Genomic DNA, 57,352 nt, shown 5'->3' with positions numbered 1-57,352 from the left:
CGATCCGGAAGTAGTTGATGCTCCCGGACAGGATCCGCTGAGGCAGGCCGCCGCCAGGTCGGCCGACGGGATGCACGCCCTTATCCATCGCCGTTGTCTCCTTGTCGGGAACGTTCCCGGGAAAGTTCCCGGGGAGTATGCGCGGCGGCGATCGGCGCCGTCAAGGGGTACTTCGTCGACGGATTCGACTCAGGCGGTCGCGCGGGAGATCAACGAGACGGGCAGCGATATCCGGTCGGCGGTGTCGGCCAGCAACGCCTTCACCAGGGCCTGACCGTGGTCGTATTTGTCGATCCGCACCGTGCTGAGCGGCGGGTTCAGGTAGGCCGACATCTCCAGGTCGTCGAAGCCGACCACCGCGCAGTCCCCCGGCACCGACCCCCCGCGGGCCAGCACCGTCTGGACCGCGCCGATGCCCATCAGGTCGTTGAACGCGAAGATGCCGTTGACCCGCGGCGAACCGTCCAGGAGCCGGCGGGCCGCCTCCGCGCCGCCGGCGATGCTCGGCGGTCCCTGCACGATCCGGGCCGTGACGTCACCGAAGCCGCGCTCGGCGCAGGCGGAGAGGAAGGCCAGCCGCCGTTCGTCGACCGCGACGCCGACGGAACTGTCCAGCATGCCGAGGCAGGCGTCCGGCCGTCGGGCGAGCAGTTCGACGGCGGCCACGGTACCGGCCGCGAAGTCGTTGCTGACCGAGGCTGCCACCTCCGTCGGCAGCTCCCGGTCGGCGACCACCAGCGGGACTGAGCGCGCGTAGCCGGCGAGGACGTCGTCGGGGGTGCCGTAGAAGAAGCCGACGACTCCGCGCGCGGAGCGAGCCAGCGCGTCCTCGACGGCGTCGCGTTCCCGGCCCGGGTCGGCGTCGGTGTTGTACAGCACGACGCTGCACCCGGCGGCCTCTGCCGCGTCGAACACCCCGCGGGCCACCGCCGGGTAGAACGGGTTCGCGATGTCGGAGACGACCAGCGCGATCACGTCCGACCGCTGGGTGCGCATCGCCTTCGCCAGCGCGCTCGGCCGGTAGCCCAGCCGGGTCGCCGCCGTCAGCACGCGCTCGCGGGTGTCCGGGGCGATCTCCGGCAGGTCGCGCAGAGCTCGCGAAACCGTCTGCCGCCCCACGCCGGCTTCCCGGGCCACGTCCTCGATCGTCACCCGCTTGACCCGCGGCAACCGCTCACGCTCGTTCACCGGTCACCCTCCCTCCGCGTTCCGACGAGCCTACGGGCTGACGCTGCGACCGCTCAGGGAGCCGACGACGAGGGCGAGCCGCCCCGGTGGCCGAGGTCGGCGCTGATGCGCGCGGCAGCGTCGACCACCTTCGGCACGATCTCCCGGCGCAGCTTGTCCACGTCCGAGCGACCGCTCGACGTCGACGAGGCCAGCGCCCCCACGACCGCCCCGCTCGCGTCGCGGACCGGCGCCGACACCGAGAGCAGCCCTTCCTCCAGCTCCTCGGCGACCAAGGCCCAGCCCTGCTCGCCGACGGCCCGCAACGCGCGCCGGAACTCGGCCTCGTCGGTGATGGTCCTCGCCGTATAGGGCTCGAGTCCGGCCGCGACGACTTCGTCGACCAGTGTCGGCGGCGCCCAGGCTAGGAGAACGCGGCCCATCGACGTCGCGTGGATCGGGACGCGCGTACCGATCGAAACGTTGATGCTCATGATCCGCCGCACCGGCACCCGGGCCACGTAGACGACCTCGGTGCCGTCCAGCTCGGCCAGCGACGCGGATTCGCCGGTCTCCTCGGCGAGGCTCAGCAGCCACGGCTGGGCAATTTCGATCATGCCGTGAGACGCCGAGTAGTGCTGGCCGATGCTCAGCACCCGCGGCGTCATCGACCAGCGCGAGCCCTGCGCGCGGACATATCCGAGCCGCTGCAGTGTCAGGAGGATCCGGCGCACAGCAGGCCGGGAGAGGCCGGTGGCGGCCGCCAGCTCGGCCAGCGTCGCGGTCGGGCGATCGGCGTCGAAAGCCAGCAGCACGGCGAAGCCCCGCTCGATGCTTTGGATGAAGTCGCGGTCGGTCTCCATCCGCTCATCCTTCCGCACAACGGCTTGACAACGCGGACGAGCCGAGGGACTCTCGTACCGCGTCCGCATAGCGTTCATATTGTACGCACAGCGTACAGGAGGTAAGGGCAATGTCGCTCGACCAACGCGAAATCCGCAACGCCTTCGGCCGCTTCGCCACCGGCGTCACGGTGGTGACCTGCCGCAACGACCGGGGAGAGCCGCACGGCGCGACGGTCAACGCGTTCACCGCCGTTTCCCTGGATCCGGCGCTGTGCCAGGTGACGCTGACGCGGCGGTCGAAGGCCTGCCAGTACCTCGAAGGCGCACCGTTCGCGGTGAACGTCCTCGCCGCGAACCAGCTCGACACGGCCTGGCACTTCGCCGGTCGCCCGCACGACCGAGCTCCGGCCTGGGCCGAAGGCCCCTTGGCGCCGGTGCTGACCGGCACCGCGGCCACCATCGCGTGCCGCCCGTGGCGGACCTACGACGGCGGCGACCACCTCATCGTCATCGGCGAGGTTGAGCACCTAGAAACCAGCGACGCCGACCCGTTGCTGTTCTTCGCCGGCGGGTTCCGCGAACTCGGCCCGCGCGGCCACGCCCACTGGTCGGCCTCGGTCGACTGCCCCGACCTCGGCTGGTTCGGCTCGGCCACCGAGTTCGCCCCGCTCACCACCACCGCTTCCTGAAGCCGTTCGACGAAAGGTCCGCCCGATGACCATCCAAGAGCACGACGCGCCCGCGAAGGTGCGCACGACCCGGCCGATGACCGGCGACGAGTACGTCGAATCGATCCGCGACGGCCGGGAAGTGTTCATCTACGGCGACAAGGTCGACGACGTCACCACCCACCCGGCGTTCCGGAACTCCGTGCGGATGACCGCGCGGCTCTACGACGCCCTGCACGACCCCGACCAGCGGGCGGTGCTCACCGCCCCGACCGACACCGGCAGCAGCGGCTTCACCCACCCGTTCTTCCGCACCCCGAAGTCCCAGGAGGACCTGTTCGCCGACCGCGACGCGATCGTCGCCTGGGCACGGATGACCTACGGCTGGATGGGCCGCAGCCCCGACTATAAGGCTGCCTTCCTCGGCACGCTCGGCGCCAACTCCGACTTCTACGAACCGTTCGCCGACAACGCGCGACGGTGGTACGCCGAGTCGCAGGAGAAGGTCCTATACTGGAACCACGCGATCATCAACCCGCCGGTGGACCGCGACCGCAACCCCGACGACGTCAAGGACCTGTTCATCCACGTCGAACAGGAGCGCGACGACGGCCTCGTCGTCTCCGGCGCCAAGGTCGTCGCGACCGGCTCGGCCATCACCAACTACAACTTCATCGCCCACTACGGCCTGCCGATCAAGAAGCGCGAATTCGCCCTGGTCTGCACCGTGCCGATGGGCGCGCCCGGCATGAAGCTGATCTGCCGCAACTCCTACTCCACCGTCGCCGACGCCACGTCCAGCCCGTTCGACTACCCACTCTCGAGCCGGTTCGACGAGAACGACACCATCTTCATCCTCGACAAGGTGAAGATCCCGTGGGAGAACGTCTTCATCTACGGTGACGCCGAGAAGGCAAGCACCTTCTTCCCCGGCTCCGGCTTCCTGCACCGCTTCACCTTCCACGGCGTCGCCCGGCTGGCCGTCAAGCTCGACTTCATCGCCGGGCTGCTGATGAAGGGCGTCGAAGTCACCGGCACCAAGGACTTCCGCGGCATCCAGACCCGCGTCGGCGAGGTCATCGGCTGGCGCAACCTGTTCTGGGCCCTGTCCGACGCCATGGCCGCCAACCCGGACGAGTGGAAGAACGGCGCGGTGCTGCCGCACCTGGACTACGGCCTGGCCTACCGCTGGTTCATGACGCTGGGCTACCCGCGCATCCGCGAAATCATCATGCAGGACCTCGGGTCCGCGCTGATCTACCTGCCGTCCTCGGCCAAGGACTTCTCCTCACCGGAAATCCGCCCGTACCTCGACCAGTACGTCCGCGGCTCCGACGGCTACGACGCCGTCGAGCGCGTGAAGCTGATGAAGCTGATCTGGGACTCGATCGGCAGCGAGTTCGGCGGCCGCCACGAACTCTACGAGCGCAACTACTCCGGCAACCACGAAAGCGTGCGCGCCGAGCTGCTGTTCGCCGCCCAGCAGTCCGGGTCAACCGAGGCGATGAAGGGCTTCGCCGAGCAGTGCATGGCCGAATACGACCTCGGCGGCTGGACCGTTCCCGACCTCTACAACCCCGGCGCCACCTCCCTCTCCCGCTGACGAAGGGCTCCGACGATGACCACCACCGAATCCGACGCCCCGACCGCGGCCGGCTCGGGCAGCTCGGCGAGCCAGGCCTTCCGCACGGCCGCCCGCGAGGCCACCGCCGTGCCGCCCGAGCGCGTCGACGAGGTCGCCCGCGCCGTCCTGGCCGGCGTCCACCAGGCCATCCGCGAGCACGACGTCACCTACCCGGAGTTCCAGGCCGCGAAGCAGTGGCTGATGGACGTCGGCGAGGGCGGCGAATGGCCGTTGTTCCTCGACGTGTTCGTCGAGCACGTCGTCGAGGAGGTCGCCGCCCGCACCCAGGACGGGACCAAGGGCAGCATCCAGGGGCCGTACTACCTGCCCGGCCAGGCGAAGCTGCCGTGGCAGGCGGCATTGCCGATGCGCCCCGGCGAGAAGGGCACGCCGCTGGTGTTCACCGGCCAGGTGCGCGACGTCGCCGGCGACCCGGTCGCCGCGGCGGAGCTGGACGTCTGGCACGCCGACGACGACGGCTACTACTCCGGCTTCGCCCCCGGCATCCCGGACGGCAACCTGCGCGGCGTCGTCGTCAGCAACGGCCACGGCTGGTTCGAGATCACCAGCGTGCGGCCCGCGCCTTACCAGATCCCCACCGACGGCCCCACCGGCAAGCTGATCGCCGCCGCCGGCTGGCACGCCTGGCGCCCGGCGCACCTGCACCTCATCGTCCGCGCTCCCGGGTACCGCACGATCACCACCCAGCTGTACTTCCCGGGCGGCGAATGGCTCGACAGCGACGTCGCCGAAGCGACCAAGCCGGAACTCGTGCTCGACCTGCGGCCGCAGGAGGACGGCCCATTGCGGGCGGAGTACGACTTCGTGCTCGAGCGCGCCTGACCACCTCGCCGGCCGGACCCGCGGGTCCGGCCGGCGCATCGCCTGGGAACGAGGAAACATGACAGACCTGGCGATCGAGCGCGTCGAGACGGTGCTGCTCGACGTGCCCCTGCGCCGCCCCCACCGGTTCGCCCGCACGGGGATGACCGCCCAGCCGGTGCTGCTGGTGTTCGTCCACACGCGTGGCGGTGCCGTCGGCGTCGGCGAGGGCGTGGTGCCCGGCGGCCCGTGGTGGGGCGGCGAATCGGTCGAGACCATGGCCCTGGTCGTCGAACGCTACTTCACCCCGATCCTGCGGGGACGGTGTGTCGACGACATCGCCGGGCTCGTGCGCGACCTCGGTGACGTCGTCGCGGCCAACCTCTACGCCAAGACAGCCGTCGAGGTGGCCCTGCACGATGCCTGGGCCCGCAGCCTCGGTGTTCCGGTGCACACGCTGCTGGGCGGCCTCGCCCGGCGATCCGTGCCGGTGACGTGGGCCCTGGGCACCGAACCGGCGCCCGCGGTGGCCGACGAAGCGCTGGCCAAGCTGGACGCCGGCCACCGCAGCTTCAAACTGAAGATGGGCGCGCTCGACCCGGCCGACGACGTGGCGCGAGTGTGCGCGGTGGCGGAGAAACTCGTCGGAGTGGCCAGCGTGCGGGTGGACCTCAACGCGAGGTGGGACCTGCTGACCTCCCTCAAGCACCTGCCGCGGCTGGCGGACGCGGGCGTAGACCTGATCGAGCAACCGGTGCCCGGCGCCGAAGTCGCGGCCCTGGCCGAAATCAACCGCGCGCTGCCGATCCCCGTGATGGCCGACGAAAGCCTCCGCACCCCGGCCGACGCCCTGCGGCTGGCGCGGCACCGGGCGGCCGACGTGTTCTCGCTCAAGACGACCAAGTCGGGTGGCCTGCGCACGACCCGGGCGATCGCCGAGATCGCCGCCGCAGCCGGAATCCCGTGCCACGCAGGAACATCCATCGAAAGCCCGATCGGGACCGCGGCCTCCCTGCAGCTGGCCTGCACCGCGCCGGCCGTGACGTGGGGAAGCGAGCTATTCGGGCCGCTGCTGATGAGCGAAGAACTCCTGACAACGCCGTTGCGCTACGACAGTGGTGAGCTTCACCTGCCGGAAGGGCCGGGCTTGGGCGTCGAGCTCGACCTGGCCGCCGTGCGCCGCCTGGAAAGGCGCTGAAGTGCTGTTCCACGTGCGGATGGACGTGACGATCCCGCCAGGTGTCGACGTCACCGACCGCGTCGCGGCCGAGAAAGCCCGAGCGCTGGAGCTCCAGCGCTCGGGCGTGTGGGTGCACCTGTGGCGGATCGTGGGCCGCTACAGCAACTTCAGCGTCTTCGACGTCGCCTCCAACGATGAACTGCACGGGATACTCGCAGCCCTGCCGCTCTATCCCTTCATGCGCATCGAGGTGACGCCTCTGGCCACCCACCCCTCGGATCTCGCGGCCCAGTAATTTCGCCGCGCATCCGCTTTGGCCAGATCCGGCCGGGCGCTGTGGCTGCACGAGGACCGACCCGCCGAGTACGCGAAGATCGGTGGAGTCAGATCAGGACCCAAGCGAGGCTCGTGAGAGCGCCGCCCACGAGGAAGTGAGGGGCGTTGAGCAGGCCGTAACGCGGAGGGTGCGGGAAGTTCGGATTGATCGCGATGTTGAAGGTCATCGCGTACCGGCCCGATCGTGTGCACATTTGATCAATGTGCTCGCCAGCGCGGTGCTGTTCGTCGCGCTCGACATCACCTCCGTCGAGGACGTGCTCGTGTTCGGCGTAATCGTCGGTGTCGGCTTCCTCGTCCGTATCGCCACTGCTCATGACGATGACCCACAGCACATTGTCTGACTCCCAACAAGTCCAGAAAAGGTCCGGCCATGAAACGATTCATTCGGTTGTCGCGGAGGCTTGGTACCTGTGCAGCGGAGGCAGCTGCAGCCCAGCCGTCTGTACGGGATCGAACAGCGACACGGTTGCGCGGCCCTGGTGGCCGCGCAATGCGTCGCGAGCGTGACGGCGAATCTGCGCGTCGGGATGCCGGGTGAGGGCCAGGGCGAGGCGAGGACTCAAGATCATCATGTCCACGGTGCTGGCGCGCAGGGGATGCTGCATCCACGCGCTGTCGCTCACCATTTCGTCCGGTATAGCGCTCGACCTGCCTGCGCGGACCGCGAGAGACATCAGGACGTCCGGGCGAGGCGCCGTCGGACCAACTACGATCGGCACCTCGGTCAACGCCTTGCCCGTCCGGAAATCCGACAGAGCTTCCGCCAGCCGGCCGACACCCCAATGGTGGTGCGGATCCTCGAAGCAGACCCGGGCCAGGTCATTCGCCGCTCTCGCAATGGCCGGCAGGCAGCACCGCCGTGCGTTGACCACGCTGAACTCCGCGGCCGACCGTCCGAGCCGCTCGAGTTCAGGCAGCCAGCCGGGCTCCTGGGCCACGGCGGCGACCCAGCTGACGGTGCACAGCCGGATTCGCGTGGCGGACTCGGCCAAGCGCATCAGGGCGGTTCGCCGGTCCGGATCGACGAGAAGTTCCGCCGGCAGGCATCCGGGTACCTGACTTAACAGCCAGAGAGCACGACGGGCGTGGTGGACCTCGCCTTCGTCCGAGGGGTTCTCGGAACCGAGTTGTCCAGCCGCGTCGAAAAGCTGGGGAAGGCTGGTGTAGTCGTGCTCGACCGCGAATTCGACGCCCACTGTTCTGTGGACTAGCAGGGGCAGCTGCGAGTTCGGATCGGAAAGAACTCGTCCGGTGTCGGAGTGACGATCCACTCGGGTTGCACGCCACCCACCCAGCTGTCCTCCATCCGCCGGATCGAGCCGGGGTCCGCCATCATCGGCCGGCTGGACGTAGTCGCGTGGACAATGGGCCATGGAAGGGCGGTGAAAAGCCGCGAGAGCGTTTGGTTGTCGAAATCGGCGCCTTGCAGCGCAGATACCGCGGCTTCGAGAGTACGAGCGCCCGGCGAATCGGCGAACTCGGCGACGGCGCCCAGCCATCGCCACCGAAGTTCCAGCTCGGACATCTTCCGCAGGCTCCGCCAGGCGATCCGGGCCATCGTTTCCGGTCTGGCACCGGAGGTGGCGGAGACCCAGTTCAGAATCGTGTCGTCCTGTGCGGGCTGGTCGGCAAAGAACCGTGGTGTGGACCGGGCCAAGCCGCTGAAGAGCAGCAGCAACAACGTCGACTGGTGTCTGTCTGCGGACGTGATGTCCAGGGGATCGATGTCCTGCAGGCGCCCCGGCACACACCTCAGCACCTCACCAGGATCGAGCGCGAAGATCCCCAATGGACCGAGCTTCCAGGTCGCGTCGTGGGTCAGGGCCTCGAGAATGTGGGCTCGCATGACCTGGGCTGGGAGACCTGATAGATACCGGTCGAGCACCGCGCCCGCTTTGATGTCGCCTTCGTTCACGCGGTCGTCCAGGACGAACAAGGCTCCCAGGCGCCGGTCGGGCGTGGCAGTCTCCAGGACCGCGCCGATAGCCGCGTCGATCCCGGCCCGGAGATCGGGTCGGGCGGCAAGCTCGGCCACCGGGCCGGCTTCCGCCCGGCCAGGCAGGTCGAGCAACCGGGTTGCCGTCGTGAGCAGGAGCGTGCGGTACCTGGGCTGGCCGTAGGCCACACCGTCAGCCAGCAGCTGGGCGGCGAGCGCCGCCCCGGCCCGCGTGGTCGCCCCGCCGGTCACGGCGGGCCCCTGCGGTTCGCCCGAGCAGGGAACCGCCGACCGGGCCAGCGGAGTGTCCGTAGCGTCCAATTCCTGGCAGAAAGTGACGACCATGTCCCTCAGAGCGCGGCGGTGATTGAAGATCATGCCGCAGGTCAGCAGCAGGACGTTACGCCAGTGGTCCCCCGAGGCGATCGCGGACAGCCGGGGCAGCATCATCTCGTCCGGCCCGTCGACCAGTGCCCGGGCGGCGCAGTATTCCTGGAGCGACCGAACCTCGAACGCGACGTGCTCGGCCGTTGCGCCGACGAGGAATACCAGTCGTTGGGTTGTGGTGGCGCGCAGCGTCGCGACCAGTTCGGCCCGTTCGCCGGCGGCGAAGCCTTCGTCGGCGAGGATGTCGTCCAGCAGCGCGTCGATGGTGGCGGTGAACAGGCGGGACCCGGTGTCCTGATCGCCGGTCCCACGAGCCTGCAGTAGCAGGGCCGCGCGATCGTGCAGCATGTCGATGGTATGCCGGTGCTCGCGCAGCATCCGGCTGGTAGTCAGGTTCTTGCCCAACTCGCGACGATAGATTGTGTCGTAGTACTCGCCGAACAGACCCGACCGGTCCGTCGGGGCCTCCCCGATCTGCGACAACAGCATCGTCATGATGGTTACCTGCAGGGGCGTCCCCATCAGCCAGCGCGTCGCGCCGGACTCCTCGGCGGCGGCCCGAACCCGATCGAGCAGGTTGGCCGCCAGCGCGGGGTCGGCGCCGTACCGGACCCGTACCAGCCGCTCGGCATACCGGCTCGCCAGCTCCGGAGGTAGCGGCTGCAGCTCGAGGTGACGGAAGTGCTCGGGCGAGAAGTCGCCGTGGTAACCCTGCGGACGCGTGGTCGCGACCAGCAGGAGATCCGCGTCCGCGGCGGCGGCTTCGACCCGGAAATCGCTGATCGCGGTCATGACCCGTTGCCGGGTGTACGCCCCGGGCACCTCGTCCAAGCCGTCGAGCACCACGCACCACGGGATCACGGTCAGCCACTCCCGGAGGTGCCGCTCGGTGACTGTCCCATCCCGGTGGTAACCACTCACCCGTGCGGCGGCGAACTCCAACAAGCCCGTGACGACACCGGCAGTGAGATCGTCTGCGAACGCCGCGAGCGGGATGTGCAGCGGCCATCTCGCCACTGTGACGGCGGGGATCCTCTCGGCGCCAGCCGTTTCTAGCAGGCCGACAATCGCTTGCCTCAGCTCCGGCACGGCGGCCGTCACGGGTTGGTCGGCGAGCAGCCGGGCGCGGTAAAGCTGGCACAGGAATTGCCCAATTGTGCTTTTACCCTGGCCCGGACCGCCGACGATCACCCAGCGGCTGGGTTGGTCGGCCTCGTGCGAGCCGCCCGGGGCCAGCATCCTGTTGCCGACCCTGACGAGACGTCCGACCACGGACGTGTCGGGACGGGCGAAAGCCCGGCCGGGTTCGGCTGGCGAAGAGCTCGGCTCGTGCCAGGAGGCTTCGTCATCCGCGATCTCGCGAGATGCGAGCGAAAGCAGCAGCTCCATCTCCGCCTGGCTCTTCTCCTCAGCGCTCAGCGAATTCTCCAGTCCCTGAGCCAAGGCGCGATCGACCAGGCTCTGCGACCGGAACCGCGCCGGTGTGTCCACGAACACCGACGCGAGCGGCACTGCGTGTTCTCCGCCGGTCCCCCGCCTCATCGAGGCGCGCCGACCGGCGAGCCAGCAACTCCTTCGCGGCCGCCACGGGAATCGACGCCTTCAGGTCGGCCACCGCCGGCTTCAGCTCGTCGAACAACGTCGCTAGCACGTCCCCGGCCGTCACCCAAGCTGCGTAACGGCGTCGCACCTCAAAATGCCCGTCGAGCATCGCCTCGAGGGTTTCGCCGTCCCACACGTGGAACCCAACGAAGCCGAGCTTTTCCCGGTACTCCTCCAGTACCGCGACGATCCGGTCCCGGCCGCCGGCGCCCGGAAACGCCGACAGGCGGACGTTCGTGATCAGCAGGTAGTACTGGGGGACGGGCGTCGTGCGGCTGCCCTCCACCCAGGGTGTCAGCTCACCGTGGATCTGCTTAATCACCCAGTCAGCGTCGTCCTTGGGCACGCCGGTGTGACTCTTGTGCTTGGCCTGCACGACGATGTAGCCCGACCACCGGTGGCCGTGGGAGATCACAGCGACCGGACCGTCGAACGTGGCCTCACGACCGCCGTCGCGTCCCGGGCCGAACACGACGATTCCCGGCCCGAGTTCGGCGGCGCACAGGGCTTGCGCCATCCGCTCGAACACCTGCGGCCCGCACCCGTCGAAGTCGTAAGTCACCTAAGCAGTCTTCCAGAAGGAGATTGACGCGCTCGTAACGGCCATTCGCGATGCCGTACGAACGGCCAAAGATTGCGCACTTGTATTCGATACCCTCTCCGGCCGCCGAGAGGATCAGCCGATTCTTGCCCCGGCGCGTACTCTCACCACGTCCGGCTACCACTTGGCAGGTCGAGTTCGACCGCCCGTTCCGTGTCCGCCTGACCTGCATTTCCTGCGGAGTGCCTTCGCACCGACGCCGCGGAGTGCGGCCGGATAGCCCTCATTAAGGGGCCAGACCAGAAGCCGGTGATCAGCGGCACCCGCCCAGCATCGGCCGGTGCAGCAGCTCCGCGAGGGGTGTCCGCGTCTCGACGACCGGCTCGGCCGCGACCGGGGCTTCGGGGTGGCAGCCGGGCGTTCCGGTAGGCGCGGGTCAACGAGCCGGTCGGTGATCCGCTCGGCGCGGTCGAGCCTGCCGCGCGCTGCCAGCCAGCGGGGTGACTCCGGAATGACGTGGTCGCCCAGCAGGAACAGCACGACACCGTCGAAGGCGATGAGGATCTTCAGCCGATCGGTCCGAGGTCGAGGACCCGAGCACTGTTAGGGGCTGCCGGTGAGCTCCGCGAGCCTGGCGGTCAGTTGGTCCGCTTTGCCGTGCCGGTTTTGGCGGCGATACAGCCGCACCGCGTAGGTCCAGGCTTCGATCGCAGGCGAAGGACGGCCTAACTGCAAATAGCATTCGCCGAGCCGTTCGCGGGTTGCGGGTTCGGCGTAAGCGTTGTCCAATTCGGACAGCATGGCGGCAGCATCCTCGTAGCGCGTCACGGCTTCGGAGAAGTCGCCGGTCGCCACGGCGAGCTGCCCCAGGCTGTCCAGGGTGGCCGCCTCCGTGTCCCGATCGGCGATCTCCCGGCTGAGCAGCAGCGCCTCCTCACAACACCGCCTTGCTCGGCAGAAGTCCCCATTCCCCGTTGCATAGCAACCGATCGCGTTCAGGATCTGTGCGGTCCCTGCAGCGTCCCCCAGCGCCCGGTACAGATCCAAAGCTCGCTCAGCCGCAGCTTCCGCTTCCGGAAAGGCTCCCCGCTCGCCACAGTTCCAGGCGATGAACTGCAGAGTCTGCGCCTGGGCGAGCTGGTCGCCGTACTCCTCGGCGAAGGCCAGCGCCGCTTTGAGGTGCTCGCGCGCCCCTTCGTGCCGGCCGGCCCGGGTGTAGGCGCCTGCGAGCAGCCGGTTGGCCAGCGAGCGTTGCCCCAGATTGCCGATATGCGTCGTAGCCTGCTGCCCCCGCAGCCAGCTGGTGAGATGCTCGTCGGTGAGACCGCGGCGGTGATGGAAGGTGTGCATGGTCCAGGCCAACTGCCAGGTCTCCTCGTACCACCCCGCCTCGGCTGCGACGCGCTGGGTGTCGAGCAGGCACCGGTGCTCGGCGTCGAACCACTCGATCGCAGCACCGCGATCGATAAACCGCGGCGAGGCACCGGTATGCGGCACGAGCGGAATGCGCCCCCGCTGGGGGTGTAGCACGTGATCTGCGGCGTCGGCGGCATGCAGGGAGTACCGGGTCAGCCGGCGCAGCGCCTCTCGGATGTCGGCTGCTGGCAGCGCATCGGCGCAGCGCTCGGCGAGATATGCCCGCACCAGGGCGTGCATGCGGTACCGGTCGGGCGACTGTTCAAGCAGGGAAGCGTGGGTGAGCGACCGCAGTTCCCCGTCGACTCGGTTCGCGGGAATGCTCAGCAGGGCACCAGCCGCGCTGCGGCCGATGTCAGGTCCGGGCACCAGTGCAAGGAGCCCGGCGAGCCATTGTTGCCGTGCATCCAGGACGTCCCAGGAGCGCGACATCACGACGCGGAAACCAGAACCGGGACTGGCCGAGTCGAGCGTGGCCAGCCGGTGCTCCTCGAGCTCTCCGGCGATCCGCGCGAGGGCGATCCGGGGCTGCAGCTGGACGAGCCCGGCCACGAGGCACAGCGCCAGTGGCAACCCCTCGCACACCGCCAGCAGCCGGTCGACGGCACCCGGGTCGCCGTCGGCTCGCGACCCCACCGAGCGACCGAGCAGGTCCCGCGCCGCTCCCCCGGACAACGGGTCCAACGGCAAGTGAACCGCGCCAAGCCCGGCCAGCGCCCCGGCCAGCTGATTACGGCTGGTGACGAGCACGTAGCACCGCGCGCCCGCAGGCAGCAGCGAACGCACCTGGCCCGCGTTCGCGGCGTTGTCGAGCACGATCAGCAACCTCTTGTCGTCCACCAGACCGCGGAAGAGGTCCGACCGAGCCTCGGTGCCGGCGGGGATCTCTTCGGCCGCCACCCCCAGTGCTTCGAGGAACCGGCGCAGCACGATGCCGGCCGTTGCCGGCTCGTTCTCCCGGTCGAACCCACGCAGATCCGCGTACAGCGAGCCGTCGGGGAACTCCTCCTGGTGCCGCTTGCCCCAGCACAACGCAAGGCTGGTCTTGCCCATCCCGCCGGGCCCGGCGATCGCGACCACCAACGGCCCGGCGGCTTCCGGTCGTTGCCGCAGGCAGCGAGTCAGCTCGTCTAGTTCGGCTTCCCTACCGACGAAGTTCGCCGTGACCGGCGGCAGCGTTCGCGGCGGCGCGGATCGGTGTGTTGCCGGCGACGTCGGTCCGGCATGCATCAGGGCTGGGTCCTGTCTGCTGATTCGGACGTGCAGGTCCTTCAGCTCGGGGGTGACCTTCGCGCCGTACTGTTCCTCCAGGCTCTCCCGAAATGCCTGATAGACGTTCACCGCCTCGGTTGTCTCCCCACTGCGGTAGAGCGCGATCATGAGCTGTCGGCAAAAGTACTCGCGCGTCGGCTCGCGTTCGGCCCATTGCCGGACCTGCGGAAGGATTTTTTGGTGCCGGCCCAGATCGAGCTGGGCATCGATGTAGCGCTGGAGTGCCTGTAGGTGCTGTTCGACCAGCCGCGCCCGCGTCGTAGCGACCCCAGGCGCGGCAATACCCACGAACGGCTCGCCTCGCCACAGCGCGAGCGCTTCCGTCAGGCGCTCCGACCGGCCGTGGGCCGTTGTCTCCTCGTCGGCCCGCTGCAGAAGAGCGTCGAACCGGTGAAGATCGGTGGCCTCGGACGGAACGTCAAGGCGGTAGGCGCTGCGGCCCACCGTGACGATCAGCGTCTTGCCGGTGTCGCCCAGTGCGGTGCGGAGGGACTTGATCGCCTGGTGCACGACGTTTTTCGGCTTGCCTGGCTGCTTGCTGTCGTCCTGTTCCCACAGGTCGTCGACAAGGGCACTCAATTGCACCGGTCGGCCTCGTGCGACCAGCAGCAACGCGAGCACGGCCTGGGGGTGCCCGGGCGGGATCGAGACCGGTCCCTCTGCGGTCCACGCCTCGAAGGCGCCCAGCAGGCCAAAGCGCGCTTCCATCGCCCTCCCCGGTCTCGATAGCGCCACACCTAATCTCCATAGTGGCGAGAAGTGACCAGTTCGTCACCCCTTGTTACAAGATTCGCCGGGGTGTCACCCAGCGGTACATCAGCGTGGATTCACCGGAGACTCAGCGGCGCCGCTCAAGGTGGACCTCAGCCGGGCTCCCACCGTCCGGCCGGCGCTCCGGCGATCCGCCGGTGCACCTCGTCCGAAACAGGAGTGACCATGAAGATCGCGAACTACCTCGGGTCCGCCGCGGCGGCCGGAACGGTGCTCGCCACCGTTCTCGCCCCGACGGCGAACGCCGCGCCGACCCCCGCGGCGACGCACTCGGCGAGCACGCTGGCCCGGCCGGGCACCGGCGACCCGGTGCACGCCGGCGTGCCCACGCTGGGTACGGCGGTGCCCCGGCTCTCCGCCCAGGAGCAGGCCGAATGGAGCCGGCTCACCGCCACGCCCGAGGACCGCGCCCAGGTGGTCGCCGAGATGCAGGCGGCGTTCCAGGGCCTGGCCACGGTCGGCCCGGCCCGGCCCGCCGGGAACGCGCACACCGACCTGGCGACGGGCATCACCGGCGATCACTTCTGGATCACGGCCTCGTACGCGGACGTGGTCAACGGCGCGATCGCGATCGGCGTCCGGGCCTGCCAGACGAGGCTCCCGGGCTGGCTCTGCAGCACGGCGGGCACGCTGCTGACCAACTGGGCCTCCGGCTGGGGCTCGGCCAGCAACCACGGCGTGTGGGCGGCGATCTATTGGGCCCCGCCGCACGTCGAAGGCGGCCGCTGGTAGAACCGGGTCCGGAACGCCCCACGGTGCATCGCCACCGTGGGGCGTTTCCCATGTCCGGATGCGCACGGCTCGGAACTAAGCTCACGATCCTGCCGCCGAGCGACACGACGCCGCACACGACGACGGTACGGCCGCGCAGGAACACCGCCGCAAGAGCGACCATCACTGGTCCGCGGCTGCTGTCGACCGGCAGCGCGCCAACGACCTGCCCAAGGCGACAAGTCGCGAGGCGAGAAGAGACGACCTTTGTCTCGGCCTTCGTCGCGAATGGTTTCTGGGTGGCGACCCGGCACACTCGGAAGAAGTCGACCGCCGCCTTCATGATGTCGTCGGCCTTCAACCAGAAGCACTACTGGCTGCCTTGGTGCAACGCGTGCACAGGTGAGGCCAGGGGGGTCTCACCAGCAGCAGCTCAGGGGTCGGAAGGCCTCGTCATCCACGCTTGCAGCGATGCCGGACGAGGGCACTACGGCAATCACCGCACGAGCGCGTCGGCACGCGTCGACACCACGCCAAGTATGTCGTTCAGGCCGGTCAGATCGAGGGCGCGCGCTACGGAGCTGCGCTCGGGCGCCACCACGCGCAGCTGCAAGTTCCGGCCGCCATCACGAACGGCCTTGAGCAGGGTCGTCATGCCGACCGAGGCGAGAAAGGTGACCTCGGTCATGTCGATCACGAGCAGCCGAGGTCCTCGGCCGAGTGCGGTAGTGATGGCTTCTTCGAGTACCGGTGCGCTGAGCAAATCCACTTCGCCGGAGACGTCCAAGACCGCCGAGTCATCGGTGCCCAGATGGACGGTCACTTTCAGTAAGTCCTGCGGAAGGACCGGGCCACCGCCAGCGCCCACACGCACCTCCGGACTCCGTATGTTTACTTAGAGATATCCGATCTCGCAGTCGCTAAACCTCCCTCTCGCATGACCGCCGTCACTCCGTGACAGCGCTGACGCCCACTTCGCCGGAAGCATGTTCACGCGTCGAGCGGCGCACGACTGAAGCGATCAACCCCCGATGCGGGGGAACAGCCGCGTGCAGTTGAGGGTGGTCAGCTCGCGCCAGGTGGTTCCCTCGGGCTGCGGGGCCGCGTCGATGGTCGCCAGCTGGGCCTCCACCGCGGCCGGCGGGGTCCAGCAGTAGTCGCTGCCGTACAGCAGCTTTCCGGTGCCGAAGGCGCGCTCGAACGCCGGGACCTGGTAAGGGAACGGCGTACCGGCCAAGTCGAACCACAGCTCGCCGATCTGTGCGGGTACCGTGGGGCCCTCCGGGTCAGCGGCGAGCAGAGTGCGGAACAGTTCCAGGCGCTCGGCCAGCAGTGGCAGCACGCCACCGCCGTGGGTGAAGATCCACCGGATACCGGGATGCCGCTGCAGGACACCTGCGAAGACCAAGTCGCTGACGGCTCGGCCGGTGTCGAACAAAAACTCCAGCATCGGCCGCGGCCGGCCGAGCGAGATGGCCTCGGCGTGCGGCGGCGACGTCGGGTGCACGAACACCGGCGTCCGGCGACGTTCCAGCTCCGTCCACAAGGGACCAAAACTCGGGTCGCCGAGGTAGCGGCCACCGGCGTTGGTTTCGATCGTGACGCCGTCGCAGCCCAGTTCATCTACGGCGTAGGCGAGTTCGGCGAGGGCACCGTCCACATCGGGCAGCGGCAGGGACGCGAAGTGCCCAAACCGGTCCGGATGCGCCCGGCGGACTTCGGCGCCGGTGTCGTTGACGTGCCGCGCCAGCTTCCGCGCGGCCGCGTCGTCACCGAAGTGCACACCCGGCGAAGAGATCGACAACAGCGAGACCGCGATGCCCCAGCGGTCCATCAGCTCCAGATGCGCTGCGACGTCCCACGTCGGCCAGCCCGGCATACCGTCGGGTGAACCGTGCCCCGCGGCGATCGCCGCATCGACGTAGTCCCGCGTGAGGAAGTGGGCGTGGACGTCGACGAGCCCGCTCACCCGACCACCCGGCCGGCCGACCAGACACGCCGGATCTTGGCGGTCGCCGAGATGTCGCGGGTGGGGTCCCCCTCGACCAGAACCAGGTCCGCCCGCAACCCGGCCCGCACGGCCCCGCGGTCGGGGAGCCCGAAATGACGGGCTGGCAGTTCGGTCGCCGCCCGCAACGCGTCCACTGCGGACAACCCGGCGTCGACCAGCAGCTCGAATTCGTGGTGCAGGCTCGCGCCTTGGACGACCGGGAAGGGCAGCATCGGCGCGGAGAAGGCATCGGTGCCGGCGAGGACCGGCACCCCGGCCGCATACAGCGCCGCGACGGAGTCGCGGCTGAAGGCGTAGCCGTCCGCGCCCACCTTGGTCGTCAGCGCCTCCATCATCGCCAGCGTGGGCACGGAGACCTGCCCCTGCTCGATCATCCGTGCGGTGGTCGCCGCGTCGAGGACGCCGTCACGCGGGACGTGGGTGACGACGTCAGCGCCGGCCCGCACCGCGCGCTGGTAGGCGTCGACGGAGGATGCGTGGGCGACGGTGAGCTTGCCGTGCGCTTTTCCTTCGGCGATCACCGCGTCGATGGTCGGCGGGTCCAGCAGGTTGCCTTCGATGACGACCTTGATGTAGTCGGAGCCCTCGGCCACCCGGCGGGCGACGAACCCGGCGGCCTGCCCGGAGGAGGTCAGGATCGCCTCTTCGGGCATGCCGGGCATTTTCGCGTGGTTGCCGCCGGGCCCGATGGCCGGAAGCCCCGCGCTGCGCACGTCGGGAACCTGCCCGCGGAACGAATCGACGCGTTCCCGCGGCCAGCACGCCATGTCCAGCGCGGTCGTGACGCCGTGTGCAGCGAGCGCGCCCAGGTCGTCCGGGGTCAGCAGGTGAACGTGGGCGTCGAAGAGCCCAGGCAGGAGGGTGGCTCCGGCGCAGTCGACGACGTCGGCGCCGGCCGGGTCGCTGCCGATCAGCGAACCGTCGATGACGACGGTGGTGGGTTCGGTGAGGCCGGTGCCGTCGAAGACGCGGACGCCGGTCAAGGCGGTCTTGGTCATGAGTCCTTCCCGGGAAGCCAGGAGTAGAGGAAGTCGTAGAGCTCGGCGACGTCGTCGGGCCGGTCGTCGCCGTAGAGATCGTCGGGAATCGGGTACCCGCGGCGGTCGAGCACATACGCGAGAAAGCGGTAGGACGGGCGAAGGTCCTCGAGCGAGGGCAGCGGCACCGCCGCCCCGGGAATCACGGGCGCGAGGACGTCCCGCTCGTAGACCGGGTCGAGGGACGTGATCAGCCATCGTCCCCCGCGGACTTCGGCGCGGTAGAGCAACCGGGTGTAGGAGGTCAGGTCGACGCCGACGCCCTCGAGCACGGTCCGGACTTCGATGGCCGCGGGGACCTCGGCCACGGCTCGGTCGCCGTCGAGGTCCACGATCGGGGGGCCGAGCCGGTGCCGGGCGACGTCGCCGCGGCCGGCTTGCTCCCGGGACCGGGCGACGAACTCTTGGGCGCTGCCGCGGAACCAGCTCAGCCGCACGACCGCGTCCGGCGCGTAGCACGCCTGCATCCGGTCCCACCAGCCCCGGTCGCGGCCTTGCCGTTCGCGCAGCACCAGCTCGGCGACCTTGGCGGCGCTCACGAAGCCGGCTCGGCGGCGAAGCTGGACTCCAGCACGATCTCGCGGGTCCGGCTGACGTGGGCCTCGAACCGGGCGACGGCCAGTTCGGCGTCGTGCGCGAGCGCCGCGTCGACCAGGCCCTGGTGTTCGCCCGCGACGTCGCGGTGGCGCTCCTCGCCGCCGGGGCCGGACCAGGCGCGGTAGACCTCCGCCGCGTCGGACAGCCGGTCGCAGATGTCCAGCAGCACCACGTTGCCGCAGGCCTTGATCAGCGTGTGGTGGAACTCCAGGTGCGCGCGGGCCCACTCCTCGTTGCGCCGCACCGGTGGCCCGGGAAGGATCATCGGCTGGCTGGCCAGCCGGTGGTGCGCGGCCAGCACCTCCGACTCCCACGTGACGCCGCCGCGTTCCACCGACAGCCGCAGCGCCGAGCCTTCGTTGACGATCCGGGCCTCGGTCAGGTCGGTCAGTGCCTGCAGGGACAACGGGACGACCCGGAAGCCGCGGTTGCGGTCGACCTGGACGAGGTCCTTGGCCGCGAGCAGTCCCAGCGCCTCGCGCACCACGCTGAGGCTGACGCCGAACTCGGCGCTTAGCTCCGCGGGCTTGAGCCGCACTCCCGGGGCCAGTTCTCCGTTGAGGATTGCCGACCGCAAGCCGGTGTACACCGACACGGCCAGGCTCTCGCCACCCGCTCTCTTCGCCATGCTCAGACGATAACACACTATCCGTCCAAGAATCGATTCTTGTCTTGACAGACGGATATGCGCCGCAGAGTATGAGCAGACCGATGCACCCCTGCCTCCCCGGCTTGCCCCGGCGATTACGCCAAGCGCCGGGATCCTCGATCGAAAGGCATCGCGATGCGGATCGCCAACCTCGCCGGCCGGCTCGTCCTCCTCACCGAAGACGGCGCCGTCGACGTCGAGCGTGCCAGCGAACAGCGCTTCTCCGCCGACCCCCACGCCGTCTACGCCCGCTGGGAGGAGTTCACCGCCTGGGCCGCCGACGCTCCGGTCACCGAAGCCGAAGCCTTCGACGAAACCACGCTGCGGGCGCCCTCCCCCAAGCCCGCGCAGGTCTTCGGCGTCGGGCTGAACTACCGCGACCACGCCGCCGAAGCCGGGCTCGGCTTGCCGGACTCCCCCGCCGTGTTCACCAAGTTCCCCAGTTGCCTCACCGGCCCGAGCGGCGAGGTCGCGCTCACCGGGTCCGCTGTGGACTGGGAGGTCGAGCTGGTCGCCGTGATCGGCCGCGAGGCCAGGAACGTGCCCGCCGAGCGCGGCTGGGACCACGTCGCCGGGCTGACCGCCGGCCAGGACCTCTCCGACCGCACGGTCCAGCTGGCCGGCCCGGTCCCGCAGTTCAGCCTCGGCAAGTCCGCGCCCGGCTTCGGGCCCACAGGCCCGTGGCTGGTCACGCCGGACGAGTTCGCCGACCGCGACAACCTCGAACTCGGCTGCGCGGTCAACGGCGAATCCGTGCAGAAGGGCCGCACCAGCGACCTGATCTTCTCCGTGCCCGAACTCGTCGCGCGGCTGTCGGCGATCCTGCCGCTGCGGCCCGGCGACGTGATCTTCACCGGCACCCCGTCCGGTGTGGGCATGGCCCGCAGTCCCCAGCGGTTCCTCGCCGCCGGAGACGAACTGGTCACCACGATCGAAGGCATCGGCACCATGCGCCACCGCTTCACCGGGGAGCGGTCATGACCACGGTCGATGCGAGCCGGTTCCGTGCGGTGATGGCCGCGGTCTGCGCGCCGGTCACGGTGGTGACCACGACCGGCGCGGCTGGCCCGCGGGGTGCGACGGTCAGCTCGTTCACCTCGCTGTCGCTCGATCCGCCGCTGGTCAGCGTCGCCTTCGACCGCCGGTCGGCGTTGCTGGCGGAAATCCTCGCCACCGGGCGGTTCGGCGTGAACCTGCTCGGCCAGGGCCAGGACGACCTCGCCGTCCGGTTCGCCACCCGCGGCGCGGACCGGTTCGGGGACCCGACGACGTGGTTCACCGACCACGGGCTGCCCCGGCTCCGCGACGCGGCCGGCTGGGTCGCCTGCAACCTGGACCGCGTCGTCGAGGCGGGCGACCACCTCCTGCTGTTCGGCCTGGTCACCGACCTCGGCCGCGCCGACCTGCCGCCGCTGGTCTACGCCCACCGCACGTTCGGCACCCACTCGCGCTTCGCCGAGCGGCCGCGTCCGCTCATCACCGACCAGATCGCCGCCTGCGCCCGCTGACCCGCTGACCCGCCCGGAAAGGACAACGCCGTCATGACCCTCGCGACCGAACACCCCGCGCCCACCCTCGACCAGCTCCTCAACCGCATCGCCGACATCCAGCCGCTGCTGGAGAAGAACGCCGCTCAAGGCGAGGCCGACCGACGGGTCGTCGAAGAGAGCATCGCCGCGCTGACCGACGTCGGCGCGTTCAGGATCGCCCAGCCCCGCCGCTACGGCGGCTACGGACTGCCCGTACGCGCGATGCTCGACGTCTCGGCCGCGGTCGCCGAGGCCGATGGTGGAACCGCCTGGGTGGTCGCGTTGAGCAACGTCTGCGCGTGGCTCGCCGGACTGTTCAGCGAGCAGGCCCAGGACGACGTCTGGGGCACGAACTCCGACGCGAAGGTGTCCGGCGTTCTCACGCCGACCGCCGAGACGACCAAAGTGGACGGTGGGTGGCGCGTCACCGGGCGCTGGTACTACAACTCCGGCTCCTGGCACGCCGACTGGGCCGGTCTGGGCATCCCGCTGACCGACGAGCGCGGCGAGGTCGTCGACCAGGGCATGGCCTTGCTCCCCCGAACCGACCTGGGCTTCGAGGACACGTGGTTCGTCGCCGGGATGCGCTCGTCCGGCTCAAACTGCCTCATCGCCGACGACGTCTTCGTGCCCGAGCACCGCGTGATGTCGGTGCCCCCGGCCATCGGCGGGCACTACGCGAACGGCGAGCCCGAAGAGGACCTGTTCCGGGCCGCGCTCGTCCCCGTGCTGACGCTGGTGCTGGCCGGACCGCAGCTGGGGCTGGGCCGCAAGGCCCTGAAGCTGGTCAAGGACAAGGCCGCGCGCAAAGCCATCTCCTACACCACCTACGCCACCCAGGCCGACTCCGTCGCCTTCCAGCTTCAGCTCGCCGAAGCCGCGCTGCGGATCGACACCGCCCACCTGCACGCCTACCGCGCGGCCGACGACATCCACGCGGCCGCCGCGGCGGGCACGTACCCCGGCGTCGAAGCCCGGGCCCGGACCCGCGCCGACACCGGCTGGGCCGTCGAGAACGTCACCCGCGCGATCGACATCCTGCTCTCCGCGCACGGCGCGGGCAGCTTCGCCGAGGTCAACCCGCTGCAGCGGATCTGGCGGGACTCGGCCGTGGCCGCCCGGCACGCGATCGTGCTGCCCGCGGTCAACTACGAGGTCTACGGCAAGGCGCTGCTCGGGCGCGAAGACCAGATCACCCCGCTCGTCTGAGACTCCGGAGGAACCGGCATGAGCCTGCACCGCCTCACCAAGATCGCCATCGGCGTCCCCGACCTCGACGAGACCGCCGAGTACTACACCGAATTCGGCCTCACCCCGACCGCCACCGGCTTCGCCACCGCCGACGGCGGCGAGCAGCTCGAACTGCGCCGGACCCCGCAGCGCCGGCTGCTCACCCTCGGCATCGGCGCCGACGACCCGGACGACCTCGGCCGGATCACCGCGTCCCTGGCGCGCCTCGACGTCGAGAGCCGCATCGACGGCGATTCCCTGTACACGAAGGACCCGATTACCGGGCTCGACGTCGTCGTATCGGTCGCTCCGCGCCTTCGCCAGCAATCCCCGGAGCCGGTGGCCTACAACGGACCCGGCTCGGTCCGGCGCGCCAACACCCGCGCGCCCGGCATCGACCGGGAGCAGGCGGTCCGGCCGCGCAAGCTCGGGCACGTCGTGTTCGGCTCGACCGACCAGGCCGCGGCCCAGCGGTTCTTCACCGAGGGCCTCGGCTTCAAGGTCAGCGATGAGGCCCCCGGCTTCGCCTCCTTCATGCGCTGCTCGACCGACCACCACAACGTGCTCGTCCAGCAGGCGCCGGTCAGCTTCCTGCACCACACGTCCTGGGAGGTCGACGACGTCGACGAGGTCGGCCGCGGCGCCACCGCGATGCTCGAAGGCCACCCGGAACGCCACACGTGGGGCTTGGGCCGGCACTACATCGGCTCGAACTTCTTCTGGTACCTGCGCGACCCCGCCGGCAATTTCTCCGAGTACTACTCCGACATCGACTGCATCCTCGAGGACCAGCTCTGGGAACCCCGCGTCGTCGCCGGGGAAAAGAGCCTGTACGCCTGGGGGCCGCCGCCCCCGCCGTCGTTCCTGGCGCCGGAGGACCTGGCGGACCTGATGACCGACGCCCACGACGGCGCATGAGCGAGCTGGATGTCTTCGGCCGTGGGTTCGACGGCTACGAGGACCTGTGGCGGTGGTCGGTCACCGACCTGGAAGGGTTCTGGGCGAAGGTCTGGGACCACTTCGAGGTCCGCGGCTCCTACGACCGCGTCCTCGGTTCGGCGGAGATGCCCGGTGCGGAATGGTTCCCGGGCGCGGAGCTGAACTACGCCGAGCACATGCTGGGCGGTGCCGATGACGACCTCGCCGTCGTCGCGCACTCCCAGACGCGGGCGAAGCAGTCGTTGACCTTCGGCGAGCTGGCCGACCAGGTCGGCCGCGCCCGGGCCGGGCTACGCCGGCTCGGCGTCGGCCGCGGCGACCGCGTCGCGGCCTACCTGCCGAACGTCCCGGAGACGCTGGTGGCGTTCCTGGCGTGCGCGTCGCTGGGCGCGGTCTGGGCGTCGTGCGCGCCGGAATTCGGCGCCCGCAGCGTCATCGACCGGTTCACCCAGATCGAACCGACGGTGCTGCTCGCCGTCGGCGGCTACACCTACGGCGCCAAGGAGATCGGCAAGAGCGCCGAAGTGGCGGCGATCCGCGCCGGGCTGCCGTCCGTCCGGCACGTCGTCGGCATCCCCTATGGACAGTACACAGTGGACGCGGACGTCTCCTGGCCCGACTTGCTCGCCGAGCCAGGGCCGCCGGAGTTCGACCGCGTGCCGTTCGCCCACCCGCTGTACGTCCTGTTCTCCTCCGGGACGACCGGGCTGCCGAAGGCGATCGTGCACGGCCACGGCGGCATCCTTCTCGAACACCTGAAGGCACACGCGTTCCACCTCGACACCCGGCCCGGCGACCGGCTCCTGTGGCACACCACCACCGCGTGGATGATGTGGAACATCCTGGTCTCCGGCCTGCTGCGGCGGGCCACCGTGGTCCTGTCCGACGGGAACCCGCAGCACCCGGACCTCGGCGCGCAGTGGCGGCTCGCGGCCGAAGCGCAGGTGTCGCTCTTCGGCACCAGCCCGGCCTACTTGATGGCGTGCCGGGCGGCCGGCGTCGAACCGGGGCCCCTGCCGGAGCTGCGGACGCTGGGTGTCACCGGGTCACCGCTGCCGGCCGAAGGGTTCGACTGGGCCACCGACCGGCTCGGAGTCCCCGTGAACTCGATGTCGGGCGGCACCGACATCTGCTCGGCGTTCGTGGCGGGGAACCCCTGGGTGCCGCCGCGGCGGGGCGAGCTGACCGCGCCGTGCCTCGGCGTCGACGTCACCGCGTTCGACGCGGCCGGACGCGAGATCATCGGCGAAGTGGGCGAACTGGTCGTCCGCCGGCCGATGCCGTCGATGCCGGTCGGGTTCTGGAACGACCCCGGCCACCAGCGTTACCGCGCGGCCTACTTCGACACCTACCCCGGCGTCTGGCGCCACGGCGACTGGGTGACGATGACCGCCGAACGCGGATTCGTCATCTCCGGCCGCTCGGACGCCACGTTGAACCGCGGCGGCGTCCGCCTCGGCACCGCGGAGCTCTACTCGGTCGTCGAGGAACTCCCGGACGTCGACGACTCGCTGGTGGTGCACCTGGAAGACACCGATGGCGGACCCGGGGAACTCGTGTTGTTCGTGGTCACCTCGGCCGTCCTGGATGACGGCTTCCAGCAGCGGATCCGCCGGGCCCTGCGCGAGCAGCTCTCGCCCCGGCACGTCCCCGACCGGATCGAAGCGGTCCCGGCGATCCCCCGGACCCTGACCGGCAAGAAGCTCGAGACGCCGATTAAGCAGATCCTGCGCGGCCGCCCGGCCGCCGAAGTGGTCTCGGCCGACGCGGTCAGCGATTACTGCGCGGTGGAAGCCTTCGCCAGATTCCGGCAGTGAGCGTCAGAAGATGGCGAGGGGGTTGACGACGAGTCCGGTGGTGCCGGTGATGCGTGGCGGCGCCAGGACCAGTAGGAAACTCGAGCGGTTCAGCGTTCCGCAAATTTCGGCAAGCTCGTCTAGGTCGGCCACGTCGACCAGCGGCAGGCCGAGGCGCGCGAGGGCGACCTGGTGCATGGGCATGGGAAACCGCGCCGGACGCGCGTTGCTGATGTCGCCGAGGTAGACACTGACGTCGTGGTCGGCGAGCCACCGCACCGCGCTGAGGTCCAGGCCGGGCACCGGTTGGTCGAGCGGGCGGTGGATGTCCCAGCCGCCGCGCACGGCGACCGCGTCTCCGGTGCCCAAGACCGTGTCCGCGCGTTCGAGTGCGGCGTCGAGGTCGGCGGCTCCGACCCGCCGGTCAGCCGGCAGGCTGCCGCCACCCGGCGCCAGGTCCAGAAGCACGCCGCGGGTGACGATCCCGGCTGCGAAAGGATCGGCTGAACCGTGTGTCACCCCGGTCGGCGTCACGGCGGCGTGGACCGGTACGCCGGGGTAGACGTGCTCGTCGACCGGCATGTGGGCGACGGCGTCGAGGTGGGTCACGGCGGCGTTGTGCGTGTTGATCAGGAGCGTGTCCGTCATCGCCATCGGCTTGGCTCCGGTGAAGTTCACGACCTGCATGACGCCCGCGGGCATCAGCGCCGGGCCGCCGACGGGCCCGAGCCCGGTGGTGAGCGGCACGGGTTCGGTGCGGCGGGCGAGGCTGACGTGCCGCGCGTCGCGCACCTCGGCGGCGGCTCGTTTCCTGGTCGCGTCATCGATCAGGTTCAGCGTGCCCAGCTGGTCGGCGTCGCCCCACCGGCCCCAGTTGGTCGGAAGTTCCGTCTCGGTCATGGCGTGCTCCGTACGTTCAGGGCGGTCAACTGGACCAAGGCAGCGCGGAGGCCGGCGTCCCCGGTGCCGCGAGCGCTGACGTAGCCGTCGGGACGGACCAGGATCCAGTCCCCGCCGGTCGCGGCCAGCGTGGTGTGGACCCGGCCGTCGGGATCCCACACACCGTGGGATCGATGCCGGCTGATCGTCACCTCGTCCAGCCACGGTGGCGGTGACGCGGTGGCAGCGTGCTCGTCCCCGGCGAAAACGAGCAGGTGCCAGGCCGCGGTCCGCAGCGCCGCGCGCAACGCCGTCCAGCCGGGTGCCTGAGCGTCGGCAGCGGAGATCTGGGTGAGCCGCCGGCCGGGCTGTGGCCCGGCACCGGAGCCGTCCCCGGGCACCGTCAGCGGGCTGTCGGGATAGCCGATGTTCAGGCCCGACATGCTCCGGATGAGCTGGCGCATGAAAGCGCGATCGGCCTCCCGGGAGTCCTGCGCGGTGACGACCATGGCCGAGTTCATGACCTCCCCGGTGGACGCGAGCAGCGCCTGCCCGATGGGAACGCGCTCGGCGTCATAGGTGTCGAGCAGAGCGGCATCGGCGTGGCCGTGCACGACCATGGCCAGCTTCCACGCCAGGTTGTACGCGTCCTGGACGCCGGTGTTGAGGCCCTGCCCCGACGCCGGGGAGTGGACGTGGGCGGCGTCACCGGAAACGAAACACCGTCCGACATGCATCGCGGGCACCGCGCGCTGCTGGATGGTGAACTTCGAAACCCAGCTGGGATCTTCGACGGCGATATCGCGCCCCAGAGCCTGCGACAGCTTGGCGCCGAACTGCCGGGCGATCCGCCCGGGGTGCTCCGGCTCTCCTTCGCCGGTCGTGTCCAGCAGCCGCCACTTGCCGGGGTCCGGGAACGGGAACAACATCAGCGCACCATCGCCCGGGAACAGCCAGTGCAAGCCATCTCGCGCCAAATCACTGTGCACGATCGCGTCGGCGATCAGCCAGGTGTGGGCGGCTTCGCCGGCCAGCGGAAGCTGGAGGTTCTTGCGGACGGTCGAGTGCCCGCCGTCGCAGCCCCAGAGGTAGCGCGCCCGCACCGTCTCGGCGCCGGCGCCGCCGCGCAGTTCGGCCGTGACCACCGCATCGTCCTGCTGGAACGACTCCAGCCGGGTGTTCCACTCCACCTCGACCCCGGCCGACGCCGCATGTCCGCGAAGCACGCGCTCGGTGATCACCTGATCGACGTTGAACATGTACGGGAAGCGGGTCGCCAGGTCGCCGAAGTCGTAGTCGATCCGGGTCGTCTGGTCGGCCTGGTGGCGGATAAAGGCGTTGACCCTCGTCCCGTGTGGAGCGATGTCGCCGAGGATGCCGAGCTGGTCGTAGATCTCCAGGCTGCGGGCGTGGGTGCCCAGCGCGCGGCTGGTCGTGGCCGGACCGGGTGCGGCGTCCACCAAGCGAACCGCGACGCCCCACCTGGCCAGCTGCAGTGCCGCCGTGAGCCCGACCGGTCCGGCTCCCGCGACGAGGACGTCGACGTCATAGTCTGCCATCGAAGACGAACCCCCTGTGTTAGCTATGCTGACACAGGAGCGTAGCTCACGAGCGAGAGGAACGCGAGGAATGAGCGCCGACGATCACCCGGAGGTGAACCCCCCGCTGCTCACCCTCCTGCAACGGGGTGTCCGGTGGTTTTCCGACGAACTGCTGGAGCGCCTCGACGCCGCGGGCGTGGACCCGATCACGCCAGCGCACGCGGCCGTGCTCGCGCACCTGGACCAAGGTGCATCGCTGAGCATCGCCGAACTCGCCCGCCGCGCCGACGTCACCCGCCAGACGATGCATCGCGCCGTCATGCAGCTCATCGACGAGGGGCTCCTGGTCAGCACGCCGGGACCGGGATTCCCGCGCAGCACGCTCATCGAACTGACCGACGCGGGAAGCCGGCGCCGCGACGTCGCATCGGGGATCCTGCACGACTTGGAACAGGTTCTCGGCCGCAAGCTGGGCCCCGCGGCATTGACGGAACTGCGCAACAGCCTGACGCGAGCGTGGTCGCAGTGAGAGCGGCAGGGTCCCGCGACGATTCAGCTCGGGCGGATGCGTACCGCCGGTCGCCGCGCAGGACCCAGGAGGACCCGGGCACGCAGGGCGATCTCGACGCTGAGGCGGTTGTCCGGATCACCGAGAGACTCACCGAACAGGTCGTGGATCTGGTGCAGGCGATAGCGCACGGTCTGCGGATGCACCCGCAGTCTCTTGGCGATCTCGGGAGCGCTGCCCCGAGACTGCAGCCAGACCAGCAGGGTCTCGCTGAGCACACCACGCTGTTTCGGGGTCAGGCCGTCGAACGGCTTGAGGGTATGCGTACACAGCTGGCGAACCAGGAAGTCGTCGGACAGCAGAACCAGCGTGGTCAGGTGAGCAGCACAGCGGACGACCGGCTCGTCCGGCAGCACTCCACGGCCGATCAGCCACTGCGTCCGACGCGCCCACTGCAGTGAACGCCGCGCTTCGAGCAGCCGCACGGTCGGTCCGACCACCGCCCGGCGACCATGCAGCCGCACGGCCAGCTGATCCAGGTGCCGCGCGGGATCGCCGGTGATGAGGAACGGCGCGGCGGAATCGAGGTCGGTTAGCACGTCGGGGTGCAGGTTCGGTTCGGCGAAGTCCCTGCCGACGGTTCCCGGCTCGAGGGCTACGCACGTGACTTCGGCCGGCGGGTCCCACCCGGCCGCGACGGCCTGCGCGGACAACGCCTCCCAGGTTGGTGCCGGTTCGGCGACCATCATGTCGAGCAGCCGCTTTCGGCGCCGCGCGCGCGGACCGGCCACTCGGCCTTGAGCCGCTCGATAGCCCGCGACCGACAGTGCCGAAATTTCCTCCACGAATGCGAAGATCGCGTCCGCGCTGGTACACAGCACGTCTGCGGCAACATCCGCAGCCTGCCCCAGTTCTGAGAGGTAACGCCAAACCGCACGACCACCGACGCGGTAAGCCGTCTGCAGACACTCCACACCACGACCCTCGTCGAACTCGATCTCCCCGATCCGCCGGAACAAGGTAGCCGGTTCCGGCGACGTGGCGGCGGGCTCGCCGATGCTGCGGAGACACGTGGTGACCATGAGCCGAACGCAGCGGGTGACGATCGGGCCGAACGCTTCTTCCACCGAGTCGCGGTATTCAGGCACAGCGTTCTGCACCTCTTGTATGAGGGCGTCACACAGCTTTCCGGATTGCGCAGCGAAGAGCATCGCGAGTTCCCGGGGCAGCGACGCCCACAGCTGACGCGCCGGCAAGCTGCGTTCCGCGCGGGTCATCGCCTTTCCGGTGAAGAGGCGCCGGCCAACATGACCGCACAGTCGCTGGACTCGAACCGCGTGCCGGCCATGGCCGCCGCGGCGGCCACTCGCGTCAGGCCGTGGATCCAGGTCTCGACCTGTTCGGTCGGCGCGGATTTCGGCATCGCGGTCATTCGCAAGGCCACTGGAGGCAGATCTGGCATGGCGGGGACCGGCACCACGATCGATGCGAGGTCGTAGCGTCGGCCGGCGACGAGGTCGGGGCAGAACAGATCAGCGAGGTCGGCGGTCGCCTGCCGCACGTTCCGTTCCTGGCGAGGGAGCCGGTCAGACTGCTCGAATTCGGTCAGCACAGCTTGATGACGCTGCAGCAGCTCCGGCTCGGCAGCCAGCAGCGAGTAGCCACGATCACGCACTACGTCGAGCAGTCTACTGTGGAGGGTGCGACGGTCTCGGCTGTCGTCGGGCGCCCGGTTGAGCCAGGCCTCGATCTCCGTGGGTGTTGCATCCGCCATGAACACGGCGCCGAGTGGCGGGATGATGGGTTGCCGATGTCCGAGCGGAGCGGTCTCGGACGTTTGCCCGCCGTTGGCGGTGAGTACTTGGACCGCGTCGCTGCCGATCTTGACCAGGACGCTGCAGTCGACGGCGAAGGCGATGCTGAGTTCCTCCACCTCGGACCGGATCGTCTGGGCCAGCTGTGCCGCCTGGATCAGCTCCGGATCCGGCGCGGCAATGAACGATCCGGTGGAGAACTTCCCGTACCCGCCTTGGAAGAACAGCAACGGCAAGGTCGACCGGGCAATGCCGAGTTCTTGCACGCGCCCGAGAACGATGTAATGGTCACCTGCCTCGCGCACGTCCTCGAACGTGCACTCGATCCAGGACACCGCGCCGTCGAGGACGGGTGAGCCGAGTGGTCCCGGCCGCCACCGCACGCCGTCGAACTTGGCCGCGCCACCGGTCGCCAGCTGCCGGCACAGCGGTTCCTGATCGGATGCCAGGACGTTAATGCAGAATGTGGCGGCGTCCCTGAACCGTGCGAAGCTCCTTGAGTCCCTGGCGGGAAAGAAGGCGATCAGTGGCGGATCCAGGGAGACCGAGGTGAATGTTCCGACGACCATGCCTTCCGGGTTGCCGTTCTCCGACACCGCGGTGACGACGGCTACCCCGGTCGGGTAGTGCCCGAGCGTCTCGCGAAACAGCGCGGGGTCGATCGTCGCGTTGCCAGCGTCGGACATCGTACGCTCCCGTCCGCAGCTTGCTAACATGTTTCGTCAAAATCTGTGACATGTTAAGCGTACTGACGCGCGTCGTGTCAAGCATCGCCTCACTGTGGCGGGAGGACACTGACCTCGCTGCTCATCACCGAGGGCCACCTGATGATGGCTCGGAGCACCTGCTGGTGAACGTCTTCGATGTAGCGCCGGGCGTGCTCGGCGGCCTTGTCTACGTCACGCTCGTCGAGGATGTGGCGCACCCAGTGGCCGGCCGGCGCTGTCGCGGCGCTCGGTTGATCCGAGGTGAGCAGCAGTGCTCGGATGCGGCTCATGTCACCCATGAGCCGCTGGAAGAAGTTGATCAGATAGGTGTTGCCGGCGGCCTCGGCCAGGATTGCAAAGGTCCGGTTGACCACGTCGATGTCGAGCAGAGCCGACGGTGATCCACCCTGTTCCTCGGTGAGCGCGTCCAGTTCGTCGAACGCCGCCCGTGCCGTGTCGAGCTGGGCTTCACTCGCCTGGCGCAGGCCGAGCCGGATGAGCTCGGGTCCCACTATCCCCCAGACGACGAAGAGATCGTCGATGGACTTCGGCGTCAACGGCGTGACCTGGTAGCCCTTGCGGGGCACGGTGCGGATCAAGCCTTCGTGGTCGAGGCGGGTCAGGGCGTCGCGCAGGGGCGCGGTACTGAAACCCGTGTCGGCCGCCAGCTGCTTCTCCGTAAGCCGCTGACCAGGAGCCAGGCGGCAGGCGATGATGTCGTCCTTTAGCCGGCGGTAGGCGGTCTCGTTCAGCGAGACGCGGGAGTCGGGCACATCGCTCACCAGGTCACCCCGTCGGGTTGTTGCGTGCAGTGGAAGACCACTGGGCCCGTCAGACTACCGGTGTGCGAGTCGAGATTGCGTCTTGACACCCCAGTCCAGCCGAGTTAGACATGGCACAAGCATTCAGTGACATTTCACAGGCGAGATGGAGACCCGCAGCGTGGCTGACACCGAGGACAAGGCAGCGATCATCGAGCTGCTCAACCTGTACGGGTTCGCGCTGGACGCGCACGCCTGGGACCTGTTCGATCTCGTCTTCTCCGAGGACGTGACCGCGGAGTTCGGCCCGGCCGGCAACGCGTGGGTGGGCCTAGAGAACTTCAAGCGGTCCTTCGCGGAGTTCCACGAGACGCTGGACAGCCACCAGCACACGATGATGGGGCAGCTGGTTCACGTCGACGGCGATCGTGCCAACGCGTTCAGCTACGGGAACTGGCTGCTCGTCCGGGAAGCGGCCGAGGACGGTCCCACGTGGACGGGCACCGGGTGGTACGACGACGAGCTCGTCCGCACCGAGGCCGGCTGGCGCATCCGGCGACGCGTCTGCCGGCTGATGTCCTGGACGGGCAACCCGTTCGTGCCCGAGCCGAACGCCGAGCACCGGCCGGACATGAAGCTCAACGTCCTGCGCGAGCACGCCGAAGCCGGCCGGGTCGCCTACCTCAACGCGATCAAGGCGACCCGGTGACGGCGACGGCGCACCACCCCCTGAATGACCGACCCGACACGGAGGCCACGATGCTCGTCACCGACGACCGGCCCGCCACCCTCGCCGCCGTTCTGGAGAAGGTGCGCGAGCTCGGTCCGGCTCTGCGCGCGGCCGCGCTGGACGCGGAACGTGCCGGCCGCCACTCCGACGAGACGATCGCCGCGCTCGACGCCACCGGCGCCTTCGACATCGCCAGTCCCGCGGAGTTCGGCGGTGCCGAGCTCTCGGTCCGGGACCAGCTCGACGTCGTCACCGAGGTGTCGTCGTGGGACGGCTCGGCCGGGTGGACGGTGTGGGTGGGGGCCTCGACGAACTGGATCCCGGCCGGCTCGGGCGCCAAGGTCGTGAAAGAGGTTTACGGCCCCGCGTGGGTCGGGCCACGTGTAGCCGGATCGAGCCACTTCCCAGCAACACGGGGACGCGCGAAGCGAGTCGATGACGGCTGGCTCATCTCCGGCGGCCCCTGGACGTTCGGCAGCGACGCGCTGTGGGCGCCGTACACGAACCTGGGCTGTATGGCCGACGACGGCGACGGCCGCTACCTCGTCGGTGTCCAGGTCCCCCGCGACGAACTGGGGTTCCTCGACGACTGGCAGGTCGCCGGCATGCGCGCCACGGGCAGTGTCTCTGTCACGCTCTCGGCCGACGAGCTGTTCGTCCCCGCCCACCGTGTCGTCGACTTCCGTGACGTCGTGGCCGGCACGCTGGACAACGGCTTGGCCGGATCACTGTGGAAGGCTCCCTCGCTCGGCTGGGCGTTCAGCCTCATGGCCGGCATGTCGATCGGGATCGCCCAGGGCGCACTGGCCCGCTTCCTCGAGCGCTCCGCCGGCCGGCCGATCCGCGGCACGACGTACAAGAACCAGCTCGAGGCGCCGCTGACGCACCTCATGCTCACCGAGGTGCACAGCAAGATCCGGTCGGCGACGCTGATGGCGCAGGCCAACGCCGCCGAGACCGACCGGCTGGGCGAACTCGCCGCCGCCGGTACGCCCGCATCCCCCGAGTACCTGCAGCACTTCAGCGCGCGCGTCCTCGCCGAGACCGCCTACGCCGCCAAGTGGTGCGCCGAGGCGATCGAGCTGCTCCAGCGCAACTCCGGTTCCACCGCAATCATGGACTTCGAACACATCCAGCGGGCCTGGCGCGACGCGCGCGTCGTCACCTTGCACGGCGCCCTGAACCTCGAAGCGCTTTCCGAGAACTACGGGCGCCTCATGGCCGGCATCCAGCCCCACGACTTCGCCGGGATCACTACCCTCAACCGGACCGCCGCACCCAAGGCCGGCTGACCGGCCATGTCGCTCGCCAGAGATACCGGTGTCGTGAACGCGGCAGTCGAAGCATCGGCAGACGGCTCGGTGCGGGCAATCCTGATCGACGCCCCCGCCGCCGAGCCGCGCCTGGGCACGACAGTGCTGCCGCGCCGAACGGACGGCACGACGCTGCTCGCGGTCGCCGCGGCCCCGCTGAACCCGCTGGACCTGCTCATCGCCTCCGGGTCGTTCCACTCAGTCCGCCACGAAGCCCCCTACGTTCCCGGCAGCGAGTGCGTCGGCGTCGTGCTCGAGTCCGACGCCTACGAGCCCGGCTCGTGGGTGTACGCGGAATGCCACGCCGCACCGGCCACGCCGGGGGCGTTCGCCGATCGGGTGCTCGTCGCCGACGCGGACGTGCTCCCGCTCCCCCACGGCATCGACCCGGTCCTGGCCGCCGCGGTCGGCAACGCGGGCACCGCGGCCTACCTGCCGCTGGTGCAGATCGCCGGTGTGCGACGCGGCGAGACGGTACTGGTGCTGGGCGCCACCGGCGCCGTGGGTCAGCTCGCGGTGCAGATCGCCCGGCAGGTGCGCGCAGGGCGGGTGGTCGGCGTCGGCCGGGACCACGCTGCGTTGCAGCGCGTGCTCGATCTTGGCGCGGACGCTGTCGTCGCCCTTCGTCCCGAGGAGAGCCGGGACGAGCTGGCCGCCCGGTTGCACGACGCGGCCGGACCGGTGGATGTCGTCCTGGACGGGATCTACGGGATGCCCTTGGAGGCCGCTCTGCAGGTCTGCGCTCCCCGGGCGCGGCTGGTCAACATCGGCAACCTGGCGGGTCCGACGGCGCAGGTTCCGGCGGGGTCGATGCGCGGCAAGCAGCTGGTCCTGTCCGGTTTTGCCGGCCTGCACATGTCCTTGCGGGACAAGTACCAGGCGCTGACCTGGCTGTGGGCCGAGATTTCGCGCGGAGGCCTGCAGCTGGCGACCCGCGTCTTCTCCCTCGACGAGCTGCCGGCCGCGTGGCGGGAGCAGTCCGGTTCGCCCCACGCCAAGTGCGTCGTCGTCCCCGACGGAGACCTGGCATGACAACGCTCCCCGCTCCCGAGCCCGACTGCCTCGTCGTGGGCGGCGGGCCCGTCGGCCTGCTCACCGCGATCCTGCTGGGTCAAGCGGGCATGCGGGTCGCGGTCGTCGAGCGCTGGCCGCAGCGGTATCCGCTTCCCCGCGCCTGCACGATCGATCACGAAGCCCTGCGCATCCTGCAGGCCGCCGGGATCATGGCCGACCACGCGGATCTCTTCGCACCATCGCAGGGCGCCCGCGGCGGTTACCAGTTCCGCAACGGCGACGGTGAGCTGCTGCGCTCGATCGACTGGAACCGGCCGGCCGAATCCGGGTGGGCCAACACCAACGGATTCCACCAGCCCGACCTCGAAGCGGTCCTCGAAGGAATCGCTGAAGCCACAGCGGGCGTGACCGTGCACCGAGGCTGGACGTTCTCCTCCTTCGCCCAGGACGCCGGGGCCGTCTCAACGCAGCTCGTCTCCACCACAGAGCCCGCAACGACGGCCACCGTCCGCAGCCGATGGCTCGTCGGCGCAGACGGCGCGAACAGCCCGGTGCGCACCCAGCTCGCGGTGGACGTCGGCGACTCGGGCTTCCAGGCCGACTGGCTGGTCGTCGACTACCGGCCGCTGCGCGAAGAGACGTGGGACGCCTTCGTCGTCCAGTACTGCGATCCACGCCAGCCGGCCACCGCGGTCAATAGCGGGCCGGGCCGCCGGCGCTTCGAGTTCATGCGCCGCGACGACATGCCCGTCGACGAGCTGGCGCAGGAGGCCACGGCCTGGCGGCTCATGGCCCCGTGGGGAGTCACCTCCGACAACGCCGTGCTGGAACGGCACGCCGTCTACACCTTCCGGGGCCAGTGGGCGCGGACCTGGCGGGTGGGCAACGCCTTCCTGGCCGGCGACGCCGCGCACCTCATGCCGCCGTTCCTCGGCCAGGGCCTGTGCGCCGGGCTCCGCGACGCCCGCGCGCTGGCCTGGCGCCTGGGCATGGTGCACGCCGGCCTGGCGGACCCGCGTGTGCTGGACACCTACGGCCCGGAACGGGCCGGCCACGTCCGGGAGATCATCGACGAAGCGGTCGCGGCCGGCCGCGTCATCTGCGAGCTGGACCCCACCCGAGCCGCGGCCCGGGACACCGAGCTGAAGCGGCAAGCGGCCACCGCCGTGGAGCCGCCGCACCCCCGGTTGGGCGCGCCGTCGATCACCGTCCCCAGCGGGGACGTCGAGGGGCGGCTGGCGCCCCAGGGACGGGTCGCGGTCGCCGGCCGGACCGGTCTGTTCGACGACGTCGTCGGCGGCGACTGGCAGCTGGTGAGCCGGGCGGGCGATCCAGGAGAGCTGCTCGACGAGGAAGCCGCGTCGTGGTTCCGCAAGATCGGCGGCAGTATCACCGACCTGTCCCCGGCCGGCCCGGTGCGCGACCTCGACGGCGCTTACGAACGCTGGTTCACCCGGCACGGCTGCACCGCATTCCTCGGGCGCCCGGACTTCTACGTCTTCGGCGCCGGCGACCACACCGACATCCCACGCCTCGTCTCACAGCTGCGCCGCGCGCTGCAGCCCCGCCCCGATGAAGGGAAACACCTGCGATGACCATGCGCGTCACCCGGCTCGCCGAGGCCGAACGCTTCGATCCACCCGGCCACACCGGTGTCGGGCCGGTGCGCCTCCAAGGCGGCGCGTCGACCCCGACGAAGGACGTGACCGTCGTGCTGTCGCACTACCTGCCCGGCGGCCAGGCGGAAATGAGCGAGCAGCCGGTCGAGACCGTGTACGTCCTGCTCAGCGGCGAGCTGGTGATGGTCAGCGAGGGCGAGGAAGCCACCCTCCGCCCCTACGACTCCGTCCACTTCACCTCCGGCACCCGCCGCGAGGTGGTCAACCGCAGCAAGCTGCCGGCCAGCATGCTCGTCATCCGCCCGGCCGCCTGATGACCGATCTCGTACCGCACAGCGAACTTCCGGCCGAACACCGCCCCCACGCCGGCGGCTCCTTCGACGCGACCGTCGTCACCTTCGCCGCGATCGGCCTGTTCGACAGCCTCACCGGCGACCAGCGGGCCCGGGTGCTGCTGCCGCACACCGACCCCGGCCGCACCCACTGGAACTTCCTGCCCGAGTCCGGCCGGCACGGCCTCCCCCTCGGCGAGCTGGACCGCCACCAGGAGGTGCTGGCGCACCGGCTCATCGCCGAGTCGATGTCGCTGCCCGCCTACGCACGCGTGGTTCAGGTGATGAGCAACGAACACGTGCTGCGCGAGCTCAACCTCCCGGTCTTCGGCCACGTCGCCGCCACGTTCCGCGACGCCCGCGGCTACTTCCTGACCTTCTTCGGCCAGCCGCAACCCGACACCACCTGGGGCTTCCGGCTGGTCGGGCACCACCTGTCGATCAACGTCACCGTGGTCGACGGCGACCTGGTCAACGCCACGCCGTTCCTGCTGGGCGCCGAGCCGGCGCGCATCGGCCCGTTCCGCATCCTCGGCGAGGAGGAGGACGCCGCCTTCCTGCTGCTCGACGGCCTCACCGCCGGCCAGCGGGCGCAAGCGGTCATCCACGACAAGCCCCCGGCGGACTTCGTCACCCGCACCGTGCCCCACATCGGTGACGTCGAGTACCCGGCCTACCACGGCGTCGGCCGCCGCGACGCGATGATCACCGACGACGACCGCAAGGCACTCGCTTACTTCCGCGCCCACCCCCGCGGCATCCGCGTCGGCGACCTCTCCGCCACCCAGCGGGCCTGCTTCGACGACCTGCTGGCGAAGTTCGTGCACCGCGCCCGCCCCGGACTGGTCAATGCCGAGATGGACCGCATCGCGGCCGCCGGCGGAGTCGACGAGCTGCACTTCGCGTGGGCCGGCGGAACCACCATCGACCAACCGCACTACTTCCGCGTCCAGGGCGGCGCCACCCTCATCGAGTTCGACAACGCCGAGGACAACGCCAACCACGTGCACAGCGTCTGGCGCGACCCCTCCAACGACTTCGCCGCCGACCTGCTCATGCAGCACCACCTCGACACCCCGCACGGCGCCCACCACGAGGAGGCACACCGATGAGGATCGTGGGGATCCGCCGCGACAGCGGAGGAGTCGAAGTCGCGTCCCTGTCCGACGACGGCGCCGAGGCCACCGTCGTGGCCGGGCTGGACGAGTTCTGGACCGACGCCACCGGCTTCCTGTCACAGGTTCCGGACGGACCGGCCGTCGCGCTCGCCGACGTGCAGCAGGTTCCGCCCGTGCTGCCCGGTGCGCGGGTGATCTGCATCGGGCTGAACTACCTCAAGCACGTGGCCGAAGGCAGCTTCCGCGATCAGGACCTGCCGCCCTACCCGTCGCTGTTCGCCCGCTGGACGGCATCGCTCACCGTCGCAGGCGCCCCGATCCCCGTCCCCGCCAACGAAGAGGGCATCGACTGGGAGGGCGAGGTCATGGCCTACGTGGGGTCGACGCTCGTCGACGCCACGCCCGAGCAGGCGCTGGCGGGCGTCGTCGGCTACTCGACGTTCAACGACGTGACGTCGCGGCGGGCCCAGAAGCTCACCAGCCAGTGGATTCTCGGCAAGAACGGCGACAACTCCGGGCCGCTCGGCCCGATGGTCCCGGCCGCCGAGGTCGGCGACCTGCGCGACGGCCTCCGCGTCCGGACGCGGGTCAACGGCGAGCTGGTCCAGGACGGTTCCACCGCCGAAATGGCCTACACGGTCGGCGACACCCTCTCGCTGATCTCGCACACGTTCACGCTCCGGCCCGGAGACCTGCTGGCGACGGGAACACCGGCCGGCGTCGGCTACGCCCGCACACCGCCCTGGCTGCTGCACCCCGGCGATGAAGTCGAAGTCGAAGTCGAGCGGCTCGGCACCCTGCGCAACCCCGTCGTGGCCAACGACCACCGGCATGCCGGGAACGGGCAGTGAGCGCCACGGCCGGACCGCTGTCCGGCGTCCTCGTCGTCGACCTCAGCCGCGCTCTGGCCGGACCGCACGCCACGATGATGCTCGGCGACATGGGCGCCCGGGTCATCAAGGTGGAGGCACCAGGGGTCGGTGACGAATCGCGGCAGTGGGGCCCGCCGTTCGTGGGACCGCCGGACGACCCGGTCTCCACCTATTTCCTGTCGGCGAACCGCAATAAGGAGTCGATCCAGCTCGACCTCAAGTCCGACGCCGGGCGGCGCGATCTCGAGCGGCTCGTCGAGCGGGCCGACGTCCTCGTCGAGAACTTCCGGCCCGGCGCGCTGGAGCGCCTCGGCTTCGGCCTCGACCGCCTCAACGAGCTCAATCCTCGCCTGGTCCTGCTGTCCATCAGCGGGTTCGGCCACGACGGGCCCGAGGGCGGGCGGGCCGGGTACGACCAGATCGCCCAGGGCGAAGCCGGGCTGATGTCCCTGACCGGGCCGGGCCCCGACGAACCCACGAAAGTCGGGGTGCCCATCGGAGACCTGCTCGCCGGGATGTACGGCGCCTTCGGAGTCGTGTCGGCCCTGGCCGAGCGGGCGGAAACCGGCCGGGGCACCGTCGTGCGAACGTCGCTGCGGGCGGCCATCGTCGGCGCCCACGCGTTCCAAGGCACCCGCTGGACCGTGGCCGGTGAGGTGGCCCGCGCGCTGGGCAACCAGCACCCCACCATCGTCCCTTATGGAGCGTTCGCGACCCAGGACGGCACCATCCAGATCGCGGTCGGCAACGACCACCAGTGGCGCGCCGTCGCGCTGACCACCGGGCTCGACCCGACGGATCCCCGCTTCGCGACCGCCCGCGACCGGGTCCTGTACCGCGACGAGCTGACCGCCGCCCTGGAAAACCGGCTGAGCGAGCGCACTTCCGCGGACTGGCTCCGCCGGCTCGCCGAGGCCGGTGTCCCGGCGGGGAAGGTGCGCACCCTGGACGAGGTCTACACCTGGGAGCAGACCCTCAGCCAAGGTCTGGTCATCGACGTCGACCACCCCGTCCTCGGCAGGATCCAGCTGCCGGGACCGCCGCTGCGGATGGCGAGCCTCGACGGCACCGAGGTCGCGCGGACCCACACCGCTCCGCCGGCGCTGGGCCAGCACGACGCGGAGATCCGTGCCTGGCTGGACGCCGGGTGAGGCCGTCAGCCGGGCGGCGCGGTGCCGGCGAGGACCTGCTGGATCGCGGGGCCAACCGTCGCGACGATCTGTTCGGTGTCGGCAGCAGCGATCACGGGCACCCCGATAATCCGCCTGCTGGTGACGATGCCGACCAGCATCGCCGCCGCCAGGCCGGCGCGCAGCATCGCGTCGCCACCGCCGCCGGCGCCGTGCAGCAACCGGGACTGGATGAACTCGCGCAGCTGCACGCGCGCGTTCTCGTTGCCGACCGCGCCCCGCAGCATCGCCATCAGGGGTTCGGACTCCTCGGCGCTGCCCTCCCACGCCCGCAGGTAGGCGCGCACCACGCGTTCGCCGAGGTGCTCGTCCGGCCCCTCGAACGCGGTGTCGAACCGTTCCAGTGCCGACGCGGGGACGGCCATGACAGCGGCGAACAGGTCGTCCTTCGAGCGGAAGAACTGCATCACCTGGGAGGCGTCCACCCCGGCGTCGGCGGCGATGCGGCGGATCGTGGTCTCGGCGAAGCCGTCGCGGGCGAACCGCGCTCTCGCCGCGTCGAGCACGGCTTGCCGGGTACTGCCGGGTCCGGGCTTGCGGCCGCGACGGGCCCTCGTCGCCGGCGCCTCCTCCTGGGCGGTCACCCGGGCGAGTGTAACGGCCACAGCATTTTCTCCACAAGCGTTGAGTTTTTCCCGGGTCGGCCTTACGGTGGAATCAGGCAAGACCGCGGCACCAGGACGTGCCCGAGCGAGAGGAGCCCGTCGTGAGCAATGACCAGAAGGTGTTCGTGCCGTCCCAGCCGCTGCCGCCCGCCCGGACCGGGGTGCTGACGCCGTTCGAGCCGGGCACCCGGATCCTCGAGGCCGGGTTCCGCCTCGCCCCGCCGTTCCGCCCCCTGCCGGTCGACGTCGTCTTCGAGAAGGACGTCGCGGTGCAGCTGCGCGACGGTGTGACCATCCACGTCGACGTGTTCCGCCCGGTCGGCACCGAGCCCGTGCCGGTGCTCGTGGCGTGGAGCCCCTACGGCAAGGGACAGGGTTCTTCGCCGAGCGTCATGGGCGTCTTCGGCATGGTCGGCCTCGACAACGGGATCGTGTCGGGGCTGGAGAAGTTCGAAGGCCCGGACCCCGCGTACTGGTGCGCTCGCGGCTACGCGATCTGCAACCCCGACATCCGCGGCGTCGTCGACTCCGAGGGCGACAGCGTCCTGTGGGACCGCCAGGAGGGCCGGGACTGCTTCGATCTCATCGAGTGGCTGGCGCAGCAGGAATGGTGCACCGGCAAAGTCGGGATGAGCGGCACGTCCTACCTTGCGGTCTCCCAGTGGTTCACCGCCGCCGAGCAGCCGCCGCACCTGGCGGCGATCAACCCGTGGGAGGGCGTCAGCGACGTCTACCGCGACCTGGTGCTGCGCGGCGGGATGCCCGACACCGGGTTCACCCGCCAGCTCCAGGAGGGCAGCTTCTTCGGCAAGAACCGCAAGGAGGACCTCCTCACCGAGGCCGAGCTGCACCCGCTCGCGGACGACTTCTGGGCGCACAAGGTTCCCGACTTCGACCGGATCACCGTGCCCGCCTACGTCGTGGCCAGCTACTCCAACACCCTGCACACCGCCGGCACCTTCCGGGCCTGGCGCCGGATGGCCAGCCCCGAAAAGTGGCTGCGCATCCACAACACCCAGGAATGGCCCGACTACTACGACGAGGCCAACGTCGAGGACCTGCGCCGCTTCTTCGACCACTACCTCAAGGACGTCGACAACGGCTGGGAGCGCACCCCCCGGGTCCGCTACTCCGTCCTCGACCTGCAGGGCGGCGACCAGGTCAACCTCCCCGCGGACACCTTCCCCCCGGCCGACGTCACCGCGACCAGGTACTACCTCGACGGCCGCACCCGCACGCTGACGACCACCGTCCCCGCCGGCGAGTCCGCCGTCTCCTACCCGGTCGCCGCGAACCCGGCCGCGGCGTCCTTCCTCGCGCGCTTCGACGAGGACACCGTGCTCGTCGGCTACCCGAAGGCGCACCTGTGGGTCGAGGCCCGCGACGCCGCCGACATGGACCTGTTCGTCCTCGTGCAGAAGCTCGACGCCCACGGCACACCCCTGCAGGCCTTCACCGTCCCCAACCGCACCGCGGTGGTCCACGACCTCACCGACCACGGCGCGTCGATCCTTCGCTACAAGGGTTCGGACGGACGGCTGCGCGTCTCGGCCCGACACCTGGACGAGAAGCTGTCCACAGAGGACGTTCCGGCGCACAGCTTCGATCGGGTCGAGCTGCTCTCCCCCGGCGAGATCGTCGACGTCGAAGTCGACCTGCTCCCGATCGGGCTGTCCTTCCGGGCGGGCGAGCAGCTGCGCTTCGTCGTCAGCTCCCGCAACCTGCTGGGCACCCTCATGCCCGGCATCCAGGAGTACAGGGGCGCCAACCGCGGAGAGCACGTCATCCACACCGGCGGTGACCACGCCTCCTACCTGCAACTCCCCGTCCAGACCCGCTGACCACGAAGGACCACCATGAGCACCGACACGGCAACCATCGACAACGGCGCGCGGGTCCGGCTGGCGGGCGAACAGGACGACAGCACCATCGCGCGTTTCGAGGTGCGCGCCGCCCAGCGTGCCCTCGCGCTGCTCAAGGGCAAGCTCGGCCGCGAGCGCCTCCTCGACCTCCTCGCCGACGAGATCGCCGCGGGCGAGGCCTACCTGCGCGACCACGTCGCGCGCTCGGCCGGCGAGGAGACGACCGGCACGACGACGTTGCACGCGCAGGGCATCACCGCGGCGCAGTTCACGAGCTGGCTGTCACAGGCGTTCGGGCGGGAGGACGTCCTGCTCGCCGGACACCCGGAGCACTACTCCATCCACGCCGGCGGCGGCCGGGTCAACATCGTCGAAACCCTCGGCGACCACGTGTGCTCGTTCTACATGCGTGAATGGGACGAGGCGTCGACCCCGGCAGCGCCGGCCGGCCGCCGCTCACGCATGGTGCTCGAGGACGGCACCGTTGTCGGTGGCATCACCAACTCGTTCACCGACGTCGAAGGCGGATTCACCGTCGACCTTTCGGTGACGCTCCCGGCCTCGTGCGGCCCGGCGGTGGTCGAGCACCACCTGGAGCACTTCGCGGTGGAATTTCACAACTGGATCCTCCAAGCCGCGTCGGAACCGTCGGCGCCCTCCGCCGGCTGAGCTCCGGCCGCGGGCATCAACGCACACTCTGGACGCCGTTCCGGGCCCAGGCAGCGCACTCGGCGGCGAACGCCAGCTGACGCAGGTGCAGCGCATGGCTGTGGTCGGTACCGCGGGTCACGCTCACGAACGGCGCGGAGATGAACATCGCCGCGAAGCTTCCGACGTTTTCCGGGTTGCCGGCCCACAGCCCGCCGAACTCCGCCAGGGCGCAGTGGGCCGGGACGCGCACGTCCGGCGCCAGGGCGCCCAGCGCTTCGGTCGGGCCGCCCGACGGGATCACCGCACGCAGCCCCGTCGTCGAAACGCCGATGAGGGGGAAGTCCGGCCGGCTTGCCGCGATCATCAAGGCGATCATCCCGCCGATCGAATGACCGACCAGGAACACCTCCCGGCTACCCGCGTCCGCCGTCACGGCGGTGATGGCCGCACTCAGCAGTTCGGCGTGCCGTTCGAAAGTGGCGACCGCCGGGCCGAGTGGGGTGCTGCCGCCGTGACCGGGCCGGTCGAAAGCCACCACTTGGTGCCCGATGGTGGTGGCAACGTCCAAAAAGGACCCATGACGCGAGCCTGCGACGTCACCGTAGCGCGCGGTGTAGGTGCCACCGTACAAGGCGATGATCAAGGGCCGATCGGTCGGCTGTTCGGGCCCGGCGGTCACTGCCGTGAGCGTGGTGCCACCGACATCGTGAGCGAAAACGTCACGTTGCTGGGCCAACATGGGACTCCTGCCAAGAAAAGGGCATCAACGGTGAGATTTACGAAGGGAGCCGGCCTGCGGCAGCGTCCTTCAGCGCCGGGCGCGCATCACTCCTCCGAGCGCACCGGCCACGGCGCCCGCGAGAGCCGTGATGACGACAAGGAGACCGGGAACGCTGCCCAGGTCGATCGTGTCGGTCCAGCCGGTCAGAGCGCGGACGGCGAGGAGCGCCGCTCCGTAGAGCAGGCCGCCGGCGACACCTCGGATCAGTCCCGGTCGCCAGCCGTGGTGCTCGAAGCCCCCGAAGAACCCACCGATGGCCGCGGCGACCTGCACTACCCAGTAAGCCGGGGCCGATGCGCCGAGCAGGAGCCCGGAGACGCCTCCCAGTACGACGGGCGCGAGCACGGTGCCGATGACTTTGCCGAGCATCGACTGGCCCGCGAAGGTGCCCTTCCCGGTCGTCGAGCCTCTTTTGAAAACCATGCGTGTACTTTTGCACGGCGGCGCAACCAAGGGAAGCGCCTTCGACGGAGGGGTCCGTTATCCTGCGCCTGTGAGCAACCCGGGAAGCAGCGAGGATCTGCCGGCCACGTTGACCCTGATGCCGAACCGGCTCGACCTGCCCCGTGGACGGGCCGCCCTGCCGGGGTCCGAGGTCGCCGCGTCGCAGCGGGGCCGGATCTTGCAGGCGGTGACCGAAGAGGTCGCTGCGCGCGGTTACCCGGCGACTTCCGTCCAGCACGTCATCGGCCGGGCCCGGGTGTCACGGTCCGCGTTCTACGCCTCGTTCACCGACAAACAGGACGCCTTCGCCCAAGCCCACCTCCAAGCCAGCCGGCAACTCCTCGACCTCATACACAACCGAGTCGCCGAGATCGCCGACGCAGCCTGGCGAGAACGGCTTCGAGCGGGGGTGCATGCCTACCTCGACGGTTTCGTGAACGCACCGGCGTACGCGGTCAGCTTCATGGTCGAACTGCGCGCCGCCGGCCCCCTGCTCCTCGACCAACGCGATCAAGTCCTGGAACAGCATGCGCGGAACTTCGCCCGGCTCGCCGAGAATGCCGCCGCCGAAGACCCGGCGGTCCACCGCCCGTCGGACCTGGAGCTCATCGGGGCGATCGGGGCCGCCGACGAACTCGCGACTCGGGTCATCCGGGCCACTCCTGCCGGACAGGCACCCGACCTCGATCCCCTCCTCGCCCCGATCGTCACCATCCACGAGGCGGTGCTCACCGGACCTCGATGACCCGCTTGCTTCAAAAGTACCGTGCGCGTACTTTTGACGTGACGTCGGATCAAGGAGGCCGCGAAGTGGGCGGTAGCGCACGAGTGATCATCGTCGGCAGCGGATTCGCCGGGATCGGACTGGCCCACCAGCTCAAGCGGGCCGGGATTCACGACTTGCTGATCCTCGAGCGCAACGACGATGTGGGTGGCGTCTGGAAGTCCACCACGTATCCCGGCTGCACCTGCGACGTGCCGTCCCATCTCTATTCGTTCTCGTTCGCCCCCAATCCCGAGTGGACGAGCACCTACTCCCCGCAGGCCGAAATTCGCGCCTATCTCAAGTCCTGCACCGAGAGGTTCGGGTTGGGCGGCCACCTGCGTTTGGGGGTGGAAATGCGCGACGCGGCATGGGACGAGAGCACCCAGCGGTGGCGGGTCAACACCAGCGACGGAGAGTACGACGCGCAGGTGCTGGTGTCCGCGGTGGGTCCACTGACAGAGCCGGTGTTCCCCGAAGTCCCCGGCATCGAGACGTTCCAGGGGAAGCTGATTCACTCGGCCCGCTGGGACCACGCCTACGACCTGAGCGGCAAAGTGGTCGCCTCGATCGGCAGCGGCGCCTCCGCGGTCCAATACGTCCCCGAGATCGCCGACCACGTCGGTCGGTTGTTCGTTCTGCAGCGCACCGCTCCGTGGATCATGCCCCACCCGAAACGCGCCATCAGCGACCGTGAACGGGCGCTCTACCGGCGGCTGCCGCTGGCGCAGAAAGCGGTCCGGGCCGGCGTCTACACCGCCAAGGAAGCCCTCGTCCTGGGCTTCGTCAAACGACCCGCGCTCATGAACCGGCTGGCGACAGTCGCCAAAGCACACCTGGCCCACCAGATCCACGACCCCGAGCTGCGTAGCCGGCTCACCCCCGACTACACACTCGGCTGCAAGCGGCTGGTGCCGTCCAACCGTTGGTATCCGGCGCTCCAGAAGCCCAACGTCGAGCTGGTCAGCTCGGCGCTGGCCGAAGTGCGACCGCACTCCGTCGTCGACCGCGACGGCGTCGAGCGGAAGGTCGACGCCATCATCTTCGGCACCGGCTACCACGTCACCGACCTCCCCGTCGCCACGCAGCTGCGCGGCCGCGACGGCAGCACGCTCGCCGAGCACTGGGCGAGCTCGCCGCGTGCCTACCTCGGCACGGCCGTCCCGGGCTTCCCGAACCTGTTCCTGATGCTCGGACCCAATACCGGTCTCGGGCACAGCTCGATGGTCTACATGATCGAGGCGCAAGCCATCCACATCCGCAACCAGCTGACCGCGATGGATCGGACAGGCGCCACCACCATCGAAGTCGACCAGCGGGCGCACGACAGCTACAACCGCGAACTCGACCGAAAGATGTCCACTACCGTGTGGCAGGTCGGTGGCTGCCGCAGCTTCTACCTCGACGCCACCGGCCGCAACGCGACCCTGTGGCCGGATTGGACGTGGCGCTTCCGGCGCTTGGCCGCGCGACGCACCTCGACCGCGTACCACCTGTCCGCCGCGGGCTCTCGGCCACACATCGCCGAGTCCGCACGATGAGGGCAGTCGTCTGTCACCACCACGAGCTGACCGTAGCCGAGTTGCCCGACCCGGTTCCCGGTCAGGAACAACTCGTTCTGGAAGTTCAGCGCTGCGGCATCTGCGGCTCCGATCTGCACTCCCGCCTCCACGCCGACGATCTCGCCGACGTCCTGGCCGAGATCGGCTATCCCGACTACATGCGCGTCGACGATGCGGTCGTGCTCGGCCACGAGATCTACGGCGTGGTCGCCGAGCACGGACCGGGCACCCGCCGCAAGCTCGCGGTCGGGACGCCGGTGGTGACACTTCCGCTCGTCCGCCACGGCGGAGAAGTCCACGCCGTGGGCCTGTCGGCCAAGGCACCGGGCGGATACGCCGAGCGAGTCGTGGTCCAGGAGGCGCTCACCTTGGCCGTACCCAACGGCCTCGCTCCCGACCTGGCCGCACTCACCGAACCCATGGCGGTCGCCTGGCACGCGGTCAACCGCGGTCGGCCGCGGCGCGGCGACGTCGCTGTCGTCCTCGGCTGCGGCCCGGTCGGGCTCGCGGTGATCAGCGTTCTCAAGTCCCGCGGCATCCGGACGATCGTCGCCAGCGACCTGTCACCGCTGCGCCGCCAGCTCGCCGTCAAGTGCGGCGCAGACCTGGTGGTCGATCCCCGGGAAGCCTCTCCGTTCGACAACGGCGACCGGCGGCACTTCACCACCATGCAGGGCCCGATCACGGCCGCCATGGACGCGGTCGACGGGCTCAGCCGGCTACCGGTCCCCTGGTGGCACACATGGCGCCTGCTCGACAAAGCCGGCATAACCGCACCCAAGGCCCCCGTCGTGTTCGAATGCGTCGGCGTGCCGGGAATGCTGGAACGGGTGCTCGCCGACACGCCGCTGCACTCCAAGGTAGTGGTCGTCGGCGTCTGCATGGGCACCGACCAATGGCGCCCCGCCATGGCGATCAACAAGGAAATCGACCTCCGTTTCGTGGTCGGCTACACACCCCTGGAGTTCCGCGACACCCTCCACGCCTTGGCCGAAGGCCACCTTGACGCATCGCCGCTGTTGACCGGACGCGTCGGGCTCGCCGGCGTATCCGCGGCCTTCGCCGAACTCGCCGATCCCCAGGGACACGCCAAAGTCCTTATCGACCCCCGACTCCCGGGACAAGCCATCTCCGCACCCGAGTGACGGGTGAACTCCGCTCACGGGATGACCACAGCACTCCCTCACGCATCGAAACGGAAGTACACCGTGCGGTGGTAGTCGCCGGCGCCGGCGTTCGGGCGGCTCTCCGGGCCCAGCGCCGCAACGCCGTGGAACTTGTTGCCGACCGGGGCGATACCGTCGAGCAACGAGACGTTGCCGGCCGGGTAGGTGACCACGGCGTTCTGCGGGTCCGGGCCCACCGCCGGGGTGAACAGCCGCAGGAACAGGCCCTCCTCCGCGGCGACCACCGTCACCGCGCCCTCGGTGGTGTCCAGCACCGCCCAGCAGGTCCGCGCGTGGTAACCCTTGAACTCCGGGTAGGCGAACCCGCTCGCCCCGGTCGCGGTGTTGTTGTACGGCTTGCTCCAGACGTCGGGCTGCACACCGCGCAGCCGGTTTTTGTAGACGCGGTACGGCCCGTCGCCGAGCCACGTCAGTCCCCGGACGCGTCCCTCGGGGTAATCGAAGTTCACGCCGAGGTGGTCGTGGTCGCCGGTGGCGTGGTAGCGGTACTCCAGCCGCAGCCAGCCGTTCGCGTCCAAGCGCCAGCGCACCGACGTCAGGTCGCCGCTGTAGTCGCACTGCACGACCCAGCCCGTGCCGTCCCGGAAGTGGCTGATCGCGGTGAGCGTCGCCGCTCCGCCGGCCGGGGCGGGGCCGTTGGCCAGCGACACCGGTGTACTGCCGCGGCGCACGCCGGTGAGCCGTCCGTCGGCCTTGCCGATGGTGACGCGTGTGGCGCCGGCGACGAGCACCACTTCGGTGGCGGTCTCGGTAGCGGTGACGCCGCCCGTGGTCGCCGGCTTGACCAGGCGCGCGGCGAAGTCCGTTGCCTTGTGGATGCGCCACGTCCAGCCCACAACGTCCCGTCCGGCCGGGTCGGTGACGCTCAGCCGCAGTGCGTCGGCGGCGGTCCAGTCGGCGGGCAGGCCGAGCGTCACCGCGCCGGTGGCTCCCGGGGCGACGTCCGGCGCGCCGGCCTGCCCCTGCGACAGGACCTGGTGACCGGTTCCGGCGCCGGGTGCGGGGAAGGCCAGCAGCTGCCAGGTGAACCGGCACGCCCGCAGGTTGGTGAAGTCGTACCGGTTGACCAGTTTCACGGTCTTGTCGAACGACGCCGGAAAGACCGAGTCGTAGTAGGCCGGGCTGGCCAGCTGGACCGGCGCCCAGATGTCCTTGATCGTGAAGAAGCTGCCCTCCTTCTCCCGGTACGGGCCGAGGATCCCGTCGGGAGCGCGGCTGCCGTTGGTGTCGAGGGCCCCGCCACGGTCGTCGCGCGCGACGCTTTCGTCGACGAGCGCCCAGATGAAGCCACCCGCCGAGCGCTGCGACCCGCCCATCAGCTTCCAGTAGTCGTTCAGCCCGGCTCCGGCGCCGCCGTCGTAGAGCCCGTGCAGGAACTCGGTCGGCATGAAGATCGTGCTGCCGGCGACCTTGCTCGCGGTGCTGCCGTAGGTCTGGTAGTGGCTCGTGTCGACGCCGCTGAACGTCGTCCACGGGTGCAGGACCGCCCGCCGCTGCGGGTCGTACTGCCCGAAGTCGTCGTCCAGCGCGGTGTTCCAGCCGCCCTCGTTGCCGTTGTCCCAGAACAGGATCGACGGGTGGTTGACGTCGCGCTCCACCAGGGCCTTGACCAGCGGGGCGCCGACACCTTCGTCGTAGCGGTGCTGCCAGCCGGTCAGCTCGTCCAGGACGTAGAGTCCGAGTTCGTCGCAGAGATCGAGGAAGTACGCGTCCGGCGGGTAGTGCGACATCCGGACGGCATTCATGTTCATGTCCTTCATCAGCTCGATGTCGAGCCGCGCGAGCCGTGGGCTCGACGCGCGGCCGAGCGTCGGCCAGAAGGTGTGCCGGTTCGCTCCTTTGAGGACGATCCGCCTCCCGTTGACGTAGACGCCGTCGCCGGTCCTGACTTCGATCGTGCGGAAGCCGAAGCGTTCGACGGTGCTGTGCCACGACACGCCACCGGAGCTCGCCAGCGTCAGCTCGACTTGGTGGAGGTTCGGCGTCTCGGCCGTCCACAACGAGGGCTGGGCCGCGGTGGTGGTCACGGTCGCGCTGGTCGCCCCACTCGCCACGGCGACCGAGAAGGCCCCGCCGACCGCCGTGCCATCGAGGCGGCGTAGCTGCGCGGTCAGCCGGGCCGCCGCGGTCACGCCCGCGAGCGTGACCCGGGCGGCGAATGTCCCGTCGGCGCGGGCGTCGATCGCGACGCGGTCGATGCGGGCGGCCGGGTACGCCACCAGCGAGACCGGCCGGAAGATCCCGCCGAAGTTCCAGAAGTCGCCGCGGCGCTCGGCGTCGTTGACGGAGTTGTCGGCCGATTCCTTGCTGACGGTCACCTCTAGCAGGTTCGCCTCGCCGAGGCGCAGCAGGGCGGTGACGTCGTAGCGGAAGCGGTAGAAGCCGCCCTGGTGCACCGGCCCGGCCGAGACGCCGTTGACCCGGACGTCGGCGTCGGTCATGGCGGCCTCGAACACCAAAAAGGTCCGGCGGCCGGCCCAGGACGCCGGTGGTGTGAACGAGTGCCGGTAGTTGCCCTTCTCCGCCGGAACGAGGTCTCCGCCGTAGTGGTAGCTGCCGAACCCGTGGCACTCCCAGTTCGACGGCGTCGGGATGGTGGCCCACTCCCCCGCGCGCCTGCCGGCCGTGACCTGGAAGTCCCAGTCGACGGTGTGATCGGCGTCGGCCCCGGTCAGGAGCAGCGTTTCGGTCTCCGGGCCGGCAGGCGCTGCAGCAACCTCCCCTGCCGATACGGCACCGGGGGCGGGCAACGCCGCGGTGGCAACGCCCACCGTGCCGATCGTCAGCGCTTTGCGACGGTTGAACTCCACCGGGCCTCCAGAGACGGGAGGTGACGAACGCCGAACAAGGAGGAAGACGCTCGATGCTCAGATCTCATATATGACGCAACATACAACAAAACTTCGCTGGCAAGCAGACAAGGTGCCGGACAAGTCCCAACGCCCAGTCGCCTGCTTCGCCGGACGAAGCTCAAAAGTACCAGTGTTGTATCTTGAGCGATCCTCGATCCCTATGTCAACGGAGAGTGCGCAACTTCTGACAGTTGATCACCGAGTGGGATTCGATCAGCGTCGAGCGCGGCCGCGCAGCCCCGCTGCCGGGAGCTTCGCGGGGTCGTCGGCGACTTTGATATCTCAAACCTTTTGAGCGTGCACAACCATTTGCAGGTGTCATCCCGCGACCGCGCAGACTCAGGTTGCTGAAACGGCAACCCTCTGGCCCAAGTCCTGTCGTGCCGTGTGGAATTGTCTCCTCTTGGGAGGGTTGACAGTGAAACGAACACAACCGCACACTGGGGCACATCTTCCCGGCGGTGCATGGTCGCTCCTCTGGTCGAGCGGACCTTCTGCCGTCTCCTCACGGCGAAGGATGGTCCTATGCGTCGCATCGCTCGACTTGCCCCCGTACTGGCATTGCTTGCCGCGTCGCTCGCGGTCGGCGCCGGTCCTGCTGAGGCCGCGACCACGGCCATCACGGTGGACGGCGCGCAGAGCGGCCGGACGTTCGACGGGATCGGTGCGATCAGCGGCGGTGGCGGCAATTCGCGGCTGCTGGCCGACTATCCCGCCGCGCAGCAGTCACAGATCCTGGACTACATGTTCAAGCCCGGCTACGGCGCGAACCTGCAGTTGCTAAAGCTGGAGCTCGGCGGCGACGCCAACTCCACCGATGGCTCCGAGCCCTCCGTCGAGCATGCCAGGGGACAGATCAACTGCAACGCCGGCTACGAGTTCTGGCTGGCCGAGCAGGCGAAGGCACGCAACCCCAACATCGGCCTGTACGGCCTGGCCTGGACCGCACCCGGATGGATCAACGGCGGATTCTGGTCCACCGACACGATCAACTACCTGATCACCTGGCTGGGGTGCGCCAAGCAGCACGGCCTGAACATCAAGTACCTCGGCGGCTGGAACGAACGCGGCCATGACATGAACTGGTACGTCCAGCTGCGATCGGCGCTGAACAACGCCGGTTACAGCAGTATCCAGATCGTCGGCGACGACTCCGGCTGGAGCGTCGCGGACGACATGGCACGCAACGCGGCGTTCAACAACGCGGTGTCGATCGTCGGGGTGCACTACTCCTGCAACGGCGGCGACGGCGGCGACGCGACCTCCTGCCAGAGCACCCAGACCGGCCGGAATCTCGGCAAGCCCCTGTGGGACAGCGAGAACGGCTCCCAGGACATGAACACCGGCGCCCCCGCACTGATCCGGGCGATCACCCGCGGCTACGTCGACGCGAAGATGACCAGCTTCTTCAACTGGCCGCTGATCGCCGCGATCTACCCGAACCTGCCCTTCAGCACCGTCGGCCTGGCCACCGCCGGATCGCCGTGGTCGGGCAACTACACCATCGGGACCAGCACCTGGGCCACCGCGCAGGTCACCCAGTTCACCCAGCCCGGCTGGAAGTTCATCGACTCCGCCTCCGGCTACCTGGGCGGCGCGGAGTCCAACGGCACCTACGTCACCGTCAAATCCGGCACCGGCTCCGACTACTCCACCATCCTGGAAACCACGACGACCAACTCCGCGCAGACCGCCAACTTCCACATCCAGGGCGGTCTGTCCACCGGAACCGTCCACGTCTGGGCCACCAACGTCAACTCCCCCAGCGCGGCCACGTCCTTCGTCCACACCCAGGACATCACTCCCTCGGGCGGCTCGTATTCGCTGACGATGCAGCCGGGCTACGTCTACACCGTGACCACCACCACCGGTCAGGGCAAGGGCACCGCGACCGCACCCGCCGCCCACGGGCTCGCCCTGCCCTACAGCGACAACTTCGACGCCTACGGCAACGGGACCGAAGCGAAGTACCTGTCGGACATGCAGGGCTCCTTCGAGGTCCAACCCTGCACCGGCCGTCCCGGGCAGTGCGTCCAGCAGATGGCACCGGTCAAGCCGATCGAGTGGCAGGACGACTCCGACTCCTACTCGCTGATCGGCGACACCCGCTGGTCGAACTACACCGTCAGCTCCGACGTCCTGCTCCGCAGCGCCGGCACCACCGAGCTGCTCGGTCGCGCCAACACCCAGCTTCGCCCGCAGTCGCACATGAACGCGTACTACTTCCGGATCCGGGACACCGGGCAGTGGTGGATCGAGAAGATGTACACCGACGGCTCCAACCACACGCTGGCCACCGGCACCACCACCGCCCTGGGCACCGGCCAGTGGCACAACCTCGCCTTCACCTTCCAAGGCCCCACGATCAGCGCCAAGGTCGACGGCAAGCAGATCGGCTCGGTCACCGACAGCTCCTTCCAGTCCGGACAAGCCGGGCTGGGCATCCAGGGCTACCGCACCGACCAGTTCGACAACCTGTCCATCACCCCGGGTTCCGGTGGCACGGGCGGCACCGTGACCGGGCCCATCCCCTCCGCCCTGAACACCGCGAAGTGCCTCGACGACTACACCGCCTCCAGCACCGCCGGCGCCGTCGTCGACATCTGGGACTGCAACGGCTCGCCCGCCCAGCAGTGGACCGTCGGCAACAGTGCCGTCACCATCAACGGCCTGTGCCTGGACGTCGTGGGCAACGCCACCGCCAACGGCTCAGCGGTGGACCTGTGGACCTGCAACGGCGGCGGCAACCAGCAGTGGACCGTCAGCAACGGCACCCTGGTCAACCCCGCCTCCGGTCGCTGCCTCGACATCCCCGGGTTCGCCACCGCCAACGGGACAGCACTCGACATCTGGGACTGCAACGGCGGCGCCAACCAGAAGTGGAACTTCCCAGCCGCATCGTGAATCCACCCCGTCACACCGACCGAGGGAGCGAAACATGAGGTACCGGACGGCCATCGTAGCCGCCGCGCTCAGCGCGGGCGTGGTGTTGCCGGCTGCTCTCGACAGCGCCCGCGCCGCGCCTGCACCCGCGTCGTTGCGGGTGATGCCACTGGGTGATTCCATCACCTGGGGTGTCGGCAGCAGTACCGGTAACAGCTACCGAGGTGACCTGGCCACCCAGCTGTCCTCCGAAGGGCACGCGCTGGACTTCGTCGGCACACAGCGCAACGGCACCATGTCCGATCCGGACAACGAGGGCCACTCCGGCTGGCGGATCGACCAGATCGCCGGCATCGCCGGCTCCGTACTGGCCCAGTACCGGCCGAACGTCGTGACCTTGGAGATCGGCACCAACGACCTGAACCAGAACTACCAGGTGCCCACCGCCCCCGACCGGCTGCACGCCCTGATCGACCAGATCACGACAGCTGCACCCGACGCGACCGTGCTGGTCGGCACGGTGATCGTGTCCACCAGCTCCACCGAGGAGGCCAACCGGGCCGGGTTCAACCGGGCGGTCCCGGGCATCGTGCAGACCGAGCAGGCCGCCGGCAAGCACGTCCGGCTGGTCGACATGAGCGCGCTAACGGCCGGCGACCTGTCCGACTCGCTCCACCCCAATGACGGCGGCTACCAGAAGATGGCCACCGCTTTCAACGCCGGGATCCAGGCCGCCGACGCGGCCGGGTGGATCAAGGCACCCGTACCGGTCGGTGGCACCGGTCCCGTTCGCTCCGGAATCAGCGGCAAGTGCCTCGACGTCAACGGCGGCAACAGCGCCAACGGCACCGCAGCCCAGATCTGGACGTGCAACAACACCAGCGCGCAAACCTGGACTGCGTCCTCGGACGGCACGCTGCGCGCGCTCGGCAAGTGCCTCGACGTCTCCGGCGCGGCCACCGCGAACGGCAGGAAGGTCGCGGTCTGGGACTGCAACGGCGGTGGCAACCAGCAGTGGCAGCCGTACAACCGCGGCTACCGCAACCCGGCTTCCGGCCGCTGCCTCGACGACCCCGCCTCCTCCACCACCGACGGCACCCAGGTCGTGATCTGGGACTGCAACGGCGGCGCAAACCAGCAGTGGTCCACCCCCTGATCCGACAACCAGCCAGAGGAAACCATGATCCCCCCGGACGCGCCGAAACGATGGTCAACGTGGGCAGCAGCCGCCCTGCTCAGCCTGACGCTGCTGATCCCGTTCTCCGCCAACGCAAACGCCGCACCGAGCCCGGCGGCCAGGAGCATCTCGGTGCTCATGCAGTCCTACAACTCGAACACCGGACGCATCGGCAGCGACTGGTGGACATCCGCAGTGTCCCTGAGCACCGTGATGACCTACCGCCAAGCCACCGGCGACACCCAGTACGACTACGCGATCTCCGGCGCCTACGCCAAGAACAGCAACTTCACCAACGACTACATCGACGACACCGGCTGGTGGAGCCTGGTCTGGCTGCAAGCCTACGACGTCACCGGCAACACCAGCTATCTCACCATGGCGAAGACGACCGCCAACTACATGCACAACTACTGGGACAGCCAATGCGGTGGCGGCGTCTACTGGAGCACCGCCAAAACCTACAAAGCCGCCATCGCCAACGAACTCTTCCTCGCTGTCACCGCCGGGCTGCACAACCGCATCCCTGGCGACACCACCTACCTGGGGTGGGCGAACCAGGAATGGAACTGGTTCACCGGCTCCGGTCTCATCAGCGGCAACCTCGTCCGCGACGGCATCGCCGTCGCTGGCTGCGGTTTCCACACCGCGAACTACACCTACAACCAGGGTGTCGTCCTCCAAGGACTCGCCGAGCTCAACCGCGCCACCGGTAACAGCTCCCTGCTGAGCACGGCGAAATCCATCGCCACCGCAGCCACGCAGCACTTCAGCAAAGGCGGAGTCCTCTACGAAGGCTGCGAACCCGACTGCGCCGGCGACGGCCAAGCCTTCAAAGGCATCTTCGCCCGCTACCTCCGTGCCCTCGCCAACGCCACGGGAAGCACTCAATACGACTCCTTCCTGACCACCACCGCCAACTCCATCCTCGCCAACGACACCACCAGCGCGGGCCAGCAGGGCAATTCCTTCGTCGGCCCCTTCGCCCTCTGGTCCCCCACCACCCAGGCCAGTGCCGCCGCGACTCTCGTCGCGGCCAAAGCCACCGCCGCGACCAGCACCCCCGGCCTCCTGCGTGGACAGGGATCCGGCAGATGCGCCGACGTGCCCGGCGCGACCCGGACCAACGGCACCCAGATCGCGCTGTGGGACTGCAACGGCGACGCCAACCAGACCTGGACCACCACACCCTCGGGGCAGCTGACTGTCTACGGCACCAAGTGCCTCGACGTCAACGGCGCGAGCACGGCCGACGGTGCCGCAGTGCAGATCTGGGACTGCAACAACGGCGGCAACCAGCAGTGGACGATCCGGTCCGACGGCACGGTGGTCAACACCGCCTCCGGCAAGTGCCTGGACGCCACCGCCGGCGGCACGGCGAACGGGACGCCGCTGGAAATCTGGACCTGCACCGGCGGCGCCAACCAGAAATGGATCACCTCGTGATCCAGGCAGTCCGCACCTGACCTCCCTCCCTTCCCCTCTCCACCCCCGCAAGGAGCAACGCGTGTTCGGTCATGCCCTGTCCCAACGAAAGCTGCGGCGACTGCCGGCGATCCTCGTGTCGGTCACCGTGCTGACCGCTCCGTTGCTGACCACCCCCGGTACCGCGTCGGCGGCCACCGGCACTCCGATCACCGGCACGGCCTCCGGCCGGTGCCTGGACGTCGTCGGCCAGAGCACGGCGTCCGGAGCCGGCATCAACATCTACGACTGCAACGGCAACGCCAACCAGGCGTGGACCTTCACTTCGGCCGGCGAACTGCGGGTATACGACAGCCCGATGTGCCTGGACGTCGCCGGTCAGAGCACCACCGCCGGCGCCAAGCTGCAGATCTACGCCTGTAACGGCGGCGCCAACCAGCAGTGGAAGATCAACGGCAACGGCACCATCACCGGAGTGCAGTCCGGGCTGTGCCTCGACGTGGTCGGCGCGGGCACGGCGAACAGCACCCTGGTGGACTTGTGGACCTGCAACGGCAGGGCCAACCAGCAGTGGAGGACCACCGCGGGTGACAGTCAGCCGCCTTCGGTTCCGGGCAACGCCCGGATCAGTGACCTGGCGTGTGACTCCGTCACGTTCGCGTGGAACGCCGCCGGCGACAACGTGGGCGTGGCCTTCTACGACGTCTACCACGACGGTCAGCTCATCAAGTCGGTCAGTGGCAGCACCCTGTCCACCAGCCTGACCGTGGTCCCGGGAGTCACGTGGGGGCTCTACGTCAACGCCCGTGACGCCGCGGGAAACGTCTCGCAGGCGAGTTCCACGGTGCCGGTCACGCCACCGCAATGCCAGGCCGACACCCAGCCGCCGACCGCACCGGGCTCGCTCACCGGGACCGTCTCCGGCACCACCGTCACCCTGAGGTGGTCGGCTTCCACCGACAACGTCGCGGTCAAATTCTACGACATCTACCGTGGCACCACCCGAGCGGGCACGGTGACCGCCAACGGGACGACCCCGCCGGCCACGACGTTCACCGACAGCGGTCTCGCCGCGAACACGGCGTTCACCTACTACGTGGTGGCGCGTGACGCGCAGGCCAACGTGTCCGCGCACAGCAACACCGTCTCGCTCACCACCGGTTCCGCGTGCGGCAACCCCGTGTGCGCGGTCACGCAGATCGCCACGGACACCGACATCCCCTGGGGCCTGGCCACGCTGCCCGACGGCACCATCCTGTACAACCGCCGCGACGCCCAGAACATCATCCACCTCAACCCCGCCACCGGCGCCAAGACCGATGTCGGCACCGTCCCCAACGTGCAGAGCACCGACGGCGAGGGCGGCCTGACCGGTCTGGCCATCTCCTCCACCTACGCCAGCGACCACTGGCTCTACATCATGCACACCTCACCGACCGACAACCGGATCGTGCGCATCAAGCTCGAGAACGGCAGGCTCAACACCGGCACGGAGCAGGTTCTCCTCAGCGGCATCCTACGCAACAAGTTCCACGACGGCGGCCGGCTGCGCTTCGGTCCCGACGGCAAGCTCTACGCCAGCACCGGTGACGCCCAGAACGGCGACAACGCGCAGAACAGGAACAGCCTCAACGGCAAGATCCTGCGCCTGAACCCCGACGGCACCGTTCCCTCGGACAACCCGTTCGGCAAC

General features: G+C 69.5%; 51 protein-coding genes (2 of these 51 cut by a window edge). 29 read left to right on the top strand and 22 right to left on the bottom strand.

Annotated elements, in window-relative coordinates:
- The 3 genes from ACLJPY_RS45975 to ACLJPY_RS45965 form a co-directional block, all read right to left on the bottom strand.
- Positions 1-88: the 5' end (the start) of a glycoside hydrolase family 35 protein gene (locus tag ACLJPY_RS45975; RefSeq protein WP_410597305.1), read on the bottom strand. Its footprint begins 1,670 nt before the window's first position; the window shows 88 of its 1,758 coding nt (coding positions 1-88); its start codon is at positions 86-88; its stop codon lies beyond the left edge, outside the window.
- 101 nt (positions 89-189) lie between these two features.
- The gene (locus tag ACLJPY_RS45970) at positions 190-1,188 is read right to left on the bottom strand and encodes a LacI family DNA-binding transcriptional regulator (RefSeq protein ID WP_410597304.1); all 999 of its coding nucleotides are present in this window, start codon (positions 1,186-1,188) and stop codon (positions 190-192) included.
- A 53-nt stretch (positions 1,189-1,241) separates the two neighbouring features.
- On the bottom strand, positions 1,242-2,030 hold the full coding sequence (locus tag ACLJPY_RS45965; RefSeq protein WP_410597303.1) for an IclR family transcriptional regulator C-terminal domain-containing protein: 789 nt from the start codon (positions 2,028-2,030) through the stop codon (positions 1,242-1,244).
- Positions 2,031-2,140: 110 nt separating this feature from the next.
- Here ACLJPY_RS45965 and ACLJPY_RS45960 point away from each other — a divergent pair, with 110 nt between their 5' ends.
- The 5 genes from ACLJPY_RS45960 to ACLJPY_RS45940 are packed head-to-tail and all read left to right on the top strand — an operon-like array spanning position 2,141 to position 6,601.
- Positions 2,141-2,701: a flavin reductase family protein gene (locus ACLJPY_RS45960; RefSeq protein ID WP_410597302.1), complete on the top strand. Its 561-nt coding sequence runs from the start codon at positions 2,141-2,143 to the stop codon at positions 2,699-2,701.
- 25 nt (positions 2,702-2,726) lie between these two features.
- Positions 2,727-4,283 (top strand): 4-hydroxyphenylacetate 3-hydroxylase family protein, encoded by a 1,557-nt coding sequence (locus tag ACLJPY_RS45955; protein ID WP_410597301.1) that lies wholly within the window; start codon positions 2,727-2,729, stop codon positions 4,281-4,283.
- A gap of 15 nt (positions 4,284-4,298) precedes the next feature.
- Positions 4,299-5,147 carry a catechol 1,2-dioxygenase gene (gene catA, locus ACLJPY_RS45950; protein WP_410597300.1) on the top strand — a complete coding sequence of 283 codons (849 nt, stop codon included), beginning with the start codon at positions 4,299-4,301 and terminating at the stop codon, positions 5,145-5,147.
- A gap of 58 nt (positions 5,148-5,205) precedes the next feature.
- Positions 5,206-6,324 carry a muconate/chloromuconate family cycloisomerase gene (locus ACLJPY_RS45945; protein WP_410597299.1) on the top strand — a complete coding sequence of 373 codons (1,119 nt, stop codon included), beginning with the start codon at positions 5,206-5,208 and terminating at the stop codon, positions 6,322-6,324.
- A gap of 1 nt (position 6,325) precedes the next feature.
- On the top strand, positions 6,326-6,601 hold the full coding sequence (locus ACLJPY_RS45940) for a muconolactone Delta-isomerase (RefSeq protein WP_410597298.1): 276 nt from the start codon (positions 6,326-6,328) through the stop codon (positions 6,599-6,601).
- Between the two features lie 88 nt (positions 6,602-6,689).
- Here ACLJPY_RS45940 and ACLJPY_RS45935 read toward each other — a convergent pair whose 3' ends face one another.
- The 5 genes from ACLJPY_RS45935 to ACLJPY_RS45915 form a co-directional block, all read right to left on the bottom strand.
- Positions 6,690-6,977 (bottom strand): hypothetical protein, encoded by a 288-nt coding sequence (locus ACLJPY_RS45935; protein WP_410597297.1) that lies wholly within the window; start codon positions 6,975-6,977, stop codon positions 6,690-6,692.
- A 48-nt stretch (positions 6,978-7,025) separates the two neighbouring features.
- Entirely contained in the window at positions 7,026-7,841 is an 816-nt protein-coding gene (locus ACLJPY_RS45930; protein ID WP_410597296.1) for a hypothetical protein, read from the bottom strand.
- Between the two features lie 11 nt (positions 7,842-7,852).
- A complete protein-coding gene (locus ACLJPY_RS45925) occupies positions 7,853-10,480 on the bottom strand; it encodes an NACHT domain-containing protein (protein ID WP_410597295.1) in 2,628 nt (875 codons plus the stop codon).
- Entirely contained in the window at positions 10,377-11,132 is a 756-nt protein-coding gene (locus ACLJPY_RS45920; RefSeq protein WP_410597294.1) for a hypothetical protein, read from the bottom strand. Before ACLJPY_RS45920 ends, ACLJPY_RS45925 begins: the two co-directional genes overlap by 104 nt.
- Before the next feature lie 582 nt (positions 11,133-11,714).
- Positions 11,715-14,507 carry a BTAD domain-containing putative transcriptional regulator gene (locus ACLJPY_RS45915; RefSeq protein ID WP_410597293.1) on the bottom strand — a complete coding sequence of 931 codons (2,793 nt, stop codon included), beginning with the start codon at positions 14,505-14,507 and terminating at the stop codon, positions 11,715-11,717.
- A gap of 228 nt (positions 14,508-14,735) precedes the next feature.
- Here ACLJPY_RS45915 and ACLJPY_RS45910 point away from each other — a divergent pair, with 228 nt between their 5' ends.
- The gene (locus ACLJPY_RS45910; RefSeq protein ID WP_410597292.1) at positions 14,736-15,302 is read left to right on the top strand and encodes a hypothetical protein; all 567 of its coding nucleotides are present in this window, start codon (positions 14,736-14,738) and stop codon (positions 15,300-15,302) included.
- A gap of 475 nt (positions 15,303-15,777) precedes the next feature.
- Here the strand turns inward: ACLJPY_RS45910 and ACLJPY_RS45905 are convergent, their stop codons facing one another.
- The 5 genes from ACLJPY_RS45905 to ACLJPY_RS45885 form a co-directional block, all read right to left on the bottom strand.
- A complete protein-coding gene (locus tag ACLJPY_RS45905; protein ID WP_410597291.1) occupies positions 15,778-16,104 on the bottom strand; it encodes an STAS domain-containing protein in 327 nt (108 codons plus the stop codon).
- 198 nt (positions 16,105-16,302) lie between these two features.
- Positions 16,303-17,250: an amidohydrolase family protein gene (locus ACLJPY_RS45900; protein WP_410597290.1), complete on the bottom strand. Its 948-nt coding sequence runs from the start codon at positions 17,248-17,250 to the stop codon at positions 16,303-16,305.
- Positions 17,247-18,290, bottom strand: a complete 1,044-nt coding sequence (locus ACLJPY_RS45895; protein ID WP_410597289.1) for an amidohydrolase family protein — start codon at positions 18,288-18,290, stop codon at positions 17,247-17,249. Before ACLJPY_RS45895 ends, ACLJPY_RS45900 begins: the two co-directional genes overlap by 4 nt.
- Positions 18,287-18,868: a nuclear transport factor 2 family protein gene (locus ACLJPY_RS45890; protein ID WP_410597288.1), complete on the bottom strand. Its 582-nt coding sequence runs from the start codon at positions 18,866-18,868 to the stop codon at positions 18,287-18,289. The genes ACLJPY_RS45895 and ACLJPY_RS45890 overlap by 4 nt, the downstream gene beginning before the upstream one ends.
- Positions 18,865-19,554, bottom strand: coding sequence for a GntR family transcriptional regulator (locus tag ACLJPY_RS45885; RefSeq protein WP_410597287.1), 690 nt, complete (start codon positions 19,552-19,554; stop codon positions 18,865-18,867). The genes ACLJPY_RS45890 and ACLJPY_RS45885 overlap by 4 nt, the downstream gene beginning before the upstream one ends.
- Before the next feature lie 156 nt (positions 19,555-19,710).
- On the opposite strand from ACLJPY_RS45885, the gene ACLJPY_RS45880 reads away from it, so the two are divergent.
- The 5 genes from ACLJPY_RS45880 to ACLJPY_RS45860 are packed head-to-tail and all read left to right on the top strand — an operon-like array spanning position 19,711 to position 25,090.
- Entirely contained in the window at positions 19,711-20,556 is an 846-nt protein-coding gene (locus tag ACLJPY_RS45880) for a fumarylacetoacetate hydrolase family protein (RefSeq protein ID WP_410597286.1), read from the top strand.
- Positions 20,553-21,083 (top strand): flavin reductase family protein, encoded by a 531-nt coding sequence (locus tag ACLJPY_RS45875; protein ID WP_410597285.1) that lies wholly within the window; start codon positions 20,553-20,555, stop codon positions 21,081-21,083. Before ACLJPY_RS45880 ends, ACLJPY_RS45875 begins: the two co-directional genes overlap by 4 nt.
- Before the next feature lie 33 nt (positions 21,084-21,116).
- Positions 21,117-22,313: an acyl-CoA dehydrogenase family protein gene (locus tag ACLJPY_RS45870; protein WP_410597284.1), complete on the top strand. Its 1,197-nt coding sequence runs from the start codon at positions 21,117-21,119 to the stop codon at positions 22,311-22,313.
- A gap of 18 nt (positions 22,314-22,331) precedes the next feature.
- Positions 22,332-23,252, top strand: a complete 921-nt coding sequence (locus tag ACLJPY_RS45865) for a VOC family protein (protein WP_410597283.1) — start codon at positions 22,332-22,334, stop codon at positions 23,250-23,252.
- Positions 23,249-25,090, top strand: a complete 1,842-nt coding sequence (locus ACLJPY_RS45860) for an acetoacetate--CoA ligase (RefSeq protein ID WP_410597282.1) — start codon at positions 23,249-23,251, stop codon at positions 25,088-25,090. The genes ACLJPY_RS45865 and ACLJPY_RS45860 overlap by 4 nt, the downstream gene beginning before the upstream one ends.
- 3 nt (positions 25,091-25,093) lie before the next feature.
- On the opposite strand, the gene ACLJPY_RS45855 is transcribed toward ACLJPY_RS45860, so the two are convergent.
- Both ACLJPY_RS45855 and ACLJPY_RS45850 read right to left on the bottom strand, forming a co-directional pair.
- The gene (locus ACLJPY_RS45855; protein WP_410597281.1) at positions 25,094-25,969 is read right to left on the bottom strand and encodes a cyclase family protein; all 876 of its coding nucleotides are present in this window, start codon (positions 25,967-25,969) and stop codon (positions 25,094-25,096) included.
- Positions 25,966-27,507 carry an FAD-dependent oxidoreductase gene (locus ACLJPY_RS45850; RefSeq protein ID WP_410597280.1) on the bottom strand — a complete coding sequence of 514 codons (1,542 nt, stop codon included), beginning with the start codon at positions 27,505-27,507 and terminating at the stop codon, positions 25,966-25,968. The genes ACLJPY_RS45855 and ACLJPY_RS45850 overlap by 4 nt, the downstream gene beginning before the upstream one ends.
- Before the next feature lie 70 nt (positions 27,508-27,577).
- Here ACLJPY_RS45850 and ACLJPY_RS45845 point away from each other — a divergent pair, with 70 nt between their 5' ends.
- Complete coding sequence (locus ACLJPY_RS45845; RefSeq protein ID WP_410597279.1) at positions 27,578-28,018, top strand: MarR family winged helix-turn-helix transcriptional regulator; 441 nt, start codon at positions 27,578-27,580, stop codon at positions 28,016-28,018.
- Between the two features lie 23 nt (positions 28,019-28,041).
- Here the strand turns inward: ACLJPY_RS45845 and ACLJPY_RS45840 are convergent, their stop codons facing one another.
- From ACLJPY_RS45840 to ACLJPY_RS45830, 3 genes are all read right to left on the bottom strand, one after another.
- Positions 28,042-29,274: a PucR family transcriptional regulator gene (locus tag ACLJPY_RS45840; protein ID WP_410597278.1), complete on the bottom strand. Its 1,233-nt coding sequence runs from the start codon at positions 29,272-29,274 to the stop codon at positions 28,042-28,044.
- The gene (locus tag ACLJPY_RS45835) at positions 29,271-30,497 is read right to left on the bottom strand and encodes a flavin reductase (protein ID WP_410597277.1); all 1,227 of its coding nucleotides are present in this window, start codon (positions 30,495-30,497) and stop codon (positions 29,271-29,273) included. Before ACLJPY_RS45835 ends, ACLJPY_RS45840 begins: the two co-directional genes overlap by 4 nt.
- An 89-nt stretch (positions 30,498-30,586) precedes the next feature.
- Positions 30,587-31,300 carry a GntR family transcriptional regulator gene (locus tag ACLJPY_RS45830; RefSeq protein WP_410597276.1) on the bottom strand — a complete coding sequence of 238 codons (714 nt, stop codon included), beginning with the start codon at positions 31,298-31,300 and terminating at the stop codon, positions 30,587-30,589.
- A 160-nt stretch (positions 31,301-31,460) separates the two neighbouring features.
- On the opposite strand from ACLJPY_RS45830, the gene ACLJPY_RS45825 reads away from it, so the two are divergent.
- The 8 genes from ACLJPY_RS45825 to ACLJPY_RS45790 are packed head-to-tail and all read left to right on the top strand — an operon-like array spanning position 31,461 to position 39,428.
- A complete protein-coding gene (locus ACLJPY_RS45825) occupies positions 31,461-31,988 on the top strand; it encodes a nuclear transport factor 2 family protein (protein ID WP_410597275.1) in 528 nt (175 codons plus the stop codon).
- Between the two features lie 50 nt (positions 31,989-32,038).
- Positions 32,039-33,301 carry an acyl-CoA dehydrogenase family protein gene (locus tag ACLJPY_RS45820; RefSeq protein WP_410597274.1) on the top strand — a complete coding sequence of 421 codons (1,263 nt, stop codon included), beginning with the start codon at positions 32,039-32,041 and terminating at the stop codon, positions 33,299-33,301.
- Positions 33,302-33,334: 33 nt separating this feature from the next.
- Positions 33,335-34,354: a quinone oxidoreductase family protein gene (locus ACLJPY_RS45815; protein ID WP_410597273.1), complete on the top strand. Its 1,020-nt coding sequence runs from the start codon at positions 33,335-33,337 to the stop codon at positions 34,352-34,354.
- Positions 34,351-35,931 (top strand): bifunctional 3-(3-hydroxy-phenyl)propionate/3-hydroxycinnamic acid hydroxylase, encoded by a 1,581-nt coding sequence (locus tag ACLJPY_RS45810; protein ID WP_410597272.1) that lies wholly within the window; start codon positions 34,351-34,353, stop codon positions 35,929-35,931. Before ACLJPY_RS45815 ends, ACLJPY_RS45810 begins: the two co-directional genes overlap by 4 nt.
- Positions 35,928-36,269 carry a cupin domain-containing protein gene (locus tag ACLJPY_RS45805; RefSeq protein ID WP_410597271.1) on the top strand — a complete coding sequence of 114 codons (342 nt, stop codon included), beginning with the start codon at positions 35,928-35,930 and terminating at the stop codon, positions 36,267-36,269. Before ACLJPY_RS45810 ends, ACLJPY_RS45805 begins: the two co-directional genes overlap by 4 nt.
- Positions 36,269-37,399, top strand: coding sequence for a DUF3500 domain-containing protein (locus tag ACLJPY_RS45800; protein ID WP_410597270.1), 1,131 nt, complete (start codon positions 36,269-36,271; stop codon positions 37,397-37,399). Before ACLJPY_RS45805 ends, ACLJPY_RS45800 begins: the two co-directional genes overlap by 1 nt.
- Positions 37,396-38,256, top strand: a complete 861-nt coding sequence (locus tag ACLJPY_RS45795; protein WP_410597269.1) for a fumarylacetoacetate hydrolase family protein — start codon at positions 37,396-37,398, stop codon at positions 38,254-38,256. The genes ACLJPY_RS45800 and ACLJPY_RS45795 overlap by 4 nt, the downstream gene beginning before the upstream one ends.
- Positions 38,253-39,428 carry a CaiB/BaiF CoA transferase family protein gene (locus ACLJPY_RS45790; RefSeq protein WP_410597268.1) on the top strand — a complete coding sequence of 392 codons (1,176 nt, stop codon included), beginning with the start codon at positions 38,253-38,255 and terminating at the stop codon, positions 39,426-39,428. The genes ACLJPY_RS45795 and ACLJPY_RS45790 overlap by 4 nt, the downstream gene beginning before the upstream one ends.
- Before the next feature lie 5 nt (positions 39,429-39,433).
- On the opposite strand, the gene ACLJPY_RS45785 is transcribed toward ACLJPY_RS45790, so the two are convergent.
- The gene (locus ACLJPY_RS45785) at positions 39,434-40,051 is read right to left on the bottom strand and encodes a TetR family transcriptional regulator (RefSeq protein WP_410597267.1); all 618 of its coding nucleotides are present in this window, start codon (positions 40,049-40,051) and stop codon (positions 39,434-39,436) included.
- 122 nt (positions 40,052-40,173) lie between these two features.
- Here ACLJPY_RS45785 and ACLJPY_RS45780 point away from each other — a divergent pair, with 122 nt between their 5' ends.
- Positions 40,174-41,913 (top strand): CocE/NonD family hydrolase, encoded by a 1,740-nt coding sequence (locus tag ACLJPY_RS45780; RefSeq protein WP_410597266.1) that lies wholly within the window; start codon positions 40,174-40,176, stop codon positions 41,911-41,913.
- Between the two features lie 15 nt (positions 41,914-41,928).
- Positions 41,929-42,603 (top strand): hypothetical protein, encoded by a 675-nt coding sequence (locus ACLJPY_RS45775; RefSeq protein WP_410597265.1) that lies wholly within the window; start codon positions 41,929-41,931, stop codon positions 42,601-42,603.
- 16 nt (positions 42,604-42,619) lie between these two features.
- On the opposite strand, the gene ACLJPY_RS45770 is transcribed toward ACLJPY_RS45775, so the two are convergent.
- Both ACLJPY_RS45770 and ACLJPY_RS45765 read right to left on the bottom strand, forming a co-directional pair.
- Positions 42,620-43,324, bottom strand: a complete 705-nt coding sequence (locus tag ACLJPY_RS45770) for an alpha/beta hydrolase (protein WP_410597264.1) — start codon at positions 43,322-43,324, stop codon at positions 42,620-42,622.
- A 69-nt stretch (positions 43,325-43,393) separates the two neighbouring features.
- Complete coding sequence (locus ACLJPY_RS45765) at positions 43,394-43,789, bottom strand: hypothetical protein (protein WP_410597263.1); 396 nt, start codon at positions 43,787-43,789, stop codon at positions 43,394-43,396.
- Here ACLJPY_RS45765 and ACLJPY_RS45760 point away from each other — a divergent pair.
- From ACLJPY_RS45760 to ACLJPY_RS45750, 3 genes are read left to right on the top strand one after another with little or no spacing between them, the layout of a single operon-like run.
- Positions 43,788-44,555 (top strand): TetR/AcrR family transcriptional regulator, encoded by a 768-nt coding sequence (locus ACLJPY_RS45760; protein ID WP_410597318.1) that lies wholly within the window; start codon positions 43,788-43,790, stop codon positions 44,553-44,555. The two genes, ACLJPY_RS45765 and ACLJPY_RS45760, sit on opposite strands and share 2 nt — an antisense overlap.
- A complete protein-coding gene (locus tag ACLJPY_RS45755; protein WP_410597262.1) occupies positions 44,552-46,114 on the top strand; it encodes a flavin-containing monooxygenase in 1,563 nt (520 codons plus the stop codon). The genes ACLJPY_RS45760 and ACLJPY_RS45755 overlap by 4 nt, the downstream gene beginning before the upstream one ends.
- On the top strand, positions 46,111-47,280 hold the full coding sequence (locus ACLJPY_RS45750; RefSeq protein ID WP_410597261.1) for a zinc-binding dehydrogenase: 1,170 nt from the start codon (positions 46,111-46,113) through the stop codon (positions 47,278-47,280). Before ACLJPY_RS45755 ends, ACLJPY_RS45750 begins: the two co-directional genes overlap by 4 nt.
- Before the next feature lie 38 nt (positions 47,281-47,318).
- On the opposite strand, the gene ACLJPY_RS45745 is transcribed toward ACLJPY_RS45750, so the two are convergent.
- The gene (locus ACLJPY_RS45745) at positions 47,319-50,132 is read right to left on the bottom strand and encodes a glycoside hydrolase family 2 TIM barrel-domain containing protein (RefSeq protein WP_410597260.1); all 2,814 of its coding nucleotides are present in this window, start codon (positions 50,130-50,132) and stop codon (positions 47,319-47,321) included.
- A gap of 567 nt (positions 50,133-50,699) precedes the next feature.
- Here ACLJPY_RS45745 and ACLJPY_RS45740 point away from each other — a divergent pair.
- The 4 genes from ACLJPY_RS45740 to ACLJPY_RS45725 form a co-directional block, all read left to right on the top strand.
- A complete protein-coding gene (locus ACLJPY_RS45740) occupies positions 50,700-53,078 on the top strand; it encodes an RICIN domain-containing protein (protein WP_410597259.1) in 2,379 nt (792 codons plus the stop codon).
- A gap of 34 nt (positions 53,079-53,112) precedes the next feature.
- A complete protein-coding gene (locus ACLJPY_RS45735) occupies positions 53,113-54,213 on the top strand; it encodes a ricin-type beta-trefoil lectin domain protein (protein WP_410597258.1) in 1,101 nt (366 codons plus the stop codon).
- Between the two features lie 24 nt (positions 54,214-54,237).
- Positions 54,238-55,680, top strand: coding sequence for a glycoside hydrolase family 76 protein (locus ACLJPY_RS45730; RefSeq protein ID WP_410597257.1), 1,443 nt, complete (start codon positions 54,238-54,240; stop codon positions 55,678-55,680).
- A 142-nt stretch (positions 55,681-55,822) separates the two neighbouring features.
- Positions 55,823-57,352 carry the 5' portion of a PQQ-dependent sugar dehydrogenase gene (locus ACLJPY_RS45725; protein ID WP_410597317.1) on the top strand. 471 nt of this gene lie beyond the right edge of the window, so 1,530 of the gene's 2,001 nt are visible here — the first part of the coding sequence; the start codon lies at positions 55,823-55,825; its stop codon lies off the right edge, out of view.

The organism is Amycolatopsis sp. lyj-23 (assembly GCF_046549135.1).
Taxonomy (GTDB): Bacteria; Actinomycetota; Actinomycetes; order Mycobacteriales; family Pseudonocardiaceae; genus Amycolatopsis.
This window is presented reverse-complemented; position numbering and strand designations above follow the sequence as displayed.

Bases quoted from the DNA above. Each gene is read 5' to 3' on its own strand.
- ACLJPY_RS45895 (WP_410597289.1), bottom strand. From the start codon at position 18,290: ATGACCAAGACCGCCTTGACCGGCGTCCGCGTCTTCGACGGCACCGGC.
- ACLJPY_RS45840 (WP_410597278.1), bottom strand. From the start codon at position 29,274: ATGACCCGCGCGGAACGCAGCTTGCCGGCGCGTCAGCTGTGGGCGTCG.
- ACLJPY_RS45770 (WP_410597264.1), bottom strand. From the start codon at position 43,324: ATGTTGGCCCAGCAACGTGACGTTTTCGCTCACGATGTCGGTGGCACC.
- ACLJPY_RS45835 (WP_410597277.1), bottom strand. From the start codon at position 30,497: ATGTCCGACGCTGGCAACGCGACGATCGACCCCGCGCTGTTTCGCGAG.
- ACLJPY_RS45845 (WP_410597279.1), top strand. From the start codon at position 27,578: ATGAGCGCCGACGATCACCCGGAGGTGAACCCCCCGCTGCTCACCCTC.
- ACLJPY_RS45730 (WP_410597257.1), top strand. From the start codon at position 54,238: ATGATCCCCCCGGACGCGCCGAAACGATGGTCAACGTGGGCAGCAGCC.
- ACLJPY_RS45850 (WP_410597280.1), bottom strand. From the start codon at position 27,507: ATGGCAGACTATGACGTCGACGTCCTCGTCGCGGGAGCCGGACCGGTC.
- ACLJPY_RS45855 (WP_410597281.1), bottom strand. From the start codon at position 25,969: ATGACCGAGACGGAACTTCCGACCAACTGGGGCCGGTGGGGCGACGCC.
- ACLJPY_RS45955 (WP_410597301.1), top strand. From the start codon at position 2,727: ATGACCATCCAAGAGCACGACGCGCCCGCGAAGGTGCGCACGACCCGG.
- ACLJPY_RS45805 (WP_410597271.1), top strand. From the start codon at position 35,928: ATGACCATGCGCGTCACCCGGCTCGCCGAGGCCGAACGCTTCGATCCA.
- ACLJPY_RS45795 (WP_410597269.1), top strand. From the start codon at position 37,396: ATGAGGATCGTGGGGATCCGCCGCGACAGCGGAGGAGTCGAAGTCGCG.
- ACLJPY_RS45870 (WP_410597284.1), top strand. From the start codon at position 21,117: ATGACCCTCGCGACCGAACACCCCGCGCCCACCCTCGACCAGCTCCTC.
- catA (WP_410597300.1), top strand. From the start codon at position 4,299: ATGACCACCACCGAATCCGACGCCCCGACCGCGGCCGGCTCGGGCAGC.
- ACLJPY_RS45760 (WP_410597318.1), top strand. From the start codon at position 43,788: ATGCGTGTACTTTTGCACGGCGGCGCAACCAAGGGAAGCGCCTTCGAC.
- ACLJPY_RS45945 (WP_410597299.1), top strand. From the start codon at position 5,206: ATGACAGACCTGGCGATCGAGCGCGTCGAGACGGTGCTGCTCGACGTG.
- ACLJPY_RS45960 (WP_410597302.1), top strand. From the start codon at position 2,141: ATGTCGCTCGACCAACGCGAAATCCGCAACGCCTTCGGCCGCTTCGCC.
- ACLJPY_RS45775 (WP_410597265.1), top strand. From the start codon at position 41,929: ATGAGCACCGACACGGCAACCATCGACAACGGCGCGCGGGTCCGGCTG.
- ACLJPY_RS45740 (WP_410597259.1), top strand. From the start codon at position 50,700: ATGCGTCGCATCGCTCGACTTGCCCCCGTACTGGCATTGCTTGCCGCG.
- ACLJPY_RS45965 (WP_410597303.1), bottom strand. From the start codon at position 2,030: ATGGAGACCGACCGCGACTTCATCCAAAGCATCGAGCGGGGCTTCGCC.
- ACLJPY_RS45880 (WP_410597286.1), top strand. From the start codon at position 19,711: ATGCGGATCGCCAACCTCGCCGGCCGGCTCGTCCTCCTCACCGAAGAC.
- ACLJPY_RS45820 (WP_410597274.1), top strand. From the start codon at position 32,039: ATGCTCGTCACCGACGACCGGCCCGCCACCCTCGCCGCCGTTCTGGAG.
- ACLJPY_RS45800 (WP_410597270.1), top strand. From the start codon at position 36,269: ATGACCGATCTCGTACCGCACAGCGAACTTCCGGCCGAACACCGCCCC.
- ACLJPY_RS45875 (WP_410597285.1), top strand. From the start codon at position 20,553: ATGACCACGGTCGATGCGAGCCGGTTCCGTGCGGTGATGGCCGCGGTC.
- ACLJPY_RS45735 (WP_410597258.1), top strand. From the start codon at position 53,113: ATGAGGTACCGGACGGCCATCGTAGCCGCCGCGCTCAGCGCGGGCGTG.
- ACLJPY_RS45765 (WP_410597263.1), bottom strand. From the start codon at position 43,789: ATGGTTTTCAAAAGAGGCTCGACGACCGGGAAGGGCACCTTCGCGGGC.
- ACLJPY_RS45755 (WP_410597262.1), top strand. From the start codon at position 44,552: ATGACCCGCTTGCTTCAAAAGTACCGTGCGCGTACTTTTGACGTGACG.
- ACLJPY_RS45860 (WP_410597282.1), top strand. From the start codon at position 23,249: ATGAGCGAGCTGGATGTCTTCGGCCGTGGGTTCGACGGCTACGAGGAC.
- ACLJPY_RS45910 (WP_410597292.1), top strand. From the start codon at position 14,736: ATGAAGATCGCGAACTACCTCGGGTCCGCCGCGGCGGCCGGAACGGTG.
- ACLJPY_RS45865 (WP_410597283.1), top strand. From the start codon at position 22,332: ATGAGCCTGCACCGCCTCACCAAGATCGCCATCGGCGTCCCCGACCTC.
- ACLJPY_RS45885 (WP_410597287.1), bottom strand. From the start codon at position 19,554: ATGGCGAAGAGAGCGGGTGGCGAGAGCCTGGCCGTGTCGGTGTACACC.
- ACLJPY_RS45915 (WP_410597293.1), bottom strand. From the start codon at position 14,507: ATGGAAGCGCGCTTTGGCCTGCTGGGCGCCTTCGAGGCGTGGACCGCA.
- ACLJPY_RS45750 (WP_410597261.1), top strand. From the start codon at position 46,111: ATGAGGGCAGTCGTCTGTCACCACCACGAGCTGACCGTAGCCGAGTTG.
- ACLJPY_RS45810 (WP_410597272.1), top strand. From the start codon at position 34,351: ATGACAACGCTCCCCGCTCCCGAGCCCGACTGCCTCGTCGTGGGCGGC.